Genomic DNA, 54,663 nt, shown 5'->3' on the forward strand with positions numbered 1-54,663 from the left:
TTTGATCGTACTCATGAGATGTTCTCCCGAAATTCAGTGCATCGGATAAAAGATGGCACTATTTTCCACTGAAAAAGGGGACGTCCATCACATCAGCCTGTACTGGTTTTTCCTCGTTGTGCCATTCCCTCAAATACCCGATGACGGGGAATACGAAGATTGTGACAAACGGCAATTTTGGTGGAATCAATAAAAGCGATCCCTTGGGTTGTCGCTTTACGTGACGAAAGAAAAGCGCATAAAGGAATAAGTGCCCTTTTCTTCAGGGTGAGCATGCGTGTATAGCTGACTAATCCGGGAAAATCTTCGATAAGATATTGTTTTACATGTTTATTATAAAACGTTTTAAAATCACGATAATGACTCATATGAAATAAAATGAGGATCATCATGACTTCACTGAGAGAAAGGGACGCTTCGCGGTGCCGTTTACGTAATCCGTTTTCAATGAGCTGTTGATGCCAGAGAGGGATAAATTTTTGGCAAAAATCATCGACGCAGCAGTAAAGTTCTTCTAAATTATACATGCCTGAGGATCTCCACGATTTTGTTTTCTTTAACAAAAACTTTGATCGTGCCTCAGGCACTTTAGTTCCCTTCTTAAGCGAAGCTCAGGTTAAATAGTTTTTCATAATAGTGAGACACACCTGTTTATTTTTTCTGCCAAACCCTTTTTGACACGCCTTTCAAAATTTTTTTCACATTTATAATCAGTTGCTACATGTACCGACAGCAATGGTTACATGTGACTGTTTCATGTAACGTGTGCCATCAGTGTTCTATTTTGTTCAGCCAAGGCGAATAGACGGGCAGAAATAAAAGAATAATAGCGGGATGTTGAGTCAGTCAATTTTATACTGCCCGGCTCTTATGAATACAATAATTGTCCAAGATCACCGTCAGCGTTTCCGCTCCCCGATAATGCCTTTTTAAGACCGCTAGCATGTCAATGAATAAGTATGCGTTTTTCTTTGAACTTCCAGTATAGAGAACTTTCCTTGTCTGTGCGTCAAGTGAGCCAGCAAGGTAATATTTTTGATTTTGCCCCGGGGTGATAACCTGCTTTTGCTGTCTTTTAAAATACCAGTCAGCCCCGATTTTAGGATTAAAATGAATATCGACCTCATCTTCATAAACGACAGAATTTTTTTCTGAAGCTTGAGATAACGCGCCGGTAATACGTGCCATTTTCTCATCATATTCTGGATCCGGAACATTTAATGTCGGTGCTGCTCGTCGCCAGACAAGGCGGTTTTTAAGGAAGAATCGGTAAAGCGTGCTGATTGATAGTTTGATATTAAGTAACTTTTTGATTTGAAGTATAAAAAATGAGAGGCACCAACGAGAACGGCCATAGCCAAATTGCTGAGGTGAATGTTTCAACAAATAAAACAGAAAGGGCAAAAGCGGCGTTAAATTCCACCGGGGGTGACGCCCTGCGGGTAAAGAGCGCAATCCTTCCCATCCGTTTGCCTTAAACCGGTCTATCCACCGCCATCCAGATGAATGTACGGTACAAAGTGTTTTGGCAACTTGGGCCACAGAGCTCCCCTGATGCAGCAGGAGTATTGCCATGATCCGACGGGCATAGTTTTTATCCGGCGTTTTTTGGACAACTTTTCTCATATGGCGCCGTTCATTGCGTGGAATGGATGGTACGATAGGCGTAACTCAGTCCTTCCTTTTTGTGTTTTTTTGGTTTTGCGATTGAAAAATTCGCAAAAATAGGACTGAGTTTCTTTGATTCGCCTATCATTTTGGAAAGCTATTTAGTTGGGACCAAAAATTTTATTACGATGGAAAGTATAAAGATAGCCTATTAATAAAAATTGGTCTTGAACTTACAAAAATAAAAGGAGGAGATGTAAGCACTGTTTTATGGGATGATGTTTTAAAGAATGATGTAAATAATGTCATCGATAAAGAAAGAAGGAAGCACAATCTATTCCATGGTATCAGTCTTATTTATGGGCTGACTAATAATATGAGTATGGCTATAAATTTATATACGGGAGAAAATACCTCTAAGAAGGATTTTGAAGGATTGATCCTGCCTATGCGATTTGCCCTGTTAAATTATTTTAAGGATCTATAATGTTTTCTAAAAAGTATTTGGTAGACGAGCAACACCTTGATTTTCAGGGTGTTGTTGATGGGCTTTATTATCCATTCTATTTGGAATGGGCACGGCATGCCTTTATGAAAGAAGCGTTAGGTTTGGATTTGGAAGAAGAATTCAAAGCAGGGCGCATGCATATCATTCTTGAATATAGTTTACGTTTTAGAAAAAGCCTGCAAAAAGGAAATAAAATGGAGGTAACTTGCAAGGTTACCAAGAATGAGAAACGCAGCCGGATTAATTTTGAACAACAAATCTTGGTGGATGGTGTTGTATACGCCGATGCAACGTTCGTGGCAACCTGTTTGGTAAATGGACGTCCAACGGTGCCTGAAGTTGTTATGAATGCGGTTGTTGATTGATTGTGTTCAAATTTGGCCTCTAATTGATAAAGAGGCCAACCTGAATCACAACCCCGGTGCTTTCCACAACGACGTTGTTAAACCATCATCTACCAAATGCAGTTGATCAGCATACACAGCCTGCCAATCTTTCTTTGCTTTCTGGTAAGTCTCATGGTGGCTTAAGTTTGGTTGATATTCCCGTTCCCAGCGCACCAATCTTTCTCCGGTTGCAGGCAGTGAATCATATAAGCCAACGCCGACACCGGCTGCAATTGCACAGCCCAGTGCCGTCGCTTCTTTAACCACCGGAACGCGTACAGGCAGTCCGGTAACGTCAGAGAGAATCTGGCACCAGAGTTTGCCTTTTGAACCACCGCCCGCGAAAACCAGTGAATCCGCTTGGACGCCGGAGAAGGCGGAAACCATGTCGAGGTTACACGCTGAGACGATAGCGGCATTCTCTTCCAGTGCCCGGAATAATGTCGCTTTGTTGCACTTTTCCGGATCAATGGAGAGGTTGAGGAAGGATGGGGCGGCGTGATACCACGATTTAAACCGCATGACATCGGAGAAAATCGGCATGACGCCATGCGCACCAGCAGGCACTCTGGCCGCCATATCTTCCAGCAGGCTGTAAGCATCAACGCCCAGCCGTTCCGCCAGCAGTTTTTCTTCTGCGCAGAAGGCATCGCGGAACCAGCGCATGGTAAGGCCAGTGAAGAAGCTGATGGATTCTGCTTGTGCCATGCCGGGAATAACATGTGGATTGATGCGAATGTTCATGTTGGGATCGGTGATCGGCTCTGGCAGGTTGACGACTTGTTGCCAGAATGTCCCTCCGAGTACTGCGGTTTGGGCTGGTTTGACGACACCAATGCCGAGGCAGCCGAGTTGGACATCACCACCGCCCATAATCACGGGGGTGCCACTGTTCAGGCCGCATTCAGCCGCTGCTTTTTCGGTGATATAACCGAGTAAGGTTCCTGTTTCTTTGACGGGAGAAAGGATGTCGGAACGCAGTCCCGCCATGTCCAGCAAACTTGGGCGCCAATCGCGGGTGACTAAATCCAGCATGCCCGTTGTGCCGGCGTTGGAAGGATCAACCGCCAGTTCGCCACTCAACATATAAGCCAGCCAATCGCTGATCATCGTCAGCGTACTGGCTTGCCGATAGATATCAGGACGGTGATGCGCCAGCCAAAGCAGGCGCGGCATGGCGCCCAATGCCAGTGTCTGGCCGGAGTAACGGTAAACATCATACTCAAACGTATTGTCGTAAAGCTCCTTCAACTCGCTGACTTCATGGCTGGAACGTGCATCCACGTTGGCACATGCCCAGATAGGAGTGCCGTCGCAATTATAAAGGACGATGCCTTCCCGCATTGAACAGGCGGCAACACTCTGAATCGCATTGGCGGGCAGTTCCGCCTTTTGCAGCGCCTGCCGGATACATTGGCAGGCCAGTTGCCAGTTGGTCTTCAGGTCAAACTCCATGGAACCCGCAACATTCGGTACAGGCTGGTGTATCCACTCAGCTTGTCCAACGGCGATCTGATTCCCTTCGAGGTTAAATATAACTGCCCGGATACTGCCAGTTCCTGCATCAAGCGCCATCAGATATTTCCCTGATGGTTGAGCATAAGCGCGTTGATTCATGATGCTACCCTCGTCTGTCGTTATCTTTTTAATCGATATGGCACGGGGAATGGATAGATATTATTCGGCAATCAAGTCAGTATAGCCCTCGCAGTCTGTTCTTCTGTTACCAGTGAACTGATGTAGCCTCCTTTCAGTGCAGCAACAATGGCATCTGCTTTTTCGATGCCACCTGCTACACCAATCACGTTCGGGATGGTTTTCATTTCTGGTAGTGAGATCCCTATCAACTCTTGGTGGATATTAATATCGCTGACCAGTTCACCTTCTGCGTTGAAGAAGTAGCCAAGAATATCCCCGATGGCACCTTTGCGGTCAAGCATCAGCTGTTCTCCATCACTGATATAACCGGAACGCATAATAGTTGCTTGCTGTTTTTGGTTGATTGCACCAATCCCGACAACAGCGATATCGGCTGCACCGGCGGCCAAAATCACATCCCGTACACTACGCTCTTCACGGAATGTTGCTGCGACTTGATGGTTGGAGGCCCGCAGTGGTGCAGGAATGATGCTGACAGGACAGTCTGCATCAAGCTGGCCAATGCCGGTCATATAAGGGCCAACACCGCCGGACAGCGTCACCAACCGAATTTGTTGGGATGAGATAAAACCACTCAAGTGTTGCAAAGTACACATGGGGGTTTCTCCAAACCCAATCGCCAGTAGTTGGTGAGGTTCAATCAGCGCCATCAACAGGTGAGCAGCCCCGACACCAAGGCGAGCATTGAGGTTCATGCCATCAAGGGCAGGTAATACGCGAATTTGTTTGAGATTAAAACGTTTTTGCAAAGCGTCTTCTAATTCCAGGCACCCTTCATAGCGTGAATTGATCTTAACGCGTATCACGCCAGACTGGCGTCCTTTCTCCAGCAAACGGGAAACTTTAAGACGGTTTAAGCCAAGCAATTCACCGATGTCCCCTTGAGTCAGACCATCGTGATAGTAAAACCAGGCAATACGGGCCATTAGTTCTTCTTCACTCATGCAATTTCCAGGATAGTTGTGACTTGAATAGTCAATTTCCTCGGACAATACGCTTTTCTCTAGTGTTGATTGTTTTTTGATTGATTTGATCGACATACAACTTTTTTATCCACAGGGAAAGAATAAGCATGAAAGCCCCATAAGTGTTAGAAGCTTTCTACAAAATTTTGAACATATTTTAATATAATTATAATTTTTTCACAAAATGTGATCATATTATTGATATCATCGTAAATTATGAATTAGAGTTATGAATAAATGTTTTTATAATAAAAAATGTTCAATATTGGTGTCTGTGTCAGAAACGCAAGCCCAAAATGTCATGAGGTATGTGATGTCACAGAGAAATATCACAATAAATGTCGAGAACAGGCTTTTTGGGCCCCTGTTGACAGTGTTCCACTTTTGGCTGCTCATGGGAATATTAAACATTTTTCTGGTTTGATGGTATTTAAACAGATTGATTGAACATTGATGCCGGAGCCTTAAATACGGATGGCATCACCGTCAATCTCTGACATCCGCAAGTCACATCGGCTAGGCATTTATTTGTACTTTGTTGATTACGGCGGTGATAGGTCGTTCTGTCTTGCAGAATAAGCATAGTTATCAAATTCTTGATTGGTGGCAATGCTGGCAGGATTCTGTTTCACAACAATATATTTCTGAAACGCAAACGACGATCCTGAAACATAAATGATATTGGAACAAGAATAGATGGAGATAGGCATGAAAGCACCAACAATGAAAAAGCTGGCTTTAGCTGCTGCATTAAGTCTGGCGTGTGGTTCTTGGGCGCAGGCGGCAGAAAAGATAGCGTTTATCCCTAAATTGATTGGTGTTGGGTTCTTTACTAGCGCTGGCAAAGGTGCTGTGGAAGCTGGCAAGACACTGGGCGTGGAAGTCACTTACGATGGGCCAACAGAGTCAAGCATGGTGGAACAAGTTCAGCTTATCAATAAATTTGTTAACCGAGGCTATAACGCAATTGTAGTGTCGGCGGTGTCAACGAATGGGTTGTGCCCTGCTTTGAAGCGTGCCATGAAACGGGGTGTTAAGGTGTTGACGTGGGATTCAGATACATCACCAGAATGCCGCTCTATCTATATCGAGCAGGGAACGCCAAAACAGTTGGGTGGTCTTTTAGTGGATATGGCTGCTCATCAAGTGAAAAAAGAAAAAGCGAAAGTGGCATTTTTTTATTCTAGCCCGACGGTAGCAGATCAAAACCAATGGGTGAGAGAAGCCAAGATAAAGATCTCAACGGAATACCCTAATTGGGAAATCGTCACTACACGGCTTGGTTATAATGATACCGTGCAATCCTTACAGACTGCGGAAGGTATTTTAAAAGCATGGGGGGATTTGGATGCGATTATTGCTCCGGATGCCAATGCGCTGCCTGCGGCGGCTCAAGCAGCAGAAAACCTGAAACGTCAGGATGTGGCAATTGTTGGGTTCAGTACTCCGAATGTGATGCGTCCTTATGTTGAAAACGGTACAGTCAAACAGTTCGCCCTGTGGGATGTGGTCAAACAGGGTAAGATAGCCATTCATATTGCTAATGAGGTTTTGAAAAAAGGCGAGCTGAATGTGGGAGATAAATTGAATATTCCTGATATTGGCAATGTTGAAATCTTACCTAATAGTGTGCAGGGATATCGTTATGAAGCAAAAGGTAGTGGCATTGTTGTTATGCCGGAGCGGGTGATTTTTACCAAAGACAATATCAACCAATACGATTTCTAACCAAGACGATTTCTGATTGATAAGGCTGACATAAAGCCTGACTCTGATACTTTTCTGGAGGGAGAAATGGCAGATTTAGATGATATCAAAGACGGTAAAGATTTTGGCATTGATACACCACAAAAGAACACGCTGTTTGAACTGAAAGGTTGTGGTGCGCTGGATTGGGGCATGCAGTCCCGTTTGGCACGTATTTTTAATCCCACCACCAATAAAACGGTAATGCTGGCATTTGACCACGGTTATTTTCAGGGGCCAACGACGGGATTGGAGCGTATTGATATTAATATCGCTCCGCTGTTTGAACATACCGATGTGCTGATGTGTACGCGCGGCATCCTACGCAGTCAGGTTCCTCCTGCCACCAATAAACCTGTCGTATTGCGTGCATCTGGCGCTAATTCTATTCTGACTGAACTCTCCAATGAAGCTGTCGCAGTGGCGATGGAAGATGCGCTTCGGCTTAATGTTTGTGCGGTGGCGGCGCAGGTTTATATCGGTTCAGAATACGAACATCAATCCATCAAAAATATTATCAAGCTGGTGGATCAAGGAACGCGTTATGGCATGCCAACGATGGCAGTGACGGGTGTCGGTAAAGATATGGCTCGTGACCAGCGTTACTTCTCGCTGGCAACCCGCATTGCGGCGGAAATGGGAGCGAATATTATCAAAACCTATTATGTCGATACCGGTTTTGAACGGATTGCCGCAGGTTGCCCGGTGCCGATTGTGATTGCGGGCGGTAAGAAACTGCCAGAGCTGGATGCGTTGAATATGTGCTATCAAGCGATCGATCAGGGCGCATCCGGTGTTGATATGGGACGCAATATTTTCCAATCAGAAGCACCTGTTGCGATGCTGAAAGCGGTACAGGCAGTCGTGCATCACAATGAAAAACCTGCTCAGGCTTATGAGCTGTTCCTGAGTGAGAAAGCCAAAAGGGGATAATATGCACGTCACATTAGTTGAGATTAATGTCAAAGCTGACAAGGTTGACGAATTCATAGAGGTATTTCGGGATAATCACCTTGGTTCGGTTAAGGAACCGGGAAATTTGCGGTTTGATGTGCTGCGTGATGAGAATATCCCAACCCGCTTTTATATCTATGAAGCCTATGCCGACGAAGCGGCGGTTGCTGCGCATAAGAAAACTCCTCATTACCTGCGTTGCGTCGAAAAACTGGAAGCGTTGATGACTGAACCGCGCAAGAAAACCACTTTTATTGGTTTGATGCCGGAAGGGAAGTAAAGATAAAAATAGTTGTTTGATGGTCGAAATAACGCCCTTGACGTGAACGTCGGGGGCGTTTGAGATTTTTTATAGCTAGTTTTGGCTGCGACTTGTGAGAGTGAAATATCAAGTTTTAATCAGCTTGTTGTTTAACCTCATCAATCGCTTTGGCAATTGCTTTTAAGCTGCGCTGAATATCGTCTTCGGTGGTCGCCCAAGAGCTGACACTGAGCCGGATGGCTTCTCGCCCTTGCCATGTTGTTTGCCCAAACCAGCATTCACCTGATTGCTGAACTTTTTGTAACATTGCACGCTGCAAATGGATATCTGGTAAATAAGCGACGACCTGATTAATAACCACGTCATTGAGGATGTTAAAACCGAGTGACTTCAGCCCTTCTGCCAGCATTTCTGTATATAAGCAGCAGCGATCAACCAGCTCTTCGATTCCCTGTGATCCAAGCTCTGCAATGGCAGCCCACACTTCGACCGCTCTGGCTCTGCGGGAAAACTCCGGCAGCATATCTTTTGCCTGCCACATGTCTTGTGTCTCCACATAGGCCGCTGAGGTTGTCATGACTTCTTTTAGTGCTTGTTTGTGACGCACAATACACATACCACAGTCGTATGGGGTATTGAGCCATTTGTGGGCGTCTACGGCCCATGAGTCCGCGTTTTCAACACCTTCAACTAAGGCGGATTTTTTCTTTGATGCTCTGGCCCATAGCCCAAAAGCGCCATCCACATGTACCCAACTGCCGGCTTTTTTGGCTTTGGGAATGAGGGCACTAAAGTTATCTGAACTGCCTGAGTTAAGATTGCCGGCTTGTAGCACCAGAATCATATTGTCTGAAAATTCGGGAACGGCACTTTCAATGATTCGTCCTTGCTCATCGCACGGCACAAAAATGAACTGTGAGCGGCCAAAACCGAGTAGCCTCAGAGCCTTCAAAACAGAGATGTGAGCTTCTTTGGGTAATACAACTTTTAACTCAGGGGCGTTGTGTAAACCCTGCTCTGCAAGGTCATAGCCTTGTTTTTGGTATAAGTAATGCCGTGCGGCTGCCAGAGCACTGACGTGCGCCATCGTTGTACCCGTCACAAAACCGACGAATGCCTCTGAAGGTAAGTGTAATAATTCCAACGCCCAGCGCCCGGCGATTTTTTCTAATTGACTCGCGATGGGCGAAGAGGCTTCCATCAAGGCGATTTGATCCCATGCACTGGTTATGATATTTGCCCCCATCGCGGCAGGTGTTGATCCGCCGACGACCAAGCCAAAATATCGGCCTCCTGTAGTCGCGACGGTTGCTGGTGAGCCGTATGAATGAAGTTGCTCAAGCACTTGTTGGCAATGGGTTCCGGTTGTGGGTAATGGCTTATCGAAATTTTGCAGACCTGCTAACGCGTCGGCATCGGGAAATACTCTCTGATTGCGAATACCACTGACATAGTCATACGCGATTTCACTTGCAACCTTAACCGCAGACAGGGAGGCATCGCGGATTGAATCTTTCATGGTGTGTTGTTTCCCCTATTCTTGTTATTTTATTTGCCATACCATTCATAGATGATAATTTCTGCTTCTTTACTGTTTTACTGTGAATCTGGTAACCCTGTTATTGGTGTAGCCACTCGGCAATAAATGTTGCTACTTGTTCCGGCTGATTAATATCAAGCTGCGGAAGCGGTGTTGCCAGCGCGATATCGCTGGCAATGGCGATCACATAAGGATCGAGAATTTCATTAACGGTATGGTTCAGGCCGTCGCGATAAAGTGCTATTTTGGGGATAGCTTCTTGTTTGAACCCTTCAACCAGAATGAGATCCAGCGAATTTGCATCGAATCGACAGGCGAGATAGTGCAGATCTAACTCCGGCAAATCGGGGGTTTCTGTCATTAACGCCCAGCGCTGCTGGCTGGCGACCAACGTTTGGGCTGCCCCGGCCTTGCGTAGCTCATAACTGTCTTTACCCGGTTTATCGACATCCATATTGTGATGAGCATGCTTAATCAACCCAACACGGATATGTCGTTGGCGCAACAAGGGGATCACCTGTTTTAACAATGTCGTTTTTCCGGTTCCGCTATAAGCGGTGATACCCAACATCGGCAGTGCTGTGTTGTTGATGCTCTGATTCATGCGGTCTCCTGTAGGAGTTCCCAATGCTGGTATTTCCAGTGATGGCATTCTTCTGGTGTATTTAAGTTTTTGAAAGCATGGGGATTGGGGAAATAGACGGCTTTTGCCTTAATCATCTGCATAAAGAACATGAGCTTTCTATCACCCAGTGCGAGATAACTTTCCAACCGAGGGATCAGACTGCGGTGCATTAATGCTAAGGTGGGATGAGCGCGTTCGCAATCATGTGCATAAGCGGCCCAGGCATGTTGTTTATAGTGCCAAAGTTTTGCAACGAGATCTTCGGGAAAATCCGGTACATCACAGGGAACAAATACCACCCATTCATTGATGGCTTTCTTTAAAACTGCCAGCATACCTGCCAGTGGCCCGGAAAAATCGGTAATGATATCCGGTATAATGGGGTAGCCGCTTTGCTGATAGACGCCCTGATTGCGATTGGCATTAATCAACAGCTCATGAACCTGCGGCTGCAATCTTGTGGCAATGTGTTGATATAATGGTGCGCCGCTGAATTGCAGTAATCCTTTGTCATTTCCCCCCATGCGGGTGGATAACCCCCCAGCCAGAATTGCGCCACTGATTTTTTGATGCGTCATGTTAAATCACCTGATATTGGGCAATGAAATATTGAGTGTTTGGGTATATATAACCATTGAGAATCAATATCTAACGATGCTGCTTTGGTGGCAGTATAACTTTACGCTGGTTGACAGACCAATTCTTTCTCAGAACGATTATCCCTGCTAATTTGTATAGTTATTTATAAGGAACTAAAAATGAAGTATCACCGCTTCAATGAAGTTATCGAACTTTTACATCCAGTATGGAAGAATGAGCCGGATTTAAGTTTGGCGGCGCTTTTGCAAAAGCTGGCTGATGAAGCAGGGTTCACAGGACAGTTGTCTGAATTAACTGATGATATTCTGATTTATCACCTGAAAATGCGCGGTACGGATAGTCAGGCAGAAATTCCCGGGTTGAAAAAGGATTATGAAGAAGATTTTAAGACCGCTTTATTACGTGCTCGCGGTGTTATTAAAGATTGATGGTGTTATTAAAGATTGATAAAGAGAGAACGGTGTTGTGACAGAATCGAAGGCTTTTAATTTTCAGAATATAACGCCAGATTTAATCATGGATGCGTTGACGCAGTCTGGTTTGTATCTTGATTCCGGCTTAACTGAACTGAATAGTTACGAAAATCGTGTTTACCAGTTCATGGATGAGGATCGCAAACGTTATGTGGTGAAATTTTATCGCCCACTGCGCTGGAGCCAGCAGCAAATTCAAGAGGAACATGATCTTGCGCATGAATTGCAGCAGGCAAATTTACCGGTTGCGGCTCCCCTGATGTTTGATGGGCAGACGGTGCTGAATTATGGCGGGTTCTTTTTTGCTATTTTCCCGAGCGTAGGGGGACGCCAGTACGAATCAGATAATTTTGATCAGTTGGAAGATGTCGGGCGTTTACTGGGAAGAGTGCACCAGATTGGTCGTCAAAAAACGTTTTCGGCTCGTCCTACGATTAATCTGGATGAATATTTGTATCAACCGTATCAATATTTGGCTGAATGTGAGCTTCTGCCTGCCGGGCATAAGAAAGGTTTTTTGGCGGCACTGGATGAATTGAACAATACAGTTGTACATCAATGGAATGATAACTGGCAGGCATTACGGCTGCATGGTGATTGCCATGCTGGTAATATCTTGTGGCGTGATGAGGCATGGTTTGTGGATCTTGATGATGCCCGCAATGGCCCTGCTATTCAGGATTTGTGGATGCTGCTCAATGGCTCAAGGCAGGAGCGATTGATTCAGTTGGATATTTTGCTTGAATCATATAGTCAGTTTACGGATTTTGACCCAAAAACATTGGCTTTGATAGAACCACTGCGGGCAATGCGAATGGTCTATTATTTGGCTTGGGTTGCTCGTCGCTGGCAAGACCCCGCTTTTCCCAAAGCATTTCCGTGGATGGCTGATAGTGATTTCTGGCATAAGCAAATGAATCTTTTTTCTGAACAAACCCGGCTGTTACAGGAACCACCTTTACAGCTCAACCCGATGTATTAATTTTTCTGGAGACCATTATGAAGAAATTTTGGCTAGCACTGGTGGGAGCGTTTATGGCATTTAATGCTTCTGCTTCCGGTTTTTCTGAAGGTAAACAGTATACGGAATTAAAAAACCCGGTTGCAAATCAGCCGCAGGTTTTGGAGTTCTTCTCTTTTTATTGCCCTCACTGTTATCAGTTTGAAAACATTTATCATGTGCCTTCTACTGTTGAGAAAAACCTGCCAGCAGGGGTGACTCATGACCGTTATCATGTCGATTTTCTGGGGCCTCTGGGGAAAGATCTGACGGATGCCTGGGCAGTTGCGATCGTCATGAAGGTTGAAGATAAAGTCACTCCAATTCTGTTTGAGGGTATTCAGCAAACCCAGTCCATCAATAGCAAAGAAGGTATCCGCAATGCCTTTATCAAGGCCGGTGTGTCTGGTGAGGAATATGATGCGGCATTGAACAGCTTTATCGTGCAATCTGTAGCCGCTAAAGAGCGTCAGGCAGCCAAAGATCTTGAATTACGTGGTGTTCCGGCAGTTTTTGTCAATGGCAAGTACCTGATTAACAATGGCGGCATTGAATCGCGTTCAGAGCTGGACTACGGTAAGAAGTTCTCTGAGGTAGTGAATTATCTGGTGACAAAAAAATAAGCCACAATGCAACAAGCAGGCTGGTATTAATATAAAATAATACAAGTATTGTGTCAGCTAAGATAAAACTGGCACAATACTTGCTGAAAGTTCCCTTTCATAACATAAACTCCGGTAATATCCACAAGTCAGTGATTTTTAAGTAGTTGTAATATTTCTTTCACATTCACCGTAATTCATTGATTTTTACCTTCTGTTCTTCATTCTTTACAGTGATAAACATAAATCTGGTTTATGTGCCATTTTTTTGTGCACAAAGTTATCCACAGAGAACTCATCAGAATATTTGTCAGAAAATGCAGGTTAGCACGAGAAAATTCTCGCAAAATTCGTCTATATCGGCACAGTATGGCATTCTATTCTTTATTCATCCCACAGAACGACGAAGAAAATTTTATGGCACAGATAGCAGACAATCCCCTGATTTTGGTTGATGGTTCTTCATACCTTTATCGTGCATACCATGCGTTTCCTCCACTGACAAACAGTGCAGGGGAACCAACGGGCGCCATGTATGGCGTGCTGAACATGCTGCGCAGTTTGATCATGCAGTATAAATCCAGTCATGTGGCGGTCGTGTTTGATGCCAAAGGCAAAACGTTCCGTGATGAGTTATTTGCTGAATATAAATCCCACCGTCCACCAATGCCGGATGATTTGCGGGCGCAGATTGAGCCATTGCACAAAATGGTTAAAGCAATGGGACTGCCAATTCTGGTTGTACCGGGCGTTGAAGCTGATGATGTTATCGGTACATTGGCGTTGCAGGCTGAAAAAGAAGGTCGCTCTGTCCTGATCAGTACCGGCGATAAGGATATGGCTCAGTTGGTGACGCCGAATATCACGCTGATTAATACCATGACCAACACGATTCTGGGGCCGGAAGAGGTCGTGGAAAAGTATGGTATTCCACCTGAACTGATCATCGACTTCCTCGCCCTGATGGGGGACTCTTCCGATAATATTCCTGGTGTACCGGGGGTCGGTGAAAAAACTGCCTTAGGGTTGTTGCAGGGCATTGGTGGATTGAATGAGATTTACGCCAGACTTGATGAAATTGCTACACTCAGTTTCCGTGGCGCTAAGACGCTGGGTGGGAAAATGGAGCAACATAAAGAGGTGGCTTACCTTTCCTATCAATTGGCAACGATTAAAACAGATGTGGAATTAGATAAGACCTGTCTGGAACTTTCTGTTGTGCCGCCGGATGCGGATGAGTTATTAGCACTATTCAGACATTATGAGTTTAAACGCTGGATCAGTGACGTACAGAATGGCCGTTGGCTGGAAGGTAACGGGCAGAAACCTGCCGCTGTGGTTTCGAAGGCTGAAGCTGCGGCAGCCGCACCAAGTGCTGTCAAAATTTCACCGGAAAGCTATCAGACCATTCTTGATCGCCAATCCCTTGATGAATGGATTGAGAAGCTGAAACAGGCTCCGGCATTCTCTTTTGATACTGAAACTGATGGCCTTGATACCCTGACCGCCAATTTGGTGGGAATGTCTTTTGCCATTTCGTTAGGGGGGTTAGCGTTAAGTGGATCAGCGTTAGGTGAATCAGAGGTTGAAGCCGCTTATCTGCCGCTGGGCCATGATTATCTGGATGCACCCCAACAACTGGATCTGGATGAAGTTCTCATCGCATTAAAACCGCTGTTGGAAGATGCAAGCCTGCCTAAGATAGGCCAAAACCTGAAATTTGATCGTGGCATTTTGGCACGTTATGACATTGCTCTGAACGGTATTGTTTTTGACACCATGCTGGAGTCGTATGTTCTGAACAGCGTAGGGGGACGACATGACATGGATAGTCTCGCGGAGCGTCATCTGGGCTATAAGACCACGACATTCGAAGAAATTGCGGGTAAAGGTAAAAAACAGCTAACGTTCAATCAAATTCCGTTGGAGGAAGCATCAAAATACGCGGCAGAAGATGCGGACGTGACTTTACGGTTACATCAGGTGATGTATCCACAATTAGAAAGCGTGGAAACACTGAAAAAAGTTTTCCAGAAAATTGAAATGCCATTAGTGCCTGTGCTTTCCCGTATGGAGCGGACAGGTGTATTGATTGATGCTCAAACGTTGGCAGAACATTCTCTGGAAATCGCTGCACGTTTAGATGAGTTGGAAAAATCAGCTTATACATTGGCAGGTGAAGAATTCAATTTGGCTTCACCTAAGCAGTTACAAGTCATTTTATTTGAAAAGATGAACTTGCCTGTCTTGAAAAAGACCCCGAATGGGGCGCCATCAACAAATGAAGAAGTACTGGAAGAATTGGCGGAGCACCATGAATTGCCAAGAGTAATTCTGGAACATCGTGGTTTGGCGAAACTGAAATCCACTTACACGGATAAACTGCCCCAAATGGTTAATCCGCTGACAAATCGTGTCCACACTTCGTACCATCAGGCGGTAACGGCGACAGGGCGTCTTTCTTCCCGTGACCCAAACCTGCAAAACATTCCTGTGCGTAATGATGAAGGCCGACGCATCCGCCAGGCATTTATTGCGCCAGAAGGCTACCGCATTATGGCGGCGGACTATTCACAGATCGAGTTACGGATTATGGCGCATTTGTCACAAGACAAAGGGTTGCTGAAGGCGTTTGCACAAGGTAAGGATATCCACCGTGCGACCGCGGCGGAGGTGTTTGACGTGCCGTTGGAGCAAGTGACCAGCGAGCAACGTCGCAGTGCGAAGGCGATTAACTTTGGTTTGATCTATGGTATGAGTGCGTTTGGTTTATCCCGCCAGCTAGGTATTCCACGTGGCGAAGCACAACGTTATATGGATCTCTATTTTGAACGCTATCCGGGTGTGCTGTCTTATATGGAGCGCACGCGTCAGCAAGCCGCTGAACGTGGGTTTGTTGAAACTCTGGAAGGGCGTCGATTGTACCTGCCAGATATCAAATCGCGTAATGCCATGCGCCGTAAAGCGTCAGAGCGTGAAGCCATCAATGCGCCTATGCAGGGGACAGCCGCGGATATCATCAAATTGGCGATGATTGCCGTGGATAATTGGATTGTCAGCGAGCAGCCAAATGTACGGATGATCATGCAGGTTCACGATGAACTGGTGTTTGAGGTGCATGAGTCTGAACTGGAGGCAGCGGAGGAAGCAATCAGAAAGTTGATGGAGCAAAGTATGCAGCTTGGTGTTCCATTAAAAGTGGATGTCGGGATTGGTGATAATTGGGATCAAGCGCACTGATCACTCAGACTTTCAATTTATTGATTTTTGAAGAACCGCAAAGATGCGGTTCTTTTTTTATTGAGTGATTTTTATGAAAGCACGGTTGATTTTATAAACCAGAAATACCCGGATCACACCGTGAGAAGGCTTGTGACAACAATTTAGGTTAGGTTTGAGATTAGATCTAGATCTCACAATTATGTAATTAAAATACATAAATGATGGCGTTATTAACCTGATTTGATTAAATAATAGAAGCTGAATCGAGACATTTTATGAAAATTAATTACAAAAAAGTCTTTTTTTGATTAGAGGAATAGGGTAAAGTTGTCGGCGTAGGGTACAGAGGTAAGATGTTCTATCTTTCAGACCTTTTACTTCACGTAATCGGATTTAGCTGAATATTAGCTGCCCCAGTCATCTTTTTTGACTGGGGCGTTTTTTTATGTCCGGTTTATACAGGCGGAAATGTGGTGAATGCAGCGGATGTTATTCCGCTTCAATGGCAGGTTGATTGAACCAAAGATCAAGTTGTTGTTCGAGTTTATCGATACCGAACTTTTTCAGAGCAGAGAAGTATTCGACCTGAACATCACCATCCAGAGAAGTCAATTCCTGACGGACTTTCGCCAGTTGGCTTTTACGGGCACCGGATGCCAGTTTATCGGCCTTAGTCAGCAATACCATGACAGGAACCTGCATCACGACAGCCCATTCGATCATCTGCATATCCAGATCTTTCAGCGGGTGACGGATATCCATCAACACTACCAGCCCTAACAGGCATTCACGTTTCTGGAGGTATTCTCCCAAGGCTTTCTGCCACTTGCGCTTCATTTCTTCTGGCACTTCAGCGTAACCATAGCCCGGCAAATCCACCAGACGGACACCGTCTTCCACTTCGAATAAGTTGATCAACTGAGTACGGCCGGGGGTTTTACTTGTGCGCGCAAGGCTTTTCTGGCGGGTCAGTGCATTCAGGGCACTGGATTTACCTGCATTTGACCTACCGGCAAACGCGACCTCAATGCCCACATCTTGAGGCAGGTGGCGAATGTCAGGTGCACTCGTGACAAAGTGGGTCATCTGATAGTTGTAGCTTTTGATGGTCAAAATGGTCATCTCCCTGAGGAATACACGAAAATAGCGCGGTGATTATACCGAGAGCTGCCGCTTGTGGACAGGCGTAACTTTATTTTGACATTTTTACTGTCACTTATTCCCCATGCTTGGTGGACAGTACACATAGAACTAATATGAGGTCAGTCTATTTATAGCAATGCTTACATGACGATCTTTAAACAATGACAATTTCCGTGCAGCCGCTTTAGTACCACCTTTCCAATGGCTCAGGCCTTTTTTAATTGACTCAATATTGTTGTCACATTTTTCTTTGTACAGGAGCCAATCGACTGTGGCTAATAGCTCCATGCCATAGGGAGACTCAAACCCTTCGATGAGTTCTGCGGTTTTTTCTAATACAGATAAGTAATCTTTAGCCTCGGTTCTCAAATAATCCTGAAGCTTTTCTTTCTTTGCGTCATTAAATCGTATTACATCCAGCGGATCACTATCAGGGATACGCTTATCAGAACAAAGGTAGCTACCATCCAATGCGTTGAGTAAATATATTAAATTGTGAGCATATGGCCCATAGTTATTTGCTTTAAACTTAAGCTTTAGAATGTCTGGAAGGCCTTGTTTTTCAAGTTCTCTAGCAAGAAACCAAGCTAGTTTCTGAATCTCGAGTAAGCTACATTCCATACCTAAAATCCAGTAACGGCGAACAAGTTCCGCGATCATGGCTCGAACTGGAGTCAATACGTCAACGCCTTTCTTTTTACTGACATTTTGGTATTGAGTAGTAGGTTCGTAAATATAGATGTTTACATCATCCAGAGATGATAATGTTGACTCGATCTTTGATTTTACATCTACCCAACTAAGACCACCATTACCAGCTCCTAAAGGGGGAATAGCAATAGATTTGACGTTATTCTCGATAATCCATTTTTTAAGATCATTTAACCCTTGAACAATCCATTCCATCTTAGAAGGAAAGCGCCAATGCTGCTTGGTTGGGAAGTTAACGATCCATTGAGGGCTAACCAATTCCTCTGTTTTCGTGACAAACATTTTTCCGGTATTAACTTCACCTGATTTGCAGGCTTTTGCATACAAAGCCATATTCAAAGGGAAACGTTCTTTAAACATTAAAGCAATTCCTTTTCCCATAACGCCTACTGTATTGACTGTATTGACTAATGCTTCCACATCAGCATCAAGTAAGTTGCCTGTTGAGTAATGAATCATGAAAAATACCACCCCGGTCTCGCGATCACTTCAACATCATGACCAGATTGTTTAATTAACTCTTTTAAGTATTGCTTATCTTTCTCGGAATAACACACGATACCAATGAAAGCCTCTATTGGGCAATGATTGTGTATGAGTGCTTCAGCTTGATAACGTTCAAATTTAGCAGGATCATCAGGATCTCTTTTAAAATCTTTTGATTGAATAATTTCCCAATCAATTTTGTCCAGATCTGCGATATCAGAGTAAAAATTCGACCACATGTAGTAAGCATGACTATCAGTAAAAATAAAGGGAATATCCATTTCAGTTAATTTATGCAAACTGGAAACAAGGATAACTATCTCACTATTATCTCTTCGCTTTATTCCTCCCCAACCGCTGTGTATGTTTTTAAACATGGGAGAAAAAGGTGTGAAGTAAAACGGAATGTAATCGTTCAGTGTTCCTTCTGGAGAAATGGGTACGGGATGGTTCGCTCTTTTCGATATTAGCTCTGGATTACCAATATCTATCCAATTTTCTGACCTTGTATCACTATTCCCAGCGAAAAAACCATTTTGAAGAATCCATGGCAAGTTATCTCTGTGAACAATTCGCCAAATCAACGCTTTCTTGGGATTTAGGCTTTTTTTATAGTTCATGTTAGTGACCATTACGGAAAAAAGCAGGTGGAATATTGATATACCGAAACACACCATATCACCCTATATGAAAATTTGCATTCATATCAACATACTGGTATCTGCTGATAAATTACATCCTTTAGCCCGGAAAACGCCTCAATATAGAGGTTATTCTTAAATTAACTCTCGCGCAAATATGCGAACATAAGAGCCGTATAGATAGATTTTCCCTCTATTTCCCTAAAATACTCGTAAATGTAGGTAAATCTTTGGAACTTAGTGCTATTGGGAATTAAACTTAATAAGTTTTGTTGTTATGAATTTTATTGTTGACCTCAAAAATAAAGGAACCATCAATGTTTAAACGTATTTTTGTGTCGCTTATGACTGCATGTGCTATCAGTGCAGTGGCTGTTCCAGCATTGGCTGCCGAAACTCACGTGAAGCTGGTGACATCAGCCGGAGAAATCGAAATTGAGTTGGACAGCAACAAGGCTCCAATTACCACCAGGAATTTTGTTGAGTATGTCAATGAGGGATTTTATAACAACACTATTTTTCATCGTGTTATTCCCGGCTTTATGATTCAGGGTGGTGGTTTCACAAAAGATATGAAGCAAAAAACCACCAGAGCGCCAATTAAGAATGAAGCAGATAATGGTTTGCGTAATCTGCGTGGCACTATCGCCATGGCACGTACCGCAGATAAAGACAGTGCGACCAGCCAGTTTTTCATTAACGTGACTGATAATGCTTTCCTTGACCACGGTCAGCGTGATTTTGGTTATGCCGTCTTTGGTAAAGTCGTAAAAGGGATGGATGTCGTGGATAAAATTTCTCAGGTCAAAACAGAAAATGTTGGGCCCTACCAAAACGTACCTGTGAAACCTATTGTGATTTTGTCAGCCAAGGTTGAGTCTTAATCGTTTTAGCAAGAGGTAATTCGGTATTCGGGTAATCATTATTGATTGTTTGAATACCGTTCGTGTTCTCTCCCATCTTCCTTTCTCCACCGTTGTATACTGTAGTATAAGTAACATAAGTATAAGTAACATAGTGATATAAGTGACTTAGCTGGTTAGGGATTCTCTGTGCCACTATTTTAAAAATCCTTCTGTGGTATGATAACTCCCCCGTTGCCGTTGATACTGCTTTACCTGATTTTACCGTAATACAGAATGAATAATGCCCCCAATGGGGTAGGGCAACTTATAATACTATAAAATCAGTAGGATATACTCCTATGTTATTAATAATAGATAATTACGATTCTTTTACATTCAATTTATATCAATATTTTTGTGAATTAGGGACAGAGGTTTTAGTTAAACGTAATGATGAGTTACAGCTTGAAGATATTGAAAAATTAGCACCCACACATTTAGTGATTTCTCCCGGGCCTTGTACGCCAAATGAAGCAGGGATTTCTCTGGAGGCGATTTCACATTTTGCCGGGAAACTGCCTATTTTGGGCGTGTGTTTGGGGCATCAGGCGATAGGTCAGGCTTTTGGTGCCAGCGTTGTCAAAGCCCGTGAAGTGATGCATGGAAAAACTTGCTTGCTCCACCATTGTCAGCAAGGGGTATTTAAGGGGTTGGATCATCCACTGACCGTCACACGCTATCACTCGCTGGTTATTGCTGCTGAAACCCTTCCTGCGTCATTTGAAGTGACGGCATGGAGTCAGCGCAATGGCGATGTAGATGAAATTATGGGAATACGTCATCGTACTTTGCCACTGGAAGGGGTGCAATTCCACCCGGAAAGTATTCTTAGTGAGCAGGGACATGAGTTATTGAATAATTTCCTTAAGTATTAGTCAGGTATTATCGGTTATCCCTCACTCGTTTTTTTATTTGCCTCTAATTGATTTTTTATTCATATTTAGTGACTATTATTTCACTTCGGTGTGGCAAATAGAAAAATAAGGTGAGGGAAATGCTAGAAAACACAGCAAATAGCCGGAAGACTTATGATCAGGTTATGTTGCCAATTTATGCGCCAGCGGATTTTATTCCTGTCAAAGGGCAAGGTAGCCGGGTCTGGGATCAGCAGGGCAAAGAATATATCGATTTTGCCGGTGGTATCGCTGTTTTGGCTCTGGGGCATTGCCATCCGGCCTTGGTGGCGGCTCTGAAACAGCAAGGTGAAAAATTGTGGCATGTCAGCAATATTTTCACCAATGAACCCGCCTTAACTTTAGCGAAAAAGTTGATTGATGCAACGTTTGCACAGAGAGTATTTTTCGCTAACTCCGGAGCGGAAGCCAACGAAGCCGCATTTAAGCTGGCCCGTCGTTACGCGATTACCCGCTATCATCCCCATAAAACCAAAATTATTGCTTTTCATCATGCGTTTCACGGGCGCACGTTTTTCACCGTTTCGGTGGGAGGACAGCCGAAGTATGCTGAAGGATTCGGGCCTAAACCGGCCGATATAGTACACGTCCCTTTTAATGATCTGGATGCTGTCAGAGCGGTCATCGATGATGACACCTGTGCTGTTGTTCTGGAGCCGATTCAGGGAGAAGGCGGTGTTACGCCTGCAACGACAGCGTTTCTTCATGGTGTGCGGAAGTTATGTGATAAGCATCAGGCGCTACTGATTTTTGATGAAGTCCAGAGTGGAATGGGGCGCACAGGCAAGTTGTACGCTTATCAGCATTATGGAGTCCAACCGGATATTTTGACGACGGCAAAAGCATTGGGAGGAGGCTTTCCGATTAGTGCGATGCTAACGACAGATACGATTGCGGCGGCGATGGAAACAGGCGCACATGGAACAACTTATGGAGGAAATCCGTTGGCTTGTTCTATCGGTTGTGTCGCTTTGGATATCATCAACACACCAGAAGTACTGGCGGGAGTGGAAAAACGCCACGATATGATCATTCATGCACTGGAAAAGATGAACCAAAAATATGGCATCTTCCAAGAATTCCGTGGAAAAGGGTTGCTTATTGGCGCTGTATTGAAAGTGGAATATCAAGGCAAGGCCAGAGAAATATTGCACCAAGTGGCAGAGCACGGATTGATGCTATTGAGTGCCGGAGACAGTATCTTACGTTTTACGCCATCATTAATTATTGCTGAGGATGAGATAACAGAAGGTATGGCGCGGTTGGATATGGCGATATCGCGATGGTTAAATTAATAAATGATTAGACTACAACACGCCCTAATAAATAGTTGAATCAATAAAATAACGGCCGGGAAAAGCAACAAAAAAAGCCAGTGCGGATGTATTAAATTGCACTGGCTGAATTTCAGGGTTGTCGGGAACTAACGTGTTCCATAAACAACAATGGTTTTACCATGTGCGGAGATCAGGTTTTGATCTTCCAGCATTTTAAGAATGCGACCAACTGTTTCACGGGAGCAACCCACAATCTGCCCAATTTCCTGACGGGTAATTTTGATTTGCATACCATCAGGGTGAGTCATGGCATCAGGCTGTTTAGCCAGATTGAGCAGCGTCTGGGCGATACGGCCTGTAACATCCAAAAAGGCCAGATTACCTACTTTTTCGGAAGTTGTTTGTAGACGACTTGCCATCTGAGCAGATAAACGCATCAGAATGTCAGGATTAACCTGAATTAACTGGCGAAATTTCTTGTAGGAAATTTCAGCCACTTCACAGGCGCTTTTGGCTCGCACCCATGCAGTACGTTCTTGCCCCTCTTCAAATAATCCAAGTTCACCAATGAAATCCCCTTGATTTAAATAAGAGAGGATCATTTCTTTACCTTCTTCATCTTTTATTAGAACAGCAACCGAACCTTTAACAATGTAGTAAAGCGTTTCTGCTTTCTCACCTTGATGAATAAGCGTGCTCTTGGATGGATATTTGTGAATATGGCAGTGTGACAAAAACCATTCAAGAGTAGGGTCTGTTTGTGGCTTGCCGAGAACCATTCGCTTTATCCTCTGTTGTTATTTCTGCCTTTATGATGTGAGAAACAGATGGTTTCTCTTCAGGCTAGCTTTATAAAGTCAATAGCTTAACATATTAACTTGCTGAAAAACTGACAAGCGGGAATTTTATATGGATTATAAGGATGCCAAAGTGATGGCATATTGATCTCACCCCATATAACTTGCCAATCTCGCTTGTAACCTTGTTTGTAACACAGGAAAACGTTTCTGTCTTCCCCTGTATCGCTTCAGCATATTAAACTGGTTGCCAGATTACCAGAAATCTGTTTAGAGAGGTTATTTTATTGACAATGTATTTATTAATTCTGGACAGCGTTTCCGTTGTGATGAACTTTATGTAGCTTCATTGTTCTGGCTAAAACTGATTTTTATCAGCCACTTTATTATTGTAAGAATGACTTATTTATTTAAATAAAACAGACAACATTATTTTTTGTTGCCTGCTTTATTTAAAATAAAAAGCAGTTTACGTCATGAAATTTTTTGGCCTTCCAGTAATTGCTTAACAATCGGCGCCATAATTAACTCCATCGCCAGTCCCATTTTCCCACCCGGAACAACAATGGTATTTATACTGGAAATAAATGAACCCTGAAGCATTGCCAGTAAATATGGAAAATCAATTTGAGTTAGGCCACGGAAACGAATCACGATAAAACTTTCGTCCAGTGATGGAATAGCCTTGGCAGAGAAGGGGTTAGATGTATCAACCGTGGGAACGCGCTGGAAATTTATGTGAGTGCGTGAAAACTGGGGGGTGATATAGCGGATATAGTCATCCATTGAGCGGACAACGGAATCCATAACGGCTTCTCTGGAATGCCCGCGTTCGCTGGTGTCACGGATGAGTTTCTGTATCCATTCAAGGTTAACGATAGGCACAACACCAATCAACAGGTCAACATGGCTGGCGACATTGTGTTGTGGCGTGACAACACCGCCATGCAGACCTTCATAAAACAGGATATCTGTATTTGATGGCAGGGGTTCCCACGGTGTGAAAGTGCCTGGTACTTGATTATAGGGTACCGCTTCATCGTAGGTATGGAGGTATTTTCGACAGCGCCCGCTGCCTGTTTCACCATAATCAGAAAATGTTTTTTCCAGCATGCTGAAATCATTGGCTTCTGGCCCAAAGTAACTGATATGCCTGCCCTGTTCTCTCGCTTTGCGGATCTCAGCATCCATTTCAGGACGAGTGTAACGATGGAAACTATCCCCTTCAATGGTTGCGGCAGTCGCGCCAATTTGCTGGAAAATCTTGCGAAATGCCACACTGGTGGTCGTTGTTCCTGCTCCACTGGAGCCAGTAATTGCAATGACAGGATGTTTGGCAGACATGAACAGACTCCTTATCAATAAAAATTGAGTTATCTTTATTTTAATCAGATGGTTAGCGTGAATAAAACAAGTCAGGCTTTATGGGCGGAACATCTCTTTGGGCATGATATTGACGGTTTCATGTAACTCAGACCATACCAGCAGAACCTCACCTCGTTCAAGTTGGCGTTTAATATCCTGTACTTTTTGTTCAAGTGTTTTTTCTTGTTCGCCGTAATCTGTGCCTTCCCGCAAGACAAAACTTTCTATCAGGTTAAGTAGTGTTTCGGTTTCCAGTTGTTGCCACGGAATTATCATTGTGAGTGTTCCTGATGATGTTGTAATGGTTAGTCATCTTGTATGTGGAATAACATACTGTTATTTTTCTTGAAAGGAAATGTTAACCATTTGGGTGAGGGGAATCTACCCATGACTGTAAGCCTGATCTTATCTCTCAGTACGTTTATGTTTATCTCCGCAGTGACGCCGGGTCCAAACAATATGTTGTTGACATCATCGGGTGCCAATTTTGGTATTCGTCGCTCCATTCCGCTTTGCTTGGGTATTGTTCTGGGGATGCAGACAATTCTGTTATTGTCCGCTTTTGGTGTCGCGGCGTTGTTACTGATTTATCCTGCCATACATACCGGCCTCAAAGTGCTTGGTAGCCTGTACTTACTCTGGTTAGCCTGGAAAACAGCGACTTCGCATTATAAGCGTTTGGATACTTCAACGCCGTCAATGCCACCTATCAAAATTTATCAGGGGTGGCTGTTGCAGTTCCTGAATCCCAAAACATGGCTGATGGGATTGGGAGCGGTCAGTAGCTACAGTCTGGCAGGAGAACAATATGGCTACTCCATTTTAACCATTAGCATAGTGATGTTACTTTCCAGCATTATCGCAGGTGCAATCTGGCTTATGCTCGGTTCATTGATTGGCCGATTGCTGCGAAGCCGTCACTCGTGGTTTATGTTCAATATTGCAATGGGTATTCTGACCGCCGCTTGTGTGCCCTTAATATGGTTAAATTAAGGCTGGTCTGGCTGAATCAGTCCAGATCAATATTTTTGCTCCCGAAGAATATCGTCAGCATAAAGCCAGCGATATAAGCGACAATCAGCCCTGCACCATATATGGCCATCCCGGTAAATATACCGCTGTTGGATGTCATTAAGGGCAGGGCGACCAGCCCGGAAGGGCCGAAAACACTATTTAACCCGACCGGCCAGCCCCACCAGGCAATCAGGCCGATAAAAAATCCCCCTGCCGCCCCACCGAGACAAGCGGTGACAAAAGGCTTTACGCGGGGGAGGGTGACACCATAGATCAAGGGCTCCCCAATCCCCAGAAAGCCCGGAATGATGGCACCTTTAATTTGAGTGCGAAGCAATGAGCCTTTTTTGGCTTTCACATATAACGCCAGCGCAGAACCTACCTGACCGGCTCCTGCCATTGCCAGAATGGGAAACAGAGAGTTGAATCCTTGTGCATCCATCAAGGCAAAATAGACAGGAACGAAGCCCTGATGCACGCCAAACATGACCGCGATTAAGAACAATCCCGCCAGAACAGCCGTACCGAATGGGTTGCCATTCAAATTCATAAACAGCCATGACATCGCAGTAAATAAGTAACTGCCGACGGGCATAATAATGATAAAGGCAACGGCTCCCATGATAAGCAGGGTGATAGCGGAAGTCAGGATCATATCCAGATCAGATGGCATGATTCTGCGGATCTGTTTTTCTACCCAGGCACCGAGAATACAGGCGATCAGCACACCAATAATATTGCCCCGGGGATCGATGGAAAAACCAAAAAAGTTGTTGATACCAGAATAGAAACCGCTGGTGGCTTCGGCGTTATAGCCCAGTACAAACAGGGATGCGATGATGGCACCGTTAACGCCTGATCCGCCAAAGGCTTTTTGTGCATTGTAGCCAATCAGGATGCTCAGAAAACTGAACATGCCTTTGCTGAAGATTTTCATATAGCCGACCATTTCCACCAATATGGTGTTGGGATTTTCGGCTCCTTTGATAAAAACTTGCTCCAGCAAGGTAGCAAAACCTAATAACAGGCCAACGGCGATAAACCCGGGGATTAAGGGAGTAAAGATGGTGGCGAATTTAGCCAGAAATTTATGAACTGAGCTGGTTTGCTTTTCTTTAAGGTGTTTCTTGTTGGAAAGAGCAATCTCTTTCAGTGTGTCAGAATGTGGCTCTGAATGGCTGAGATGATGTGATTCATTTAATAACGTATTCATCATGTCCGCCGCTATCTGGGCATTACCGGGGCCAAGGACAATCTGGAGTTGATCATCACTTTCTATGACACCTAATACCCCGATAATTCTTTTTAATTTGGTCTTATCGACAAGTGAGTCATCGCGCAGAGTCAGTCTCAGGCGGGTCATGCAATTACCGCAGTGAGCAACATTACCTGCCCCGCCAATGGCGTGAAGTATTTCGACCAGTATGTCCTGATTAATTTTAGCCATTTTGAACCCCTTAAGAGAGGTAATGATTATCGGTTTTTCGAGATAGCGATAGCTGGCCGGATAAGCCCTTGGTGCTCTGCCAATAACACTTTGGCTTCTTCGGCACTGACGCCCGATAAAATCATCACAATTGCGGTTTTGCAGTGACCATCACAGGCATTCAGGGCGTGTTCTGCTATTTCCCTGCTGCACTCAGTGGCTGCCATGACAATATTTTTCTGACGTTCGATTAATTTGGCATTGGTAGCTTCCACATCGACCATCAAATTTCCATATACTTTGCCAATGCGGATCATGGCACCTGTCGTAATCATATTCAGTACGAGTTTTTGTGCCGTACCTGCTTTCATACGGGAAGAACCTGTCACCACTTCCGGCCCCACGACAGGGGTGATAGCGATATCAGCCAATTGCACCATTGGGCTGTCTGGATTGCAACTGATGCAGGCTACGGTGGCACCGACCGATTTGGCATATTCCATTGCGCCTAATACATAAGGCGTCCGACCGCTGGCAGCTATCCCCACCAGTACATCTCTTTGATTAAATTGTAGTGCCTTAAGATCATCTGTGCCTAATTGGCGATTATCTTCGGCATTTTCTACCGCTTTTAGAATAGCCTGATGCCCACCAGCAATTAATCCGACCACTTGTTCTGGTCTTGTGCCATAAGTTGGGGGGCATTCACTGGCATCCAAAATACCTAAACGTCCGGATGTTCCCGCTCCGCTATAGATTAAGCGTCCACCTTGGCGAAAGGCTTCGGCGACTTTATCAACGACACCGGCAATTTGGGGCAGGGTTTTCTCAACGGCGATAGCGACTTTTTTATCTTCATCGTTGATAACGCGCAGCATATTGAGCGTCGATAACTGATCAATACAGGTACTGGCGGGATTGCGACTTTCAGTCACCATTTTGCTCAAGTCAATTTTCATCATTTTTTTGCCGTTATGCCATGAGAAGTCAGGAAGTGATTTGATATCTATTGGGAACGATTGCGTATAAACGCCAGGCTATCGTACTAACAATTTGAGATAAAATATAGACGCTATTTATTCAGTAGCATGAAAGGCATGCAGTCATTACTGCTAAGTTTCTATCTATAAATTAAGTTCCTATCTATAAATAATGACCACTAAAATATATTAAGAATAATAAGATTACTTTTGGTTATCAGGCAATAATAATTTTTCATTACGCATAATGATAAAACTTTTCCTAATGTATGTTAAGTGCATAGAAATATTGTTTTTTTTAAGTTTATCTGACGTCTAATACTTAAAAGCTGCTCAATGGCTCATATTTTATGAGGTGTTTATATATGGACTCGTACATGAGTAATAAGTTCATTCGATTTGGGGTTTTTGTATATTCTTTATTTTTACCCTTTATATCCGTGAGTGCTCTGGCTGTGGGTGAAAGCCAACCTGAGCATCAGATGAAAGAAAGATTTTTACCGAAAATAGAAAATGAAGAGAACAGAGATAATAAGGAAGATGGGAAAGCAGAGTTGATCGCCCAAAACCTCCAAAGGGTTGGCGGTCTTCTGTCATCCTCACCATCGCAACTGACCGAACAAGCCAAATCTTACGCGCTGGGTAAATTAAACAGCACCGTCACCGGTGAAGCACAAAAATGGCTCTCTCAGTTTGGTACAGCAAAAATTAATCTTTCCATGGATAGAAAAGGCAATCTGGATAATAGGTCATTAGATTTTTTGCTTCCGCTTTATGACAATAAAGCGGATTGGCTATTTTTCTCTCAGGTTGGTTATCGGAATAAAGACAGCCGAAATACCATAAACTTCGGTCTGGGGGGACGTTATTTCACTCCCGGTTGGATGTATGGTTTAAATACGTTCTACGATTATGACCTCACTGGTAAGAATAAACGCATGGGGTTAGGGGGTGAAGCCTGGGCAGATTACGTCAAACTTTCTGCCAATACCTATTTGCGTTTGAGTGACTGGCATCAGTCTATGGAAGATAAAGATTTCGAAGAACGCCCTGCCAATGGCTTTGATCTTAATGGTGAGTTTTTCCTGCCCGCTTATCCCAATCTGGGGGGGAAACTGAGTTATGAGCAGTACTTTGGCGATAACGTTTCTTTGTTCAATCGCAGCACCAAGCAGAAAAACCCCAGCCTTGCCCGGATTGGGTTGAATTATACGCCTGTCCCGCTGGTGACAATGGGAGTGGACTATAAACATGGCAGTGGCGGGCGCAGCGAAACTTTATTCTTGGCCAATCTGAACTACAGATTTGGTGTGCCTCTGGGGGTTCAGCTCTCGACAGATAGCGTTGCTTCTATGCGTACATTGGCCGGAAGCCGTTATGATCTGGTTGAAAGGAATAACCACATTGTGCTGGATTACAGGAAGAAAGCCATATTGGAAATGATGTTGCCTGATACCATCACTGGATACAGCGGTGAGAAAAGGAAAATAGCCGCAGACATCAGAGCGGATAAACCCATCAAAAAGGTAACCTGGTCAGCCGATGGGGCATTCAGGAATAATGGGGGCGATATTCCTGAAAATGGTCAGACTATTGACCTCACTCTGCCGAATTATGATCCGAAAGGTACAAATAGTTACGAGATTTTTGCCGTTGCGGAGGACGAAACAGGTAAGCAGTTCGAGAGAAAAATAAGTGTGATAGTTGAACCCATATCGGTGAAGACAAGCGTTACCCCCAACCACCCTGTCAGTGCTGATGGTTTGTCACCGTATATATTGGCCGTCACCCTGAGTAGCGGAAAAGACAATCACCCACTCGGTAATACCGAATTTAAGGAGGCTCAATGGAGCTATGAATACCCGGGTATGCCGAAAGAAAGTGATAATGTGGCGAAGCCTCAACTTGAATCGCAGAGTAATATAACCAATCAGCAGGGCCAATTAATTGCAAAATTAATTTCTCCTGTAGAAGCGAAAGATATCAAGGTGTATCTCGAAATTCCGGGATTATCTAAAATACTGGTCAATAAAACGGAGCCCATTAATTTTGGTCAATATTCATTCCAACTGACTCAAATGGAATCAGCACCCAAGGGTCCTGTTCTCATTAGCGATTCAAAAAATTCAAACAATTCAAACAATGCTTATACCTTTAAAGCTGTGGTAGTCGATGCGTTTGGTGCTCCAATAAAAGGAAATCCAGGAAAAGGAAACAATGGCTTCAAGATTAAGTGGGTTACGGAGCCGAGTACTGATGTCATCATAGACAGTTCCTCTGTGGTGGATGAACAAGGGCAGCTTTTTGCCACAGTGAAGAGCACTAAAGCGCAGACTGTTAAGGTAGGCGTTGCGATTAAAGCGAGTGACCTGATTCCGATGCCGGGTTCAGATAATAGCTCAGAAAATAACTCATATGATCCCCCTGTCTATTTTGCTCCTGTAGATTTTGTTGACGATAAGCAAAAACTGGACGTTAAATTTGATTTTGAACCGTCATCTGCCTCACTCAAAGCAGATGGCAGCCAATACACGGTTACTGCGACAGTGACCAATAGAGAAGATGGCAAGCCTTATCAAGACCAAACTGTAGTTCCTGTCTGGAACATAATCTCACTTTCTGCTGCACCGGGTGCAACAATAACCGCAGCGGACAGTAAGACGAATAGTCAGGGAAAATTCAAGGCAGTATTGCGTAGTACGCAGGGAATTAAAAATGCCAAAGTAGGACTCACCCTCAATGGCGGAGTACAAATACAATCTCAGCCTTTTGACTTTATTCCAGAGGATCCTTCTGATGCTGCAATTAAAGGTTCGGTGGAAGTCTCACCTGAGGGAACACTGCCTGCGGATAGGAAGAGTAAAGCTACCTATAAGGCATTGATGGTGGAAACTAAAACGGGGAATCCAATCAAAAATCAGACATTTAAAGATGTTACCTGGGAAGTGGTGCCTAATGGTACAAAAGGCAAACCAGATAGCTTAAGATTTATTGATGTGCAGAACACGACCGATGATCAGGGGTATTTAACCGCATCTTTGGTAAGTAGTGCGGGGCTTGACGGTGTGGTGGCACAAATCTCCGTTAATGTTAATAACAAGTCCCTGCCGCCGGTGAAAGCTAAGCCAGTGAATTTCAATGCGGTAGAAAGGGAAACCGTGATAAAGACCGCTGATAAGTACAACAGTTTTTCTTTGGGAAGACCCGTTACTGTCAGTGATCAGGTGAAATTTGTATTTGCTCATATCAGTGACTCTCATGGGCTACAGATAAGTGAGCTTGATCCACAAACATTCGATGTTCAATATAATGTTCCGGCAGGCTCTTCTATTGAGGTGGATACAAGTGGAACGGAGAATGTCTTATGGTTCCCGCCTCAAAAATTCAAACCTGAACCAGTAAAAGTCACCGCTGACGTTACTAATAAGACAACAGGAGAAAAGTATCTTTATTCATATCAGTTCAATCCGCTGAGATATGTTTTTGTTACCAAAAATCCGACTACAGCCTCGCTGAACACCGTTATGCTTAAGAGAGGTATTACAATATCACCAGGATCGATGTGTGAGACTCTTCAAGCAGAAAATCCTTGGCAAACCAAAATCAATGTCAAATCTGTTTCTACAGATATATTGGGTCAGTTTGTGAATGGTAATTCCAAAAATACAATCTCTAGTGACTATAAGGATCTTAGAAGTATTTTTACTGATCAGGATGATATTCCCATTCAGGTAATTAGTGGTAATCATGTTGCTGGTGACGCGTTCATTCCCCGATTACTTTTTCTTAATTACAAGAAGAGTAACGGCCCACTGTTATATGGGTGGGTTGATAATATGAAGAGAAGATTATTATGTTCGCTTCCACAATCCTTAATCTAACCAGGTGATGACTATACTTTGAAACAGGCTCATTGATGGAGCCTGTTTTTTATCATCTGGTACAAGATATTATTTAACGTTGGAGTGTTTACCGGGGTAGGCTTTAACAACTTAAGATATAAAATATATTAAGAATAATAAGATTACTTTTGGTTATCAGGCGATAATAATTTTTCATTACGCATAATGATAAAACTTTTCCTAATGTATGTTAAGTGCATAGAAATATTGTTTTTTTTAAATTTATCTGACGTCTAATACTTAAATGCTGCTCAATGGCTCATATTTTATGAGGTGTTTATATATGGACTCGTACATGAGTAATAAGTTCACTCGTTTTTTGGTTTTTATATATTCTTTATTTTTACCCTTTATCCCCGTGGGTGCTCTGGCTGTGGGGGAAGATCAATCTGAGCATCAGGTAAAAGAGAGGTCTTTACCGAAAACAGACAATGAAGAGAACAGAGATAATAAGGAAGATGTGAAAGCGGAGTTGATCGCCCAAAACCTCCAAAAGGTTAGCGGTTTTTTGTCATCTTCGCCATCGCAACTGACCGAACAAGCCAAATCTTACGCGCTGGGTAAATTAAATGGCACTGTCACCGGTGAGGCACAAAAATGGCTGTCTCAGTTTGGTACAGCAAAAATTAATTTTTCCATGGATAGAAAAGGCAATCTGGATAATAGCTCAATAGATTTTTTGCTTCCGCTTTATGACAATAAAGCGGATTGGCTGTTTTTCTCCCAGGTTGGCTATCGGAATAAAGACAGCCGGAATACGGTCAACTTCGGTCTGGGGGGGCGTTATTTCACTCCCGGTTGGATGTATGGTTTAAATACGTTCTACGATTATGACGTCACTGGTAAGAATAAACGCATGGGGTTAGGGGGGGAAGCCTGGGCAGATTATATTAAACTTTCTGCCAATACCTATTTGCGTTTGAGTGACTGGCATCAGTCTATGGAAGATAAAGATTTCGAAGAACGCCCTGCTAATGGCTTTGATCTCAATGGTGAGTTTTTCCTGCCTGCTTATCCCAACCTGGGGGGGAAATTGGGTTATGAGCAGTATTTTGGCGATAACGTTTCTCTGTTCAATCGCAGCACTAAGCAGAAAAACCCCAGCCTTGCCCGATTCGGGTTGAGTTATACGCCTGTCCCGCTGGTGACAATGGGAGTGGACTATAAACATGGCAGTGGCGGGCATAGCGAAACCTTATTTCAGGCCAATCTGAACTACAGATTTGGTGTGCCTCTGGGGGTTCAGCTCTCGACAGATAACGTGGATTCTATGCGTACATTGGCCGGAAGCCGTTATGATCTGGTTGAAAGGAATAACCACATTGTTCTGGATTACAGGAAGAAAGCCATACTGGAAATGATGTTGCCTGATACCATCACCGGATACAGCGGTGAGAAAAGGCAAATAACCGCAGACATCAGAGCGGATAAGCCCATCAAAAAGGTAACCTGGTCAGCCGATGGGGCATTCTATGAGAATAAGGGCAATCTTCCTCCTGAAACTGGTCAGACTATTGACCTCACCTTGCCGAATTATAATCCAAAAGGTACAAACAGTTACGAGATTTTTGCCGTTGCGGAGGATGAAACAGGTAAGCAGTCCGGAAAGAAAACTATACGTTTGATGGTTGAACCTATATCGGTGAAGACAAGTGTTACCCCCAACCACCCTGTCGGTGCTGATGGTAAGTCACCTGTTACATTGACCGTCACCCTGAGTAGTGGAAAAGACAATCACCCACTCAGTAATACCGAATTTAAGGAGGCTCAATGGAGCTATGAATACCCGGATATGCCGAAAGAAGACGATTTTGCTAGCGAGAGCATCCGCCTTGAACCGCATTCTAATATAACCAATCAACAGGGCCAATTGATTGCGAAATTAACTTCCACTGGTAGGGTGAAAGATATCAAGGTGTATCTCGAAATTCCGGGAGTGCCTAAGATACTGGTCAATAAAACGGAACCAGTTGGCTTTAGCCAATATTCAATACGCCTTACTCAAATGGAGTCTGCACCCAAGGGTCCTGTTTTCATTAAGAGTTCAAACAACCAAAATAACCCAAACAATGCTTACACCTTCAGAGCGGTGGCCGTAGATGAGTTTGGTACCCCGCACACTCCAACGACGTTTTCTTCAACTGTTTTCAAGAGGACTATTAAGTGGGTTACGGAGCCGAGCACGGATGTGATCATAGTTGGTTCTACTAATGTGGATGAACAAGGGCAATTGTTTGCCACAGTGCAGAGTACTAAAGCTCAGACCGTTAAGGTAGGAATAGTGATAAGCAGCAGTGAGGAAAATTATGGACCGAATGCAGAACGTGACTTTTCAGGAATGGAATCTGATCCCCCTGTCTATTTTGCTCCTGTAGATTTTGTTGACGATACGCAAAAACTGGACGTTAAATTTGATTTTGAACCGTCATCTGCCTCACTCAAAGCAGATGGCAGTCAATACACGGTTACTGCGACAGTGACCAATAGAGAAGATGGCAAGCCTTATCAAGGTCAAACCGTAGACCCTGTCTGGAACATAATCTCACTTCCTGCTGCACCGGGTGCAACAATAACCGCAGTGGACAGTAAGACGGACGGTCAGGGAAGATTAAAGGCAGTATTGCGTAGTACGCAGGGAATTAAAAATGCCAAAGTAGGACTCAACCTCAATGGTGGGGTAGAAATACTATCTCAGCCTTTTGACTTTACTCCAGAGGATTTTTCTAATGCTGTCATTAAAGGTTTGGTGGAAGTATCGCCTGAGGGAACACTGCCTGCGGATATCGAGAGTAAATTTGCCTATAAGGTATTGATGGTAGATTCGCAAACGGGGAATCCGATCAAAAATCAGACATTTAAAGATATTTCCTGGGAAGTGGTGCCTAATGGTAAGAACAGCAAACCAGAGGGCTTAAGATTTATTGATGTGCAGGACACGACTGATGATAAGGGGTATTTAACGGCATCTTTGGTAAGTGGTGCGGGACTTAACGATGTGGAGGTACAGGTAACCGTTAATGGTAAGAAGGCTAAGGCTACTAAATCAGTGCATTTTAATGCGGTAGAAAGGGAAGTAGTCTCACGATCGTTTTTTAATGATACTAAGGGTTTTAGCGAGGTCACGCATTCTTCGGAAAGGCCTTTTACTGTTGTGATGGATAGGCTATATGCACTTACTTATAGAGCTTACGTTAGTGATTCTTTGCAGGATAGACCGCTTTATAACAGAAAGGGCTTGGGTATATTAGATATTAAATATGACGTTCCAGCAGGCTCTTCTATTGAGGTGAAACACACTGGAGCTGGGCCAGTTTTGGTGTTCCCTATTGAAAAATTCAAACCTGGACCAGTAAAAGTCATCGCTAAGGTCACGAATAAGACAACAGGAGAAAAGTATATTTCTTCATATCAATTCAATCCTAAGCGATATGTTTTTGTTCCAGATCATTATATTGATGTCAATAAGGACCTAAGTGAGAAAAACAACTCATGTGAAACTCTTGAACCAAGCAAAGCTTTTAATCTCAGTAAATTAAAATCAGTCTCTCCGGATCTGATGGGTTATTTTGATGGTGTGGTTAAAAAATATTCTCTCCAGAGTGATTATTCAAGTGCTCTGTATAATATATATCCAGAGGATGGTAAAGGTAACTATGTTCAACTAATAGGAGAAGAGGGGGGTAAAAAAGTAGCCTACTTATATACTGCGAGATTTGCGTATGGTAGTGGTGATGCTAATGGATTCGGAACTATCTTGAAGAGGGAGAAGGGTACTTCATATCAAAGTAGATTGCTTTGTATACATCCAGCATCTATAATCTGACTGGATGATTATTACACTTCGAAACAGGCCCATTAATTGGGCCTGTTTTTTTGTCATCGGATAGCAAATTTTATATATTATTTGAATCCGCCGCGAATTGTTGTGTAAGCTCTCAGGGTAAAAAATAATAAAAAGAAAGATATTTATGGAATCATTTCAATCAGTATCTTTCTTTTAAAATGGAACTGAGTTATGTAAAGGTTTTTCCTCATGAGTGAAAAATTGGGTCTTTCACATTTTATCAGTTTTTTCATTATGGAAGTTATAGAGGATAATTTTATGTTATCGATTGATAACTATTTTTCATGATAAGAGCTGAAATGTTTCCTAATATATGAAATTAAGGAAATAGCCTCATTTTTTATTGAGTTAGTTTCAAGCTTGAATAATGAATTTTTTTGAGGAACTTTTATATGTCATCATATATTAGTAAATTTATTGTTTTTTTTGCTTTTTTTTATACACTAGTGATGCCTTCTGCAATGATGCACGCCTTTGCAGAGGGTAACCTCACTGCGGATAAAACATATCATCAGGCAATAGACAGAAAAGAAAATATAGATTTCCGGGGCCAAAAAACCAGTAAAAAGTTTTTGAACCCGAACGCCAATAACGAAGGTGATTTTAAAAAAAACAATAATGACTCAGAATCTGACATACCAAATGTGATCACCGATAATATCCAGACGGTAAGCGATATTCTGTCTTCTTCTCCTTCTGATCTGGCTGAGCAAGCTAAATCTTATGCGTTGGATAAATTTAATAACACCATCACCTCTGAGGCTCAAAAATGGTTAGCACAGTTTGGCACAGCCAGAATTAACTTTGGGTTAGATAAAAAAGGAACTCTGGAAAATAACTCTCTCGATCTATTACTTCCGCTTTACGATAATAAATCCGACTGGCTGCTCTTTTCTCAATTTGGTTATCGCAATAAAGACAGTCGCCATACTCTTAACGTTGGTTTGGGAGGGCGCTATTTTTACCAAAATTGGATGTATGGCCTGAATACATTTTATGATCATGATGTCACAGGTAAAAATCAGCGCTTAGGGTTGGGAGGCGAAATTTGGAGCGATTATATTAAGCTTTCTGCCAATACTTATTACCGTTTAAGTGATTGGCAGCAATCACAGCATTTTAAGGATTACCATGAACGCCCGGCCAACGGTTATGATATTAGTGGTGAGTTTTTTCTGCCTGCTTATCCCAATCTGGGCGCTAAATTAGCCTACGAACAATATTTCGGTGATAACGTTACGTTATTCAATCGTGATACTAAACAGAAAAACCCCAGTTTGGCTAAGTTAGGACTGACTTATACTCCGATCCCATTATTTACAGTAGGCGTTGATTATAAACAAGGAGAAAGAAATTATACCGAAACTCAGTTCCTGGCAAATTTAAACTATAAACTGGGTGTTCCTCTTCATGCACAATTATTACCAGAAAACGTGGTCTCTATGCGGACATTGGCAGGTAGCCGTTATGATCTGGTAGAAAGAAATAACAATATAATTCTGGATCACGTAAAGCAATACAAAGTGGTCTTGCCAAACAGCGTCACAGGATATAGCCATGAAGAACAATCTATAGCAGTGACAAATAATTCCGGTGATAAGATTAAATGGAAAGAAAACCAAGAGCTTAAAGAGTTTGAAAGAAATGGCGGAAAACTCTCTTTGAATCCGGATAATAAAATAGCGCTTATATTTCCCGAATACCAATCGGGTACTGGGAAGGGTAATAATTACCCTATCAATTTTGAAATATTAGAAAATGGTAACCCTCAAAAAATCCATCATGCAAAAATGACTGTGCATGTCAGCCCGTTTGTGGTGAAAGAGGTGGAGTTCACTCCCTCTGATGGAACCGTCTCTCCTGATGGAAAAACACCCTATATTTTTACTCCGGTAATTACTTACGATACGGTCAGTAATAATCCTCTGCCTCCGAATGTATTCATTAAAAATGTTCAGTGGACAACTGTGCCACCTATTGGTGATACATCGGGCTTAAGTTGGGGTAAACCTGATATCACTTCAACAACAAACAAACTGGGACAATTACAGGCGGCTTTGACCAGTAGCAAGCCAATAAGTCATGTAAAAGTGTTTCTGCAAATGGATGGTATGCCTAAAGCACAGCAGGTGGCCACAGTGAGCTTTGAAGGTAGCTCCTCTCCTGCTTATGTTGATCACATTGAAGTTTCACCATCATCAAAGGTGCTGATCTCAAATAATCATCAAGTTTATGAATACAAGGCATTGATTTTGAATAGTTATGATCAAACTCCTGTAAGACACCAGAAAATTGCCAATGTAAAGTGGGATAACGATAACGGGAGTCATGAACTCAAACTGGAAGGAGGCGATACAACAGATGGCGATGGGTATCTGACGGCAACCTTGAATATGAACAGCGTTGTGGGTGCTCAGGATGTACTGGTTACACTTGCCATTGAAAATAACGCTCCGGTTTCGGCACAACGCAAGGTCTCTTTTTATCCGAATGGCTCTGAATTCAGGGTTAGAGATTTTATACTGTTTACCGACCTTCCCGGGCCTTTGTACGCTGATGGTAAGAGCCACTATACCATAACTGCCACTATTACAGATAAACAGAATAACCCAGTGAGAAATAAGGAAATCGGTGTGAAGTGGGTCGTGGGTGATAGATATAATCGCAATATAGAGGATAGCAATCTTATTCTTCAGCCAAGCAGGGGGGTTTTCGCTAAACAAAAAACGGATGATCAGGGAAGACTAACCGCAACTTTGAGTAGTACAGAGCAGGTAGACGACGCGGTAGTTACCCTCTTCGTTGGTTCCTCTTCTGATACTGTTATTTCTCCTATTGCTACCTCAACGGAGATGGATTTTGAAAAAGAACTCCAAGATTACCATATTGAAAATAATTCTATCAAAGTTGAAGGAACTGATTTTAATTTGCCTGCTGATAATGAGAAGGAATATACCTTTACGGCTGTTGTTGTAGATAAAAATGGAAAGTATGTTCCACATAAGAAGATTACCAATGTGGTTTGGAGAACAAATAAAGAAGCTGATGGACTCAGCTTGAGAGAGAGGGGCACAACAACGAATGGAAACGGAGAATTAACGGCTACCTTAAGAAGTAGCATGCCGATAGATAATGTACTCGTTTCACTTGCTATTGAAGGGCAAGAACCTGTGCAGATAAATCAGCCTGTAGCTTTTAAAGTGGCACGTATTTCAATACGGCAACCTGAGCCTGATCGGTACTTAGTGGTTAATACGCCCTTTAGTTATACCGCAATTATCAGGGATCCTAATGGTCACCCAGCGATAGATAAGCAAGTGAGTTGGAGTTTTACGTCGAGTTCCAATGGCTCAATCAAGCTCACTGCGGGTAATACAAAAACGAATGAGAAAGGAGAGGTAACCGCAAGCCTGATAAGTACTGCTGAGGTTTCAGATGTGATTGTTACGGTTTCTGCTGAAGGTAATACATTGGACTCACGGCCTGTACAAGTTGGATGGCCGACAGTTAAAGAACTGGTATTAGAACAACAAAATGGAACCGTATCGCCCGGAGGATCATATCATTTCAAAACCACGGTACTCTTTCCTGATGTAGCTCATGAATATTGGGATCAAAATGTTAAATTCCAATGGATGATTCAAAGTCCTACAGGTAAGGGGCTGACTTTGTCACCGATCGGCGAGGTCACTGTTAAACAGGGAATATTGCGGGCGGTCTTGGAGAGTTCAAAGGATTTGCCTCCGGTAAAAGATGCGGTAGTTTGTCTTACTATGATAGGAGCCCCGCCATCTTTGATGAAATGTGCAAGCCCTGTGGATTTCGTTGCTCCCTCAGAGGAGTCCCTTGAGATAAAAAAAACCTTGAGGTAAATTTTGATCGCAGGAAACTTCTGATGGGAAATGGTTAGCATCATTATCAATCACAGGGATTGTGAAATAAAATAACGGTTAGGACATTATATGCGTAGATCCGGATATATTGGATCTACGCAATCATTTTGATGAAGCTTTTCAGCGGGAAGGGATTTTAATAAAGATGCAGATCAGGAAATAAAATTTTACTAAGGAGACTAAATGTTCTTTCCCGAAAAACGCGGGATGGTAAACGCTGAATGAATTATTTAAAGATATAGAAATACGTTTGCTTACGGAGTAACGATGTTGTACTTGTATCATAGTAATTATGGTGGTTAGCTTATTAGGTTAATTCACCATTCATTTTCTTGGTTGTTTAATTGACTTTTCTGATTTTTTAAGATTATTCACTTAATAATTAACTGTATTATGGCAAATCCAAGAATGTTTTTATATTCTTTTTTTCTTTTATCATGAAGAACTTCTTTATAAAAATCATCTGGTTGCGGCTACATACAAAAAGCGATACATTTTCTCTATAAAATAATATGCCAATACAGAATATTCCGATATAAAAAATTTCAAAAACTTGAAATAAGAGTAGGGTTATTTTATCAATAACAACACGCTATAATACCCTCTGTTCACATGCTATTTTATTAATATTATATTTGCTACGAGACGTTTTTCTACTCGTTTTATGATGATGTTCATCATTATTGTTGTATTTAATATAATACTTTAAATTGAACAAATTCCTTATTAACACGCAATAAGAGTAAATGTTAAAAAAGCCAAAAAAGTGAAGCGCGAGGTCGCTATTAATAATATAATGAATTTGAATTAACTGCTATTTATTGCCTTATGCGAGTAAGTCAGGCATATATTCTTTTCTTTATATTTATTAATTAAATTATTCACACAATAGTTTCGTAGTATGATATTTTAACTTTCATGGTTTTTGGTATTACCTTGAGTAGGTTTCCAATAAATGAAAGTTATCAGTTGATAACTTGATGCTTATTATTTAGTTTCTGGTGGTAGCCCTAATTGTATGACATATAAGATAATCATTCATGGATTTATTTGTATGATGTATTTCCAATTCATTTCAAGTTTCAGCATCATCAATAAGGCTGTAATTTGAAAAATGAAAAGGAGTGTTAGGCATTATGGATAACAAGAGATTATCTTGTTTTGTATTACTAAAATGAGTTATTTAATTCCGAATTGAAATTATTTTATTATGGAATTAATTCATAATAATAAATCTTTTGCGAATTGTATCCTTATTAACTAACATTTTATTAGTTAACACTTTGACCGATTGACCTGATAAAACCTTTGGCAAAACACGAAGTTAAAATGCTATCACCATGAATCTGTAATGTTTTGTAGTTATTTAACAATCATTGGGCGAAAGAACATGGATATACGCAATCTTGAAGCTTTTATCGTTTTGGCTGAGACTCTTAATTATCATAAGGCTTCAGAGAGGCTTTATCTTTCTCAGCCTGCCTTGACGAAGAAAATACACGGGTTGGAAGATATTCTTGGTGCTTCACTATTTACAAGGGGGCCAAATGGAACAAGATTGACAGATTTCGGACAGAAGACGCTGGAAAATGCCAGAAAATTCTTAACTCACTATGAACGTTTCAAAAGTCAGGTTCATTTTGATTCAAAAGAAGATATGATCAGACACTTATATATCGGCTCCTGTTTTCCTATCCATAATTATTCTCAAATAGAGAAGCAGGTTACGGAAAAGAAAGGGAATGTTGTACTGGCATTTGTGACAGGGTTGTCAGTTGAGCAACAGGTCAGTTTATTGAATGCAGGGATGTTACATGTTGCGGTAATGCCTTTAGCATCTATTGCACCATTGGAACCGAAAAAGGTGTTTACGGAAAGGTTAGTCTATATCTTCAAAAAAAATAGCAAACTAATATCTAAGTTCAGAACGGCTTTAAGTAAGTTTGGAAATGGGATTTCTCCGATAAATCCGTCAGAAAAAAAAGAGGTGGCTGAGTTAACGGATTATCTTAATGTTTTTCCTGTTTATACGGGTGAAAATATGCATTTGTTATTAAAAACAAATGATATTATGTTGATCATTGAAATGATTACAAAAAATAGTGCCTATACATGTGTGCCTAAGAGGATTATTAGTGCGATTCCTGAGTATTATCTGAATTTTCTGGAAATTGTTGAAACAGATAAAAAAATTGACCTTGGAGTGGTATGGGCAAAATCAATAGATGATCATTTAGTTGATGATGCTGAAAATTTTTCCACATTGGTTGCTGATGTATAATCCAATGAGCAACGGTAGTTTTCTATCGGATATCCCTCATTTATTCTCTTGTGAGAATGAAGTTTGGTGTATGACTTTTTAAAAATTCTCTTATTTTTGTGTTTTTATTTTGTCAGTAGAGAATAATATTTTCAGCGTTAGGACAAGAGTAATAGAAATAAGAGGATAGGGAGTAATCGGGCATTGCCATTCAATGCCCGATTATACTCAAGAAATTAGTTAACACCTTGACTTGCATTAAATACTTCGGTCATTTTCTCAAGCTGTTCCTGAATATCCAACCATTCCATCTCGATATTTTCTAATTCAGATTTTGTTTGTGTCTGTTGATGCAGACATTCGGTTAGTTCAGTTTTTCGGTCATTTTCATAAAGTGTGTTATCTGATAGCTTCGCTTCCAAATCTGCCAGTTCTGTACTTCGTTTTTCCATCTGCTTTTCAAGGGCGGCAAGCTGTTTACGCAATGGCTGCGTTTGGTTACGGAATTCTGCTTCACGCCGTTTTTGATCTTTACGCTCTTGAGCGCTGTAATTTGCAGTTCCATTCGTTAAAGTGTCAGCATCAGCTTTCTCTTTTTCCTGACTGTCACGCATTTGTTGGCGTTGCAATTCAGTCAGCCACTGCTGATAATCTTCTAAATCACCTGTGAAAGGCTCTGCTGCACCATCATGCACCAGATAAAGCTCGTCCGTTGTGGAGCGCAGTAAATGCCTGTCATGCGATACGACGACCAGCGCACCTTCGAAATCAATAAGTGCTTCTGTCAGGGCCTGTCTCATGTCGAGATCAAGATGGTTGGTCGGTTCATCAAGCAGAAGCAAGTTCGGGCGCTGCCAGACAATGAGCGCTAATACCAGACGGGCTTTTTCACCACCGGAAAAACGTCCGCTTGGATCAGTCACTTGGTCGCCTTTAAAACCAAATCCACCCAGATAATCCCGCAGTTGTTGCTCCATCTCTTGTGGCGCAATTCGGGCCAAATGCTGCAATGGCGATTCGTCCGCACGCAGATATTCCAACTGGTGCTGTGCGAAGTACCCCAGTTTGATGCCTTTTGATAAGGCAATTTCTCCTTGCTGTGGCGCAAGTTCGCCTGCCAGTAGTTTGATCAGCGTGGATTTCCCAGCACCATTGCGGCCCAATAAGCCGATACGTGAACCCGGTACGAGGTTTAATTTGATCGAATTCAGTACGGTTTTGTCGCCATATCCGGCACTGACTTTTTCCATGATCAAAAGTGGATTTGGCAGGCTGTCCGGTTGGCGGAAACTAAAATGGAAGGGATTATCAACATGAGCAGGGGCGATAAGCTCCATGCGTTCCAGCATCTTGATGCGGCTTTGTGCCTGCTTCGCTTTAGTGGCTTTAGCGCGAAAGCGGTCAATATAGCTCTGCAAATGAGCCACTTTTTCTTGCTGGCTTTGGTATAGCGCCTGTTGCTGAGCAAGTTTGGCGACGCGTTGCCGTTCGAAAGAGGTGTAGTTCCCCGTATATTCGTACAGATCCTGCTGCTCAATGTGCAGAATTTTATCAATGATTGGATCGAGGAAATCCCGATCGTGGGAAATCAGGATCAAGGTTCCGGCATAATTTTTCAGCCACTTTTCCAGCCAGATGACCGCATCCAGATCAAGGTGGTTGGTCGGTTCGTCGAGCAACAACAAGTCGGAACGGCAAATCAGTGCCTGTGCCAGATTGAGGCGCATGCGCCAGCCGCCAGAGAATGACCGGACTGGCTGTTCCAGCTGTGCCGGAGAAAAACCCAAACCGTGCAATAGGCTGGCAGCTCTGGCCCGGATTGTCCATGCCTGAATAGTATCAAGTAAGCCATGAAGATGGGCGATAGCGTGACCGTCATTCTGTTCGTTGGCGATTTGCAGCTTTTGTTCCAGTTGCCGGAATTCGCGGTCGCCATCAATCACATATTCCAGTGCTGGTGTTTCCAGAGCGGGTGTTTCCTGATTTACCCAAGCCAGTGACCAGTTATTGGGAAATGTGACAGAACCATTCTCTGCCTGAAGTTCATCTTTCAGTAGTGCGAGCAGGGTAGATTTACCACAACCATTCTTGCCCACTAATCCTACTTTTTGGCCGGGGTTGATGGTTGCATTAGCATTGTCCAGCAGGATACGAATGCCACGGCGGATTTGCAGTGAAGAGAAAACAATCATAGATGTTGTCTATATATAATGTGTTAAGTTAATAATTAGGTATATATCCTTCATCTTTCAATTTGCTGTCTTGTGAGCCGCAATTCGAAATCTATCGGGTATATGTATTCAATTTGATAGCTTGGCGTGCATGGTAGCGGAAAATAGGTGTCCTGACACGTCTTAGGGGGATTGATGTTATCGCCTAGCGTATTGCCGCCTAAAGTGTTGCTGTTATATACCCATCCCGAACCGCTGAATTCAGTTGCCAATAAGGTTTTGTTGGAACCTGTTCACGAGTTGGAACATGTCACGATTCACGATCTCTATGGCTGCTACCCCGATTTTTTTATTGATGTAGCCTGGGAGCAAAAATTGCTGCGTGAGCACAAAATTATTGTATTCCAACATCCTCTGTATACTTATAGTTGCCCTGCGTTATTAAAAGAGTGGATGGATCGCGTATTGAGCCGGGATTTTGTCAGCGGGGCTGAACATGCGTTGAGAGGAAAATACTGGCGCTCTGTCATCACGACAGGAGAACCGCAAGGTGCTTACCAGAGAGGGGGATATAATCTTTATCCGTTGGAAGAGATTCTCCGCCCTTTTGAATTGACGGCATTAATGTGCCAGATGCATTGGTTATCACCAATGATAGTTTACAGTGCCAGACGCCAACGGCCCGAAGCCCTCGTGAGTCATGCGGATGCTTATCGGGAATGGCTGAAAGCGCCATTGTCTTTGGGAGGACTGTGACCATGGAGACTTCAGCGCTGTTAAGCGCCGGAACCCTGTTTTTATTTGCTGCTGTTGTGGCTGTTCCCCTCGCCCAAAAATTCAAAATTGGGGCCGTATTAGGCTATCTCATTGCAGGAATCGCACTTGGCCCGTGGGGGCTGGGGTTTATCAAGGATGTTGATGAGATCCTGCATTTCTCTGAACTTGGCGTGGTTTTCTTGATGTTCATTATCGGCCTTGAGTTAAATCCTGCAAGACTCTGGCAACTCAGGCGATCGATCTTTGGAGCGGGTACAGCACAGGTAACATTCACTGCGCTGGTACTGGCCTCATTTCTTTGTCTGATGAATTTTTCATGGCAGGCTGCGGTTATTGGAGGCGTTGGGCTTGCGATGTCATCCACTGCGATGGCGCTGCAATTAATGAAAGAGAAGGGAATGACCAAGAATGAAGGCGGGCAGCTCGGTTTTTCCATTTTGCTATTTCAGGATATGGCAGTCATCCCCGCTTTGGCGATGATCCCATTACTGGCCGGAGGATCTGGTTCCAGTGATTGGTATCGCATTGGCCTGAAAATTGCTGCTTTTGCCGGTATGTTAGTGGGAGGAAGATATTTACTGCGTCCCCTGTTCCGGTTAGTGGTGAAATCGGGGGTCAGGGAGGTGTTTACCGCCGCCGCACTGCTGATTGTATTGGGAGCGGCGATTTTCATGGAGACATTGGGGTTTTCAATGGCGCTCGGCACTTTCATTGCCGGTGTCTTGTTAGCGGATAGCGAATATCGCCATGAATTGGAAATCTCCATTGAACCATTCAAGGGATTGTTGTTGGGGTTATTTTTCATTTCTGTCGGCATGTCCCTCAATATGGGGGTCTTACTGACTCATCTGTTCAGTGTCTTGCTAAGTGTCACGGGCTTGGTGCTGATAAAAGGCCTCATACTTTATATTATCGGCAGAATATCCGGTTTAAAAAAACCATCTTGCGTACAATTCTCCGGCGTACTCAGTCAGGGAGGCGAATTTGCATTCGTCTTATTTTCTGCTGCGCTAGGGCAGGGAGTGTTGGATCAGAATCAGATATCACTCCTGTTGGTGGTGGTGACATTATCAATGATGACAACACCCTTGGTAATGCAGTTGATTGAAAGCATGCTGGCGCGCCGATATAACGAACAGGAAGGGCATAATTCACCGGATGAACATAGTGAACAACCCTTTGTGGAAGATAATGATCCACAGGTGATTTTGGTGGGGTTTGGACGCTTCGGTCAAGTGGTTGGGCGTTTGCTGATGGCGAATAAAATCCGCATCACAGTATTGGAACGTGAAGTGAGTGCAATCAGTACCATGCGACGTTATGGCTATAAGGTGTATTATGGCGATGCGAGTGAACTGGAGCTGTTGCGTTCAGCGGGAGCCGCCAAAGCCAGGGCGATTGTCATTACCAGTGATGAACCGGAAAATACGATGGCGATCGTCCATTTGTGCCAGAAGCATTTTCCTCACCTGAATATTCTTGCACGCGCAAGGGGGCGTCTCGAAGCCCATGAACTGTTGCAAAGTGGCGTGAAAGATTTTAATCGGGAAACATTTTCCAGTGCATTGGAATTGGGACGGAAGGTACTGATTAGGCTGGGTATACATCCACATCAGGCGCATCGCGCACAGCAGCATTTCCGGCGATTGGATATGCGTATGTTACGTGAATTGATGCCGCATCTGCATGGGGATGTAGCACAGATATCCCGCGTAAAAGAAGCTCGCAGGGAATTGGAAGAATTGTTTGAACAGGAAATGATTAATGAGCGTCGCCAGCCGGAAGGTTGGGATGAGAATGAATAGCGTTGGGGGGAATTATGTCAACCAGTCGTAAGCGTTTTATTGCGGGGGCAGTTTGTCCGAAATGCCAGTCACAGGATACGTTGGCTATGTGGCAGGAAAATAAGGTTGATATCGTAGAATGTATCCGTTGTGGTCATACGCAGAGGCAAACCGATGAAGCTGTGACTTCCCATGTCAGGGAGCAGGAACAGGTTATTGGCATTTTCACACCACAGTGAATAACCGTAAATACAGGGAACAACAGTAACTAAATGTATAAGCAATAAATTGTGGATAAATTTTGCCGTCGCTAGGTACAGGGGCGTAGAATTCCGTTACAATTGCCAGCATTTTTTGAGTTGTAAAAACTTTCCCTCACGGGTTTTTTCCCTTCGGGTATGTAGGAGTTGTCATGAAAGTAGCAAAAGACTTGGTGGTCAGCCTGGCTTATCAAGTAAGAACAGAAGATGGTGTTTTAGTTGATGAGTCCCCGGTGAGCGCACCGTTAGACTATCTGCATGGCCATGGTTCTCTGATCAGCGGGTTGGAGAAAGCACTTGAAGGTCGTGAGGCGGGTGAACGCTTTGATGTCAGCGTAGAAGCTGATGATGCTTACGGTCAGTATGATGATAATCTGGTTCAGCGCGCACCAAAAGAGGTGTTTGTTGGTGTTGAGGATGTTCAGGTTGGCATGCGTTTTCTGGCAGATACCGATCAGGGACCTATCCCGGTAGAAATTACCGCAGTGGAAGGCGATGAAGTTGTTGTTGATGCAAACCACATGCTGGCGGGCCAAAACCTGAAATTCAATGTTGAGATTGTAGCGGTTCGTGAAGCAACCGAAGAAGAATTGGCACACGGCCATGTACATGGTCAGGGTGGCTGCGGTGGTCACGATCATCACCATGATCACGATCACGGTGATCACGGATGCTGTGGCGGTGGCTGCCACTAATTTTGCTCAGGCTGAATTAGCAGAAAAAGGGAAGCGCGGTTTGGGCTTCTCTTTTTTTATCTTATCTTTCAGCCTTCCCTGGCCGACACTGTCCCTGATTAACAGGCGAGTAATTTCAGGCGTAATTTCAGGAATAGTGTCAGGAATAAATGTCAGGGATAAATGTCAGGAATAGTGTTAATAATGTGGAGGAGGCGTTTCTTCTGAAAGTGGCGCAATGATCGATGTCTGGTGGGTTTTCAGACGATCAGCCATTAACCGAAGTTGTTCTTTCAACTGCTCAGTTTCTATCTGCTGTTTTCTAACTTCTTGATTTAACTCTTCAATAGTGGCTTCCTGATAGGCCAGTTTAGTTTCCAGTTGTTCAAATCTTTGTTCAACTTCGGATAATTCCATGATTTTTCCTCCTGCTTCTGGGCAATTTAAATAACATGATGAAGCGATCATTTGGTTCAGGTTGGCACTATAATACTCAAAATATCCGGTGAAAGAGGATTTCACGAAATTTCTTCACATTAATGTTGTCTTAATGATTTTCAGATCAAGGCATAGCAAATATTGTCATTGGTTTCCGTGGGCAGTTATAGTAAATGTGATGCGTAACTGTACTAACGGTGAACCCACCCAAATTTATTGGAGAATAGGATGAAATCATTGTTTAAAACATCTCTGCTGGCAACAACTCTGGCACTTGCATTTAGTGTACCTCAGGCCTTGGCTGCTAATACAGAAACCAAAAGCGAAGTAAAACTGAATAGTGCGTTTAAAACGGTAGAGCAGCAAAATTCTTATGCTCTGGGGGCTTCTCTGGGTAGCTACATGGCAAACTCATTAAAAGAGCAGAAAACGCTTGGTATCAATATAGAAAAAGCGCAATTGCTGGCGGGTGTTGAGGATGCTTTAAATAGTAAAAGTAAGCTGTCTGATGAGGAAATTCAGGAAACTCTGCTTTCTTTTGAATCTAAAGTGAAAGAGGCCGCCCGGGCTAAAGCAGAGAAAGAAGCCAGTGAAAATGGCGAGAAAGGGGATAAGTACCGTGAAGAGTTCGCTAAGAAAGCTGGCGTAATGAAGACTAAATCCGGGCTTCTCTACAAAGTTGAAAAAGCAGGAACGGGTACAACGCCTAAAGAAAGCGATACGGTGGTTGTTAACTATAAAGGTGCTTTGATTGATGGTCAGGTTTTTGATAGCTCATATGAGCGCAAAGAGCCTCTGTCAATTCGTTTGGACAGTGTGATCCCAGGCTGGAAAGAAGGCTTGCAGCATGTGAAAAAAGGCGGAAAAATCACATTGGTTATTCCACCTGACTTGGCTTACGGTCAGGCAAGTTTACCTAAGATCCCGGCTAACTCCACTTTAGTGTTTGACGTTGAGTTACTGGATATTAAGCCGGCTGCCAAAGCAAAATAATTTCCCTAATAATTAAGATAGTACATTGGCAGGGGCTGAGTGGCCCCTGTTTTATACCCGTCGTCTTTCAAGTCTATCTTTCACCTTTTGATTTACTGCTGGTATTTACCTCTATTTGATTAGTAAAAGTCTGAATAAAGAAAAATGAACTTGCCTGCTTATTATTCCCTGGAGAATTAAATAAAATATCTTAGTCATATTCAGATATAAAGCTGTGATAGACCCCTGAGGTATACTCAGCAACAGCTTGACGTCAATTGAATGTGGTTTTAACGTCATTATTCTGAATAGAATAGAGATATTTTAAATGCTTTCTGTTTAGAGCTTGTTTCATATGGCTATTTTATTTGCCATTTTGAATTTGGGCTGTACTCGAAATTTCCATGTACTTCGTGTACGCTCCGATCTCTATGTAGTCCGTATTCAAACTGCCTGCAACAGTAGGTAACTATTGAGATAAGCCTGAGTTGCAGTAATGTGATTTTATAATAAATCTCGCCCTGATATTTTTGGTGAGGCAAAGTCTTAGCTTGAAGGATGGTGTATTACATGTCTACCCCGCTATTAACCGGTGATAACATATCTACTGATAACAGTGATATTGATTTACTAGAAAACCAACCGTTTAGTGAAACGGATCATGAAATTTTAAATTCTTACGAAGCTGCTGTTGATGGCCTGGCTATGTTGATTGGTGGGCATTGCGAAATCGTTCTTCATTCACTGGAAGACCTTAAATGTTCAGCTGTCAGAATAGCCAATGGAGAACATACGGGTCGTAAAATCGGTTCCCCGATTACAGATTTGGCGTTGCGGATGCTGCATGACATTACAGATGAAGACTGTAGTGTTTCCAAGGCGTATTTCACGCGGGCAAAAAGTGGTTCTTTGATGAAATCTATCACAATTGCCATTCGTAACCGCCATCGTCGGGTTATTGGTCTTTTGTGTATCAATATGAATCTGGATGTCCCTTTCTCGGAAATTATCCAAACCTTTATTCCAGAGAAGACCCATGAAGTGGCTTCAAACGTTAACTTTGCTTCTTCCGTGGATGATTTGGTTGCACAGACTTTGGAATTCACGATTGAAGAAGTGAATGCTGATCGCAATGTTTCCAATAATGCGAAAAACAGACAGGTAGTGCTTAACCTTTATGAGAAAGGTATTTTTGATATTAAAGATGCCATTAACCAAGTCGCTGATCGTTTGAATATCTCCAAGCATACGGTATACCTCTATATTCGCCAGTTTAAAAATGGTGAATGCGTTAGTCCGGAGAAGTAATGTCGTCTCTGTCTTATTGCCTGCTGGTCACAGGGCCAGCTTACGGTACTCAGCAAGCCAGCAGCGCCTATCAGTTTGCTCAGGCGTTGATTGCCGCCGGGCATAAACTGCATAGCGTGTTTTTTTATCGCGAAGGCATCCAAAATGGTAATCAATTGGTCGCTCCCGCCAACGATGAATTTGATTTGGTCAGGGCTTGGCAGGCATTGGCAGTCCGGCATCAGTTCAATCTGTTTATTTGCGTTGCGGCGGCGTTGCGACGTGGGGTTGCAGACGAACAGCAAGCCAGTGAATTGAATCTTCCTGCTGCAAATCTGGCGGATGGATTTGAACTCAGTGGCTTGGGATCACTGGCAGAAGCCATGATGCTGTGTGACCGCGTAATGCAATTTTAGGGGCATGGGTATTGATGAAAAAGATTGCTTTTGTTTTTACCGAAGCTCCCCACGGTTCTTCCGCCGGCAGGGAAGGGCTGGATGCGTTGCTCGCGACATCAGCATTAACTGAGCAGATCGGTGTATTTTTTATTTCTGATGGTGTGTTTCAGTTACTGGCCGATCAGCAACCGGATAAAATCCTGGCTCGTGACTATATTTCAACATTTAAAATCCTACCCCTTTATGACATTGATAAATGTTATATCTGCCTTGATGATTTGGTGATTCGGGGGGGAGGTCCTGCAAGCAATTTTGTGCTGGAGGCTGAATTTCTCTCCGCAGCCGCCATACGAGACATGCTGACAGGTTATGATGTTGTGTTGAAATTTTAACCTATTGTAGGCAGGTAACATGTTATATACTGTCAGTCGCTCACCTTACCATGATGACTTCAATGCAATGCTTGGCCTTGTATCGGATACCGATGATGTTCTGTTAATTCAAAATGGTGTGTTGCTGGGCATCAATGAAAATCGTTATTTGGCTGAGTTGCTCCGTCGCGGGGCGGGCATTTATGCCTTAAAGGAAGATCTGGACGCACGGGGGCTGTTTGCACAGATTTCAGACCGTGTAAAGGTGGTTGATTACAGCGGCTTTGTTAGCTTAACGGTCAAACATCAGCAAAATTTTGCCTGGTAAATATGAATTGCGCTTTTCAGCCATTTTACCAGCATAGAAAACCAGCATAGAAAAACTGTATATTTCTTGACACCTCGTCAAGTCAGCAATAAAATTCCGCGTCCTCTCTTTTTGTCATTATGACTGTGAGAGGGTAAAATCCGTGTTTACGAAGCAAAAAAACCAGGAGCTTTTTTAATAATGGCAACTATTAACCAGCTGGTTCGCAAATCTCGTAGCTCGAAAGTTGTGAAAAGCAACGTTCCTGCTCTGGAAGCTTGCCCGCAAAAACGTGGCGTATGTACTCGTGTATATACCACCACTCCTAAAAAACCAAACTCCGCACTGCGTAAAGTATGTCGTGTGCGTTTGACTAACGGTTACGAAGTTTCTTCCTACATCGGTGGTGAAGGCCACAACCTACAGGAACACTCCGTTATCCTGATCCGTGGCGGTCGTGTTAAAGACTTGCCAGGTGTGCGTTACCACACTGTTCGCGGTGCACTGGACTGTGCCGGTGTTAAAGACCGTAAACAAGGTCGTTCCAAGTACGGTGTGAAGAAGCCGAAGGCTTAATGGTTCTCCGTTAAGTAAGGCCAAACCTTTTTCACTTTAATGTCAAAATAAACTCGTAGAGTTTTGGACAACCCTGAAATTCGAAACGGAGTATTTCCATGCCACGTCGTCGTGTAATTGGTCAACGTAAAATTCTGCCAGATCCAAAGTTCGGATCTGAACTGCTGGCCAAATTTGTTAATATCCTGATGGTAGACGGTAAGAAGTCTGTCGCAGAAGCAATCGTATATGGTGCGCTTGAGACCCTGGCTCAGCGTTCTGGTAAAAATCATCTGGAAGCATTCGAGCTGGCACTGGATAACGTGCGCCCGACTGTGGAAGTTAAGTCCCGCCGTGTTGGTGGTTCTACTTATCAGGTTCCAGTTGAAGTTCGTCCGGTTCGTCGTAATGCTCTGGCAATGCGTTGGATCGTTGATGCTGCTCGTAAACGCGGTGATAAATCGATGGCTTTGCGCCTGGCGAATGAATTATCTGATGCGGCTGAAAACAAAGGCGCTGCTGTGAAGAAACGTGAAGACGTTCACCGCATGGCAGAAGCTAACAAGGCGTTCGCACACTACCGTTGGTAATCCATTTTTTTGCAACCCAACGGCTGTGAATATGTTCTGGGTAGCGACTTTGCTACCCGTTCTCTAAATTGAACGCCCACGAGAGAGGAAAAAATGGCTCGTAAAACACCTATAGCGCGTTACCGCAATATCGGTATCAGTGCCCACATCGACGCCGGTAAAACCACTACAACAGAACGTATTCTGTTTTACACAGGTGTAAACCATAAGATCGGTGAAACTCACGAAGGTTCTGCAACTATGGACTGGATGGAGCAGGAACAGGAACGTGGTATTACCATCACGTCTGCTGCGACTACTGCATTCTGGTCTGGTATGGCTAAACAGTATGAACCACACCGCATCAACATCATCGACACCCCGGGACACGTTGACTTCACCATCGAAGTAGAACGTTCCATGCGTGTTCTTGACGGCGCAGTCATGGTTTACTGTGCAGTTGGTGGCGTTCAGCCTCAGTCTGAAACTGTATGGCGTCAGGCTAACAAATATAATGTTCCACGTATCGCGTTCGTTAATAAAATGGACCGTATGGGTGCGAACTTCCTGCGCGTTGTTGAGCAGATCAAAACGCGTCTGGCTGCTAACCCAGTTCCACTTCAACTGGCTATCGGTGCTGAAGATACCTTCACCGGTGTTGTTGACCTGTTGAAAATGAAAGCAATCAACTGGAACGAAGCTGATCAGGGAACTACCTTCACTTATGAAGATATCCCGGCTGACATGCTTGAACTGGCTGAAGAATGGCACCAGAATCTGGTTGAATCCGCGGCAGAAGCATCAGAAGACCTGATGGACAAATATCTGGGCGGTGAAGAGCTGACTGAAGAAGAAATCAAGGCTGCTCTGCGTAAGCGCGTTCTGGCTAACGAAATTATCCTGGTTACCTGTGGTTCTGCATTTAAGAACAAAGGTGTTCAGGCAATGCTGGATGCCGTTATCGAATACCTGCCAGCACCAACTGATGTTGAATCCATCAAAGGTATGCTGCCAGACGGTAAAGATACTCCAGCAGAACGTCACTCCAGCGATGAAGAGCCATTCTCTGCTCTGGCGTTCAAAATCGCGACTGACCCATTCGTGGGTAACCTGACGTTCTTCCGTGTTTACTCTGGTGTTGTTAACTCTGGTGACACCGTACTGAACCCGGTAAAAGACAAGAAAGAGCGTTTTGGCCGTATCGTTCAGATGCACGCCAACAAACGTGAAGAAATCAAAGAAGTCCGCGCAGGCGACATCGCCGCTGCGATCGGCCTGAAAGATGTAACTACAGGTGATACTCTCTGTGACATGAACTCTCCAATCATCCTGGAGCGCATGGAATTCCCAGAGCCAGTTATCTCTGTTGCTATCGAACCAAAAACTAAAGCTGACCAAGAAAAAATGGGTATCGCTTTAGGTCGTTTGGCTCAGGAAGACCCATCATTCCGCGTAAGCAGTGATGAAGAGACTGGTCAGACTATCATTGCCGGTATGGGTGAGCTGCACCTTGACGTTCTGGTTGACCGTATGCGTCGTGAATTCAACGTTGAAGCGAACGTCGGTAAACCTCAGGTTGCTTATCGTGAAACTATCCGCGCTTCTGTTGAGCAGGAAGGTAAACACGCTAAACAGTCCGGTGGTCGCGGTCAGTACGGTCACGTTTGGCTACGTATCGAGCCTCTGGAAGCAGGTGGTGCTGGTTACGAATTCGCGAACGAAATCGTTGGTGGTGTTGTTCCTAAAGAATACATCCCAGGCGTCGACAAAGGCGTTCAGGAACAGCTGAAGAGCGGTGTTCTGGCTGGTTATCCAATCGTTGACGTTAAAGTTGCCCTGTTCGATGGTTCTTACCATGACGTTGACTCCTCCGAAATCGCCTTTAAAATTGCTGCATCCATGGCATTTAAAGAAGGCTTCATGAAAGCGAAACCAGTTCTGCTGGAACCTATCATGAAAGTTGAAGTGGAAACACCAGAAGACTACATGGGTGACGTCATCGGTGACTTGAACCGTCGCCGTGGTATGATCGATGGTATGGATGATGTAGCTACGGGCAAAATTGTTCGTGCTCAAGTACCATTGTCTGAAATGTTTGGTTATGCTACTGACCTGCGTTCTCAGACCCAAGGTCGTGCTTCTTACTCCATGGAGTTCTTGAAGTACAACGAAGCGCCGAGCAACGTCGCTCAGGCTATTATCGAAGCTCGTAAATCTAGATAAGTTTTCGAGTTTACTATCTTTTAGCTCCCTCTTCTCTGTGACGGGGGAGCGGTATTAAGGAATAGAGTCGTGTCTAAAGAAAAGTTTGAACGTTCAAAACCGCACGTTAACGTTGGTACTATCGGCCACGTTGACCACGGTAAAACTACCCTGACTGCTGCAATCACCA

Annotated in this window: 45 protein-coding genes and 2 pseudogenes; 30 read left to right on the forward strand and 17 right to left on the reverse strand. The window is 43.5% G+C overall.

The genetic code is table 11. From position 1 onward, the window contains the following. Nucleotides 1-95 precede the first annotated feature (95 nt). Both Xmir_RS09330 and Xmir_RS09335 read right to left on the reverse strand, forming a co-directional pair. A pseudogene (locus Xmir_RS09330) lies at nt 96-527 on the reverse strand (transposase); the annotation flags it as partial. A gap of 247 nt (nt 528-774) precedes the next feature. Next, nucleotides 775-1,626 (reverse strand): annotated as a pseudogene (locus Xmir_RS09335) (IS630 family transposase); the annotation flags it as partial. 468 nt (nt 1,627-2,094) lie between these two features. Between Xmir_RS09335 and Xmir_RS09345 the strand changes: the two are divergent. Then, nucleotides 2,095-2,481 (forward strand): acyl-CoA thioesterase, encoded by a 387-nt coding sequence (locus tag Xmir_RS09345; protein WP_099114117.1) that lies wholly within the window; start codon nt 2,095-2,097, stop codon nt 2,479-2,481. Between the two features lie 45 nt (nt 2,482-2,526). On the opposite strand, the gene lsrK is transcribed toward Xmir_RS09345, so the two are convergent. Beyond that, the gene (lsrK, locus tag Xmir_RS09350) at nt 2,527-4,119 is read right to left on the reverse strand and encodes an autoinducer-2 kinase (RefSeq protein ID WP_099114118.1); all 1,593 of its coding nucleotides are present in this window, start codon (nt 4,117-4,119) and stop codon (nt 2,527-2,529) included. 71 nt (nt 4,120-4,190) lie between these two features. Next, entirely contained in the window at nt 4,191-5,201 is a 1,011-nt protein-coding gene (lsrR, locus tag Xmir_RS09355; RefSeq protein ID WP_099114119.1) for a transcriptional regulator LsrR, read from the reverse strand. Between the two features lie 633 nt (nt 5,202-5,834). On the opposite strand from lsrR, the gene lsrB reads away from it, so the two are divergent. From lsrB to lsrG, 3 genes are all read left to right on the forward strand, one after another. Beyond that, nucleotides 5,835-6,854 (forward strand): autoinducer 2 ABC transporter substrate-binding protein LsrB, encoded by a 1,020-nt coding sequence (gene lsrB / locus Xmir_RS09365; RefSeq protein WP_099114121.1) that lies wholly within the window; start codon nt 5,835-5,837, stop codon nt 6,852-6,854. A gap of 66 nt (nt 6,855-6,920) precedes the next feature. Continuing rightward, nucleotides 6,921-7,805 (forward strand): 3-hydroxy-5-phosphonooxypentane-2,4-dione thiolase, encoded by an 885-nt coding sequence (lsrF, locus tag Xmir_RS09370; RefSeq protein WP_099114122.1) that lies wholly within the window; start codon nt 6,921-6,923, stop codon nt 7,803-7,805. A 1-nt stretch (nt 7,806) separates the two neighbouring features. Further along, nucleotides 7,807-8,106, forward strand: a complete 300-nt coding sequence (lsrG, locus tag Xmir_RS09375; RefSeq protein ID WP_099114123.1) for a (4S)-4-hydroxy-5-phosphonooxypentane-2,3-dione isomerase — start codon at nt 7,807-7,809, stop codon at nt 8,104-8,106. Nucleotides 8,107-8,221: 115 nt separating this feature from the next. Here lsrG and Xmir_RS09380 read toward each other — a convergent pair whose 3' ends face one another. The 3 genes from Xmir_RS09380 to mobA form a co-directional block, all read right to left on the reverse strand. Continuing rightward, entirely contained in the window at nt 8,222-9,607 is a 1,386-nt protein-coding gene (locus Xmir_RS09380; RefSeq protein WP_099114124.1) for a pyridoxal phosphate-dependent decarboxylase family protein, read from the reverse strand. A gap of 100 nt (nt 9,608-9,707) precedes the next feature. After that, nucleotides 9,708-10,232 carry a molybdopterin-guanine dinucleotide biosynthesis protein MobB gene (gene mobB / locus Xmir_RS09385; protein WP_099114125.1) on the reverse strand — a complete coding sequence of 175 codons (525 nt, stop codon included), beginning with the start codon at nt 10,230-10,232 and terminating at the stop codon, nt 9,708-9,710. Continuing rightward, nucleotides 10,229-10,831 carry a molybdenum cofactor guanylyltransferase MobA gene (gene mobA, locus Xmir_RS09390; RefSeq protein ID WP_099114126.1) on the reverse strand — a complete coding sequence of 201 codons (603 nt, stop codon included), beginning with the start codon at nt 10,829-10,831 and terminating at the stop codon, nt 10,229-10,231. Before mobA ends, mobB begins: the two co-directional genes overlap by 4 nt. A gap of 180 nt (nt 10,832-11,011) precedes the next feature. On the opposite strand from mobA, the gene Xmir_RS09395 reads away from it, so the two are divergent. The 5 genes from Xmir_RS09395 to spfP all read left to right on the forward strand — a co-directional run bounded on the left by Xmir_RS09395 (nt 11,012) and on the right by spfP (nt 16,551). Continuing rightward, entirely contained in the window at nt 11,012-11,281 is a 270-nt protein-coding gene (locus tag Xmir_RS09395) for a YihD family protein (RefSeq protein ID WP_099114127.1), read from the forward strand. 37 nt (nt 11,282-11,318) lie between these two features. Further along, complete coding sequence (locus Xmir_RS09400) at nt 11,319-12,308, forward strand: serine/threonine protein kinase (protein WP_099114128.1); 990 nt, start codon at nt 11,319-11,321, stop codon at nt 12,306-12,308. Between the two features lie 17 nt (nt 12,309-12,325). Beyond that, nucleotides 12,326-12,949, forward strand: a complete 624-nt coding sequence (dsbA, locus tag Xmir_RS09405; RefSeq protein WP_099114129.1) for a thiol:disulfide interchange protein DsbA — start codon at nt 12,326-12,328, stop codon at nt 12,947-12,949. 396 nt (nt 12,950-13,345) lie between these two features. Further along, the gene (gene polA / locus Xmir_RS09410) at nt 13,346-16,168 is read left to right on the forward strand and encodes a DNA polymerase I (RefSeq protein ID WP_099114261.1); all 2,823 of its coding nucleotides are present in this window, start codon (nt 13,346-13,348) and stop codon (nt 16,166-16,168) included. Between the two features lie 335 nt (nt 16,169-16,503). Next, on the forward strand, nt 16,504-16,551 hold the full coding sequence (spfP, locus tag Xmir_RS35025) for a small protein SpfP (RefSeq protein WP_438361642.1): 48 nt from the start codon (nt 16,504-16,506) through the stop codon (nt 16,549-16,551). An 88-nt stretch (nt 16,552-16,639) separates the two neighbouring features. On the opposite strand, the gene yihA is transcribed toward spfP, so the two are convergent. The 3 genes from yihA to darT form a co-directional block, all read right to left on the reverse strand. Then, entirely contained in the window at nt 16,640-17,263 is a 624-nt protein-coding gene (gene yihA / locus Xmir_RS09415) for a ribosome biogenesis GTP-binding protein YihA/YsxC (RefSeq protein WP_099114262.1), read from the reverse strand. 138 nt (nt 17,264-17,401) lie between these two features. Beyond that, complete coding sequence (gene darG / locus Xmir_RS09420) at nt 17,402-18,463, reverse strand: type II toxin-antitoxin system antitoxin DNA ADP-ribosyl glycohydrolase DarG (RefSeq protein WP_099114130.1); 1,062 nt, start codon at nt 18,461-18,463, stop codon at nt 17,402-17,404. Further along, on the reverse strand, nt 18,460-19,110 hold the full coding sequence (gene darT / locus Xmir_RS09425; RefSeq protein ID WP_099114263.1) for a type II toxin-antitoxin system toxin DNA ADP-ribosyl transferase DarT: 651 nt from the start codon (nt 19,108-19,110) through the stop codon (nt 18,460-18,462). Before darT ends, darG begins: the two co-directional genes overlap by 4 nt. A gap of 338 nt (nt 19,111-19,448) precedes the next feature. Here darT and ppiA point away from each other — a divergent pair, with 338 nt between their 5' ends. The 3 genes from ppiA (at nt 19,449) to Xmir_RS09440 (ending at nt 22,245) form a co-directional block, all read left to right on the forward strand. Beyond that, nucleotides 19,449-20,015, forward strand: a complete 567-nt coding sequence (gene ppiA, locus Xmir_RS09430; RefSeq protein WP_099114131.1) for a peptidylprolyl isomerase A — start codon at nt 19,449-19,451, stop codon at nt 20,013-20,015. A 320-nt stretch (nt 20,016-20,335) separates the two neighbouring features. Beyond that, nucleotides 20,336-20,911 carry an aminodeoxychorismate synthase component II gene (locus Xmir_RS09435; protein WP_099114132.1) on the forward strand — a complete coding sequence of 192 codons (576 nt, stop codon included), beginning with the start codon at nt 20,336-20,338 and terminating at the stop codon, nt 20,909-20,911. Between the two features lie 119 nt (nt 20,912-21,030). Continuing rightward, nucleotides 21,031-22,245, forward strand: coding sequence for an aspartate aminotransferase family protein (locus Xmir_RS09440; RefSeq protein WP_099114133.1), 1,215 nt, complete (start codon nt 21,031-21,033; stop codon nt 22,243-22,245). A gap of 128 nt (nt 22,246-22,373) precedes the next feature. On the opposite strand, the gene crp is transcribed toward Xmir_RS09440, so the two are convergent. The 3 genes from crp to Xmir_RS09455 form a co-directional block, all read right to left on the reverse strand. Continuing rightward, nucleotides 22,374-23,006 carry a cAMP-activated global transcriptional regulator CRP gene (gene crp / locus Xmir_RS09445; RefSeq protein ID WP_004240730.1) on the reverse strand — a complete coding sequence of 211 codons (633 nt, stop codon included), beginning with the start codon at nt 23,004-23,006 and terminating at the stop codon, nt 22,374-22,376. A 492-nt stretch (nt 23,007-23,498) separates the two neighbouring features. Next, nucleotides 23,499-24,368 (reverse strand): phosphoribulokinase, encoded by an 870-nt coding sequence (locus Xmir_RS09450; RefSeq protein WP_099114134.1) that lies wholly within the window; start codon nt 24,366-24,368, stop codon nt 23,499-23,501. A gap of 78 nt (nt 24,369-24,446) precedes the next feature. Next, nucleotides 24,447-24,665, reverse strand: a complete 219-nt coding sequence (locus Xmir_RS09455; protein ID WP_099114135.1) for a YheU family protein — start codon at nt 24,663-24,665, stop codon at nt 24,447-24,449. A 111-nt stretch (nt 24,666-24,776) separates the two neighbouring features. Here Xmir_RS09455 and Xmir_RS09460 point away from each other — a divergent pair, with 111 nt between their 5' ends. Further along, complete coding sequence (locus Xmir_RS09460; RefSeq protein ID WP_099114136.1) at nt 24,777-25,382, forward strand: LysE family translocator; 606 nt, start codon at nt 24,777-24,779, stop codon at nt 25,380-25,382. Between the two features lie 16 nt (nt 25,383-25,398). Here Xmir_RS09460 and murP read toward each other — a convergent pair whose 3' ends face one another. Then, nucleotides 25,399-26,850, reverse strand: a complete 1,452-nt coding sequence (gene murP, locus Xmir_RS09465) for a PTS N-acetylmuramic acid transporter subunit IIBC (protein ID WP_099114137.1) — start codon at nt 26,848-26,850, stop codon at nt 25,399-25,401. A 26-nt stretch (nt 26,851-26,876) separates the two neighbouring features. After that, the gene (murQ, locus tag Xmir_RS09470; RefSeq protein WP_208620420.1) at nt 26,877-27,788 is read right to left on the reverse strand and encodes an N-acetylmuramic acid 6-phosphate etherase; all 912 of its coding nucleotides are present in this window, start codon (nt 27,786-27,788) and stop codon (nt 26,877-26,879) included. Nucleotides 27,789-28,291: 503 nt separating this feature from the next. On the opposite strand from murQ, the gene Xmir_RS09475 reads away from it, so the two are divergent. The 4 genes from Xmir_RS09475 (at nt 28,292) to Xmir_RS26360 (ending at nt 41,729) form a co-directional block, all read left to right on the forward strand. Further along, nucleotides 28,292-31,690: an inverse autotransporter beta domain-containing protein gene (locus tag Xmir_RS09475; protein WP_167385963.1), complete on the forward strand. Its 3,399-nt coding sequence runs from the start codon at nt 28,292-28,294 to the stop codon at nt 31,688-31,690. A 316-nt stretch (nt 31,691-32,006) separates the two neighbouring features. Continuing rightward, nucleotides 32,007-35,534 (forward strand): inverse autotransporter beta domain-containing protein, encoded by a 3,528-nt coding sequence (locus Xmir_RS09480; RefSeq protein WP_167385964.1) that lies wholly within the window; start codon nt 32,007-32,009, stop codon nt 35,532-35,534. 413 nt (nt 35,535-35,947) lie between these two features. Continuing rightward, nucleotides 35,948-39,427 carry an inverse autotransporter beta domain-containing protein gene (locus Xmir_RS09485; RefSeq protein ID WP_099114141.1) on the forward strand — a complete coding sequence of 1,160 codons (3,480 nt, stop codon included), beginning with the start codon at nt 35,948-35,950 and terminating at the stop codon, nt 39,425-39,427. A gap of 1,411 nt (nt 39,428-40,838) precedes the next feature. Further along, nucleotides 40,839-41,729 (forward strand): LysR family transcriptional regulator, encoded by an 891-nt coding sequence (locus tag Xmir_RS26360; protein WP_208620417.1) that lies wholly within the window; start codon nt 40,839-40,841, stop codon nt 41,727-41,729. Between the two features lie 215 nt (nt 41,730-41,944). Here the strand turns inward: Xmir_RS26360 and Xmir_RS09500 are convergent, their stop codons facing one another. Beyond that, nucleotides 41,945-43,900, reverse strand: a complete 1,956-nt coding sequence (locus Xmir_RS09500; RefSeq protein WP_099114143.1) for an ABC transporter ATP-binding protein — start codon at nt 43,898-43,900, stop codon at nt 41,945-41,947. A gap of 174 nt (nt 43,901-44,074) precedes the next feature. Here Xmir_RS09500 and kefG point away from each other — a divergent pair, with 174 nt between their 5' ends. The 4 genes from kefG (at nt 44,075) to slyD (ending at nt 47,395) form a co-directional block, all read left to right on the forward strand. Next, nucleotides 44,075-44,635: a glutathione-regulated potassium-efflux system ancillary protein KefG gene (gene kefG, locus Xmir_RS09505; protein ID WP_167385965.1), complete on the forward strand. Its 561-nt coding sequence runs from the start codon at nt 44,075-44,077 to the stop codon at nt 44,633-44,635. A 2-nt stretch (nt 44,636-44,637) separates the two neighbouring features. Beyond that, the gene (gene kefB / locus Xmir_RS09510) at nt 44,638-46,461 is read left to right on the forward strand and encodes a glutathione-regulated potassium-efflux system protein KefB (protein WP_099114145.1); all 1,824 of its coding nucleotides are present in this window, start codon (nt 44,638-44,640) and stop codon (nt 46,459-46,461) included. Between the two features lie 14 nt (nt 46,462-46,475). Beyond that, nucleotides 46,476-46,679, forward strand: a complete 204-nt coding sequence (locus tag Xmir_RS09515) for a YheV family putative zinc ribbon protein (RefSeq protein ID WP_099114146.1) — start codon at nt 46,476-46,478, stop codon at nt 46,677-46,679. Nucleotides 46,680-46,852: 173 nt separating this feature from the next. Then, the gene (slyD, locus tag Xmir_RS09520; protein WP_099114147.1) at nt 46,853-47,395 is read left to right on the forward strand and encodes a peptidylprolyl isomerase; all 543 of its coding nucleotides are present in this window, start codon (nt 46,853-46,855) and stop codon (nt 47,393-47,395) included. A gap of 177 nt (nt 47,396-47,572) precedes the next feature. On the opposite strand, the gene Xmir_RS09525 is transcribed toward slyD, so the two are convergent. Continuing rightward, nucleotides 47,573-47,791 (reverse strand): SlyX family protein, encoded by a 219-nt coding sequence (locus Xmir_RS09525; protein WP_099114148.1) that lies wholly within the window; start codon nt 47,789-47,791, stop codon nt 47,573-47,575. Between the two features lie 249 nt (nt 47,792-48,040). Here Xmir_RS09525 and fkpA point away from each other — a divergent pair, with 249 nt between their 5' ends. The 9 genes from fkpA to Xmir_RS09570 all read left to right on the forward strand — a co-directional run. Further along, nucleotides 48,041-48,805, forward strand: a complete 765-nt coding sequence (fkpA, locus tag Xmir_RS09530) for an FKBP-type peptidyl-prolyl cis-trans isomerase (RefSeq protein ID WP_099114149.1) — start codon at nt 48,041-48,043, stop codon at nt 48,803-48,805. Nucleotides 48,806-49,354: 549 nt separating this feature from the next. Beyond that, complete coding sequence (locus Xmir_RS09535) at nt 49,355-50,092, forward strand: helix-turn-helix transcriptional regulator (protein WP_099114150.1); 738 nt, start codon at nt 49,355-49,357, stop codon at nt 50,090-50,092. After that, nucleotides 50,092-50,487, forward strand: coding sequence for a sulfurtransferase complex subunit TusD (gene tusD / locus Xmir_RS09540; protein WP_099114151.1), 396 nt, complete (start codon nt 50,092-50,094; stop codon nt 50,485-50,487). Before Xmir_RS09535 ends, tusD begins: the two co-directional genes overlap by 1 nt. Nucleotides 50,488-50,501: 14 nt before the next feature. Then, nucleotides 50,502-50,861 (forward strand): sulfurtransferase complex subunit TusC, encoded by a 360-nt coding sequence (gene tusC / locus Xmir_RS09545; protein WP_099114152.1) that lies wholly within the window; start codon nt 50,502-50,504, stop codon nt 50,859-50,861. 19 nt (nt 50,862-50,880) lie between these two features. After that, the gene (tusB, locus tag Xmir_RS09550) at nt 50,881-51,168 is read left to right on the forward strand and encodes a sulfurtransferase complex subunit TusB (RefSeq protein WP_099114153.1); all 288 of its coding nucleotides are present in this window, start codon (nt 50,881-50,883) and stop codon (nt 51,166-51,168) included. Between the two features lie 180 nt (nt 51,169-51,348). Beyond that, complete coding sequence (gene rpsL / locus Xmir_RS09555) at nt 51,349-51,723, forward strand: 30S ribosomal protein S12 (protein ID WP_010848548.1); 375 nt, start codon at nt 51,349-51,351, stop codon at nt 51,721-51,723. A 98-nt stretch (nt 51,724-51,821) separates the two neighbouring features. Further along, complete coding sequence (rpsG, locus tag Xmir_RS09560; protein ID WP_047964733.1) at nt 51,822-52,292, forward strand: 30S ribosomal protein S7; 471 nt, start codon at nt 51,822-51,824, stop codon at nt 52,290-52,292. Nucleotides 52,293-52,385: 93 nt separating this feature from the next. Continuing rightward, entirely contained in the window at nt 52,386-54,494 is a 2,109-nt protein-coding gene (gene fusA, locus Xmir_RS09565) for an elongation factor G (protein ID WP_099114154.1), read from the forward strand. Between the two features lie 69 nt (nt 54,495-54,563). Continuing rightward, the coding region (locus Xmir_RS09570; protein ID WP_234369306.1) for a GTP-binding protein at nt 54,564-54,663 on the forward strand (100 nt) is incomplete at its 3' end.

This window comes from Xenorhabdus miraniensis, assembly GCF_002632615.1.

Bases quoted from the DNA above. Each gene is read 5' to 3' on its own strand.
- crp (WP_004240730.1), bottom strand. From the start codon at position 23,006: ATGGTTCTCGGCAAGCCACAAACAGACCCTACTCTTGAATGGTTTTTG.
- lsrB (WP_099114121.1), top strand. From the start codon at position 5,835: ATGAAAGCACCAACAATGAAAAAGCTGGCTTTAGCTGCTGCATTAAGT.
- Xmir_RS09515 (WP_099114146.1), top strand. From the start codon at position 46,476: ATGTCAACCAGTCGTAAGCGTTTTATTGCGGGGGCAGTTTGTCCGAAA.
- Xmir_RS09480 (WP_167385964.1), top strand. From the start codon at position 32,007: ATGAGTAATAAGTTCACTCGTTTTTTGGTTTTTATATATTCTTTATTT.
- slyD (WP_099114147.1), top strand. From the start codon at position 46,853: ATGAAAGTAGCAAAAGACTTGGTGGTCAGCCTGGCTTATCAAGTAAGA.
- murP (WP_099114137.1), bottom strand. From the start codon at position 26,850: ATGGCTAAAATTAATCAGGACATACTGGTCGAAATACTTCACGCCATT.
- kefB (WP_099114145.1), top strand. From the start codon at position 44,638: ATGGAGACTTCAGCGCTGTTAAGCGCCGGAACCCTGTTTTTATTTGCT.
- rpsG (WP_047964733.1), top strand. From the start codon at position 51,822: ATGCCACGTCGTCGTGTAATTGGTCAACGTAAAATTCTGCCAGATCCA.
- tusD (WP_099114151.1), top strand. From the start codon at position 50,092: ATGTCGTCTCTGTCTTATTGCCTGCTGGTCACAGGGCCAGCTTACGGT.
- murQ (WP_208620420.1), bottom strand. From the start codon at position 27,788: ATGAAAATTGACTTGAGCAAAATGGTGACTGAAAGTCGCAATCCCGCC.
- tusB (WP_099114153.1), top strand. From the start codon at position 50,881: ATGTTATATACTGTCAGTCGCTCACCTTACCATGATGACTTCAATGCA.
- Xmir_RS09500 (WP_099114143.1), bottom strand. From the start codon at position 43,900: ATGATTGTTTTCTCTTCACTGCAAATCCGCCGTGGCATTCGTATCCTG.
- dsbA (WP_099114129.1), top strand. From the start codon at position 12,326: ATGAAGAAATTTTGGCTAGCACTGGTGGGAGCGTTTATGGCATTTAAT.
- lsrF (WP_099114122.1), top strand. From the start codon at position 6,921: ATGGCAGATTTAGATGATATCAAAGACGGTAAAGATTTTGGCATTGAT.
- Xmir_RS09460 (WP_099114136.1), top strand. From the start codon at position 24,777: ATGACTGTAAGCCTGATCTTATCTCTCAGTACGTTTATGTTTATCTCC.
- Xmir_RS09380 (WP_099114124.1), bottom strand. From the start codon at position 9,607: ATGAAAGATTCAATCCGCGATGCCTCCCTGTCTGCGGTTAAGGTTGCA.
- kefG (WP_167385965.1), top strand. From the start codon at position 44,075: ATGTTATCGCCTAGCGTATTGCCGCCTAAAGTGTTGCTGTTATATACC.
- mobA (WP_099114126.1), bottom strand. From the start codon at position 10,831: ATGACGCATCAAAAAATCAGTGGCGCAATTCTGGCTGGGGGGTTATCC.
- darT (WP_099114263.1), bottom strand. From the start codon at position 19,110: ATGAACTATAAAAAAAGCCTAAATCCCAAGAAAGCGTTGATTTGGCGA.
- rpsL (WP_010848548.1), top strand. From the start codon at position 51,349: ATGGCAACTATTAACCAGCTGGTTCGCAAATCTCGTAGCTCGAAAGTT.
- Xmir_RS09435 (WP_099114132.1), top strand. From the start codon at position 20,336: ATGTTATTAATAATAGATAATTACGATTCTTTTACATTCAATTTATAT.
- Xmir_RS09395 (WP_099114127.1), top strand. From the start codon at position 11,012: ATGAAGTATCACCGCTTCAATGAAGTTATCGAACTTTTACATCCAGTA.
- Xmir_RS09450 (WP_099114134.1), bottom strand. From the start codon at position 24,368: ATGTCTGCCAAACATCCTGTCATTGCAATTACTGGCTCCAGTGGAGCA.
- Xmir_RS09455 (WP_099114135.1), bottom strand. From the start codon at position 24,665: ATGATAATTCCGTGGCAACAACTGGAAACCGAAACACTACTTAACCTG.
- Xmir_RS09525 (WP_099114148.1), bottom strand. From the start codon at position 47,791: ATGGAATTATCCGAAGTTGAACAAAGATTTGAACAACTGGAAACTAAA.
- lsrR (WP_099114119.1), bottom strand. From the start codon at position 5,201: ATGTCGATCAAATCAATCAAAAAACAATCAACACTAGAGAAAAGCGTA.
- lsrG (WP_099114123.1), top strand. From the start codon at position 7,807: ATGCACGTCACATTAGTTGAGATTAATGTCAAAGCTGACAAGGTTGAC.
- darG (WP_099114130.1), bottom strand. From the start codon at position 18,463: ATGATTCATTACTCAACAGGCAACTTACTTGATGCTGATGTGGAAGCA.
- fusA (WP_099114154.1), top strand. From the start codon at position 52,386: ATGGCTCGTAAAACACCTATAGCGCGTTACCGCAATATCGGTATCAGT.
- tusC (WP_099114152.1), top strand. From the start codon at position 50,502: ATGAAAAAGATTGCTTTTGTTTTTACCGAAGCTCCCCACGGTTCTTCC.
- mobB (WP_099114125.1), bottom strand. From the start codon at position 10,232: ATGAATCAGAGCATCAACAACACAGCACTGCCGATGTTGGGTATCACC.
- ppiA (WP_099114131.1), top strand. From the start codon at position 19,449: ATGTTTAAACGTATTTTTGTGTCGCTTATGACTGCATGTGCTATCAGT.
- Xmir_RS09345 (WP_099114117.1), top strand. From the start codon at position 2,095: ATGTTTTCTAAAAAGTATTTGGTAGACGAGCAACACCTTGATTTTCAG.
- polA (WP_099114261.1), top strand. From the start codon at position 13,346: ATGGCACAGATAGCAGACAATCCCCTGATTTTGGTTGATGGTTCTTCA.
- Xmir_RS09440 (WP_099114133.1), top strand. From the start codon at position 21,031: ATGCTAGAAAACACAGCAAATAGCCGGAAGACTTATGATCAGGTTATG.
- Xmir_RS09485 (WP_099114141.1), top strand. From the start codon at position 35,948: ATGTCATCATATATTAGTAAATTTATTGTTTTTTTTGCTTTTTTTTAT.
- fkpA (WP_099114149.1), top strand. From the start codon at position 48,041: ATGAAATCATTGTTTAAAACATCTCTGCTGGCAACAACTCTGGCACTT.
- Xmir_RS26360 (WP_208620417.1), top strand. From the start codon at position 40,839: ATGGATATACGCAATCTTGAAGCTTTTATCGTTTTGGCTGAGACTCTT.
- Xmir_RS09475 (WP_167385963.1), top strand. From the start codon at position 28,292: ATGAAAGAAAGATTTTTACCGAAAATAGAAAATGAAGAGAACAGAGAT.
- Xmir_RS09535 (WP_099114150.1), top strand. From the start codon at position 49,355: ATGTCTACCCCGCTATTAACCGGTGATAACATATCTACTGATAACAGT.
- lsrK (WP_099114118.1), bottom strand. From the start codon at position 4,119: ATGAATCAACGCGCTTATGCTCAACCATCAGGGAAATATCTGATGGCG.